The organism is Rhodococcus sp. O3, assembly GCF_048897285.1.
In the GTDB taxonomy this organism is placed as follows: Bacteria; Actinomycetota; Actinomycetes; order Mycobacteriales; family Mycobacteriaceae; genus Rhodococcus.
Window position 1 is genome coordinate 1 of record NZ_JBMBTE010000039.1, and the last position, 45787, is coordinate 45787.

47 protein-coding genes, 1 tRNA gene and 1 pseudogene are annotated in these 45787 nt (G+C 69.1%); 23 read left to right on the forward strand and 26 right to left on the reverse strand.

The genetic code is table 11. The features are described 5' to 3' along the window. Together ACN675_RS13270 and ACN675_RS13275 are read left to right on the forward strand one after the other, a co-directional pair. A pseudogene (locus ACN675_RS13270) lies at positions 1-636 on the forward strand (hypothetical protein); the annotation flags it as partial. 55 nt (positions 637-691) lie between these two features. Then, positions 692-2221, forward strand: a complete 1530-nt coding sequence (locus tag ACN675_RS13275; protein WP_420751282.1) for a carboxylesterase/lipase family protein — start codon at positions 692-694, stop codon at positions 2219-2221. A 4-nt stretch (positions 2222-2225) separates the two neighbouring features. Here the strand turns inward: ACN675_RS13275 and ACN675_RS13280 are convergent, their stop codons facing one another. The 3 genes from ACN675_RS13280 to ACN675_RS13290 are packed head-to-tail and all read right to left on the reverse strand — an operon-like array spanning position 2226 to position 3874. Further along, on the reverse strand, positions 2226-2552 hold the full coding sequence (locus ACN675_RS13280) for a cupin domain-containing protein (RefSeq protein WP_420751283.1): 327 nt from the start codon (positions 2550-2552) through the stop codon (positions 2226-2228). A gap of 33 nt (positions 2553-2585) precedes the next feature. Continuing rightward, positions 2586-3077 (reverse strand): dihydrofolate reductase, encoded by a 492-nt coding sequence (locus ACN675_RS13285; RefSeq protein WP_420751284.1) that lies wholly within the window; start codon positions 3075-3077, stop codon positions 2586-2588. Beyond that, positions 3074-3874, reverse strand: a complete 801-nt coding sequence (locus tag ACN675_RS13290) for a thymidylate synthase (protein ID WP_420751285.1) — start codon at positions 3872-3874, stop codon at positions 3074-3076. Before ACN675_RS13290 ends, ACN675_RS13285 begins: the two co-directional genes overlap by 4 nt. A 114-nt stretch (positions 3875-3988) precedes the next feature. Here ACN675_RS13290 and ACN675_RS13295 point away from each other — a divergent pair, with 114 nt between their 5' ends. The 4 genes from ACN675_RS13295 to ACN675_RS13310 are packed head-to-tail and all read left to right on the forward strand — an operon-like array spanning position 3989 to position 8280. Continuing rightward, positions 3989-4855: an Fpg/Nei family DNA glycosylase gene (locus tag ACN675_RS13295; RefSeq protein WP_420751286.1), complete on the forward strand. Its 867-nt coding sequence runs from the start codon at positions 3989-3991 to the stop codon at positions 4853-4855. Between the two features lie 10 nt (positions 4856-4865). Beyond that, the gene (locus ACN675_RS13300) at positions 4866-5936 is read left to right on the forward strand and encodes a tellurite resistance/C4-dicarboxylate transporter family protein (RefSeq protein ID WP_420751287.1); all 1071 of its coding nucleotides are present in this window, start codon (positions 4866-4868) and stop codon (positions 5934-5936) included. A 56-nt stretch (positions 5937-5992) separates the two neighbouring features. Continuing rightward, positions 5993-6637, forward strand: coding sequence for an alpha/beta family hydrolase (locus ACN675_RS13305; RefSeq protein ID WP_420751288.1), 645 nt, complete (start codon positions 5993-5995; stop codon positions 6635-6637). Beyond that, positions 6634-8280, forward strand: a complete 1647-nt coding sequence (locus ACN675_RS13310; protein ID WP_420751289.1) for a GAF domain-containing sensor histidine kinase — start codon at positions 6634-6636, stop codon at positions 8278-8280. The genes ACN675_RS13305 and ACN675_RS13310 overlap by 4 nt, the downstream gene beginning before the upstream one ends. Before the next feature lie 28 nt (positions 8281-8308). Here the strand turns inward: ACN675_RS13310 and ACN675_RS13315 are convergent, their stop codons facing one another. Further along, entirely contained in the window at positions 8309-8956 is a 648-nt protein-coding gene (locus ACN675_RS13315; RefSeq protein ID WP_420751290.1) for a response regulator transcription factor, read from the reverse strand. Between the two features lie 183 nt (positions 8957-9139). Between ACN675_RS13315 and ACN675_RS13320 the strand changes: the two genes are divergently transcribed. Genes ACN675_RS13320 through ACN675_RS13330 form a run of 3 tightly spaced genes read left to right on the forward strand, consistent with a single transcriptional unit; the run spans position 9140 to position 11282 of the window. Then, positions 9140-10063 carry a nitroreductase family protein gene (locus tag ACN675_RS13320; protein WP_420751291.1) on the forward strand — a complete coding sequence of 308 codons (924 nt, stop codon included), beginning with the start codon at positions 9140-9142 and terminating at the stop codon, positions 10061-10063. Between the two features lie 23 nt (positions 10064-10086). After that, on the forward strand, positions 10087-11034 hold the full coding sequence (locus ACN675_RS13325) for an acyl-ACP desaturase (protein ID WP_420751292.1): 948 nt from the start codon (positions 10087-10089) through the stop codon (positions 11032-11034). Further along, the gene (locus ACN675_RS13330; protein WP_420751293.1) at positions 11031-11282 is read left to right on the forward strand and encodes a hypothetical protein; all 252 of its coding nucleotides are present in this window, start codon (positions 11031-11033) and stop codon (positions 11280-11282) included. The genes ACN675_RS13325 and ACN675_RS13330 overlap by 4 nt, the downstream gene beginning before the upstream one ends. Positions 11283-11348: 66 nt before the next feature. Here ACN675_RS13330 and ACN675_RS13335 read toward each other — a convergent pair whose 3' ends face one another. From ACN675_RS13335 to ACN675_RS13345, 3 genes are all read right to left on the reverse strand, one after another. Beyond that, entirely contained in the window at positions 11349-12254 is a 906-nt protein-coding gene (locus ACN675_RS13335) for a universal stress protein (RefSeq protein WP_197250510.1), read from the reverse strand. A gap of 36 nt (positions 12255-12290) precedes the next feature. Next, positions 12291-13331, reverse strand: a complete 1041-nt coding sequence (locus ACN675_RS13340) for an LLM class F420-dependent oxidoreductase (RefSeq protein WP_420751294.1) — start codon at positions 13329-13331, stop codon at positions 12291-12293. A gap of 73 nt (positions 13332-13404) precedes the next feature. Beyond that, on the reverse strand, positions 13405-14301 hold the full coding sequence (locus ACN675_RS13345) for a universal stress protein (protein WP_420751295.1): 897 nt from the start codon (positions 14299-14301) through the stop codon (positions 13405-13407). Between the two features lie 182 nt (positions 14302-14483). Between ACN675_RS13345 and ACN675_RS13350 the strand changes: the two genes are divergently transcribed. The 3 genes from ACN675_RS13350 to ACN675_RS13360 all read left to right on the forward strand — a co-directional run bounded on the left by ACN675_RS13350 (position 14484) and on the right by ACN675_RS13360 (position 18528). Next, complete coding sequence (locus tag ACN675_RS13350; RefSeq protein WP_420751296.1) at positions 14484-14924, forward strand: RrF2 family transcriptional regulator; 441 nt, start codon at positions 14484-14486, stop codon at positions 14922-14924. A 54-nt stretch (positions 14925-14978) separates the two neighbouring features. After that, positions 14979-16202, forward strand: coding sequence for a globin domain-containing protein (locus ACN675_RS13355; RefSeq protein WP_420751297.1), 1224 nt, complete (start codon positions 14979-14981; stop codon positions 16200-16202). Positions 16203-16275: 73 nt separating this feature from the next. Then, the gene (locus ACN675_RS13360; RefSeq protein ID WP_420751298.1) at positions 16276-18528 is read left to right on the forward strand and encodes a M28 family peptidase; all 2253 of its coding nucleotides are present in this window, start codon (positions 16276-16278) and stop codon (positions 18526-18528) included. Positions 18529-18592: 64 nt separating this feature from the next. Here ACN675_RS13360 and ACN675_RS13365 read toward each other — a convergent pair whose 3' ends face one another. Beyond that, positions 18593-19090, reverse strand: coding sequence for a hypothetical protein (locus ACN675_RS13365; protein ID WP_420751299.1), 498 nt, complete (start codon positions 19088-19090; stop codon positions 18593-18595). A gap of 119 nt (positions 19091-19209) precedes the next feature. Here ACN675_RS13365 and ACN675_RS13370 point away from each other — a divergent pair, with 119 nt between their 5' ends. Then, on the forward strand, positions 19210-19824 hold the full coding sequence (locus tag ACN675_RS13370) for a TetR/AcrR family transcriptional regulator (protein ID WP_420751300.1): 615 nt from the start codon (positions 19210-19212) through the stop codon (positions 19822-19824). Here the strand turns inward: ACN675_RS13370 and ACN675_RS13375 are convergent. Next, entirely contained in the window at positions 19821-21332 is a 1512-nt protein-coding gene (locus ACN675_RS13375) for a glutamate-cysteine ligase family protein (protein ID WP_420751301.1), read from the reverse strand. The genes ACN675_RS13370 and ACN675_RS13375 overlap by 4 nt on opposite strands. A gap of 68 nt (positions 21333-21400) precedes the next feature. Further along, on the reverse strand, positions 21401-22222 hold the full coding sequence (locus tag ACN675_RS13380; RefSeq protein ID WP_420751302.1) for a M23 family metallopeptidase: 822 nt from the start codon (positions 22220-22222) through the stop codon (positions 21401-21403). 258 nt (positions 22223-22480) lie between these two features. On the opposite strand from ACN675_RS13380, the gene ACN675_RS13385 reads away from it, so the two are divergent. The 3 genes from ACN675_RS13385 (at position 22481) to ACN675_RS13395 (ending at position 23955) form a co-directional block, all read left to right on the forward strand. Then, positions 22481-22553 (forward strand) — tRNA-Arg (locus ACN675_RS13385). Positions 22554-22576: 23 nt separating this feature from the next. Continuing rightward, positions 22577-23395, forward strand: a complete 819-nt coding sequence (locus ACN675_RS13390; protein WP_420751303.1) for an amidohydrolase family protein — start codon at positions 22577-22579, stop codon at positions 23393-23395. A 101-nt stretch (positions 23396-23496) separates the two neighbouring features. Then, a complete protein-coding gene (locus ACN675_RS13395; RefSeq protein WP_420751304.1) occupies positions 23497-23955 on the forward strand; it encodes a hypothetical protein in 459 nt (152 codons plus the stop codon). 48 nt (positions 23956-24003) lie between these two features. Here ACN675_RS13395 and mddA read toward each other — a convergent pair whose 3' ends face one another. The 7 genes from mddA to ACN675_RS13430 form a co-directional block, all read right to left on the reverse strand. Further along, on the reverse strand, positions 24004-24786 hold the full coding sequence (gene mddA / locus ACN675_RS13400; RefSeq protein ID WP_420751305.1) for a methanethiol S-methyltransferase: 783 nt from the start codon (positions 24784-24786) through the stop codon (positions 24004-24006). A gap of 72 nt (positions 24787-24858) precedes the next feature. Beyond that, positions 24859-25188, reverse strand: coding sequence for a YnfA family protein (locus ACN675_RS13405; protein ID WP_420751306.1), 330 nt, complete (start codon positions 25186-25188; stop codon positions 24859-24861). Continuing rightward, positions 25185-26213: a hypothetical protein gene (locus ACN675_RS13410; RefSeq protein WP_420751307.1), complete on the reverse strand. Its 1029-nt coding sequence runs from the start codon at positions 26211-26213 to the stop codon at positions 25185-25187. The genes ACN675_RS13405 and ACN675_RS13410 overlap by 4 nt, the downstream gene beginning before the upstream one ends. Then, a complete protein-coding gene (locus tag ACN675_RS13415; protein WP_420751308.1) occupies positions 26210-27403 on the reverse strand; it encodes a sensor histidine kinase in 1194 nt (397 codons plus the stop codon). The genes ACN675_RS13410 and ACN675_RS13415 overlap by 4 nt, the downstream gene beginning before the upstream one ends. Beyond that, the gene (locus tag ACN675_RS13420; protein ID WP_420751309.1) at positions 27400-27666 is read right to left on the reverse strand and encodes a LuxR C-terminal-related transcriptional regulator; all 267 of its coding nucleotides are present in this window, start codon (positions 27664-27666) and stop codon (positions 27400-27402) included. Before ACN675_RS13420 ends, ACN675_RS13415 begins: the two co-directional genes overlap by 4 nt. 124 nt (positions 27667-27790) lie before the next feature. Then, on the reverse strand, positions 27791-28483 hold the full coding sequence (locus ACN675_RS13425; RefSeq protein ID WP_420751310.1) for a LuxR C-terminal-related transcriptional regulator: 693 nt from the start codon (positions 28481-28483) through the stop codon (positions 27791-27793). 65 nt (positions 28484-28548) lie between these two features. Further along, positions 28549-30810 (reverse strand): ATP-dependent DNA ligase, encoded by a 2262-nt coding sequence (locus ACN675_RS13430; protein WP_420751311.1) that lies wholly within the window; start codon positions 30808-30810, stop codon positions 28549-28551. A 67-nt stretch (positions 30811-30877) separates the two neighbouring features. On the opposite strand from ACN675_RS13430, the gene ACN675_RS13435 reads away from it, so the two are divergent. Continuing rightward, positions 30878-31789: a transporter substrate-binding domain-containing protein gene (locus ACN675_RS13435; RefSeq protein WP_420751312.1), complete on the forward strand. Its 912-nt coding sequence runs from the start codon at positions 30878-30880 to the stop codon at positions 31787-31789. Between the two features lie 3 nt (positions 31790-31792). Here the strand turns inward: ACN675_RS13435 and ACN675_RS13440 are convergent, their stop codons facing one another. Beyond that, complete coding sequence (locus ACN675_RS13440; RefSeq protein ID WP_420751313.1) at positions 31793-32224, reverse strand: type II toxin-antitoxin system Rv0910 family toxin; 432 nt, start codon at positions 32222-32224, stop codon at positions 31793-31795. A 238-nt stretch (positions 32225-32462) separates the two neighbouring features. On the opposite strand from ACN675_RS13440, the gene ACN675_RS13445 reads away from it, so the two are divergent. The 3 genes from ACN675_RS13445 (at position 32463) to ACN675_RS13455 (ending at position 34225) form a co-directional block, all read left to right on the forward strand. After that, entirely contained in the window at positions 32463-33095 is a 633-nt protein-coding gene (locus tag ACN675_RS13445; RefSeq protein WP_420751314.1) for a maleylpyruvate isomerase family mycothiol-dependent enzyme, read from the forward strand. 327 nt (positions 33096-33422) lie between these two features. Then, positions 33423-33986, forward strand: coding sequence for an HNH endonuclease (locus ACN675_RS13450; protein ID WP_420751315.1), 564 nt, complete (start codon positions 33423-33425; stop codon positions 33984-33986). Beyond that, on the forward strand, positions 33983-34225 hold the full coding sequence (locus ACN675_RS13455; RefSeq protein WP_420751316.1) for a WhiB family transcriptional regulator: 243 nt from the start codon (positions 33983-33985) through the stop codon (positions 34223-34225). The genes ACN675_RS13450 and ACN675_RS13455 overlap by 4 nt, the downstream gene beginning before the upstream one ends. A 9-nt stretch (positions 34226-34234) precedes the next feature. Here the strand turns inward: ACN675_RS13455 and ACN675_RS13460 are convergent, their stop codons facing one another. Together ACN675_RS13460 and ACN675_RS13465 are read right to left on the reverse strand one after the other, a co-directional pair. Continuing rightward, a complete protein-coding gene (locus ACN675_RS13460; RefSeq protein ID WP_420751317.1) occupies positions 34235-34834 on the reverse strand; it encodes a TetR/AcrR family transcriptional regulator in 600 nt (199 codons plus the stop codon). Between the two features lie 136 nt (positions 34835-34970). Continuing rightward, positions 34971-35978, reverse strand: a complete 1008-nt coding sequence (locus tag ACN675_RS13465; RefSeq protein ID WP_420751318.1) for a LacI family DNA-binding transcriptional regulator — start codon at positions 35976-35978, stop codon at positions 34971-34973. Positions 35979-36133: 155 nt separating this feature from the next. Here ACN675_RS13465 and ACN675_RS13470 point away from each other — a divergent pair, with 155 nt between their 5' ends. The 3 genes from ACN675_RS13470 (at position 36134) to ACN675_RS13480 (ending at position 39590) form a co-directional block, all read left to right on the forward strand. After that, complete coding sequence (locus ACN675_RS13470; RefSeq protein WP_420751319.1) at positions 36134-37321, forward strand: acyl-CoA dehydrogenase family protein; 1188 nt, start codon at positions 36134-36136, stop codon at positions 37319-37321. Between the two features lie 26 nt (positions 37322-37347). Continuing rightward, positions 37348-38451 (forward strand): CaiB/BaiF CoA transferase family protein, encoded by a 1104-nt coding sequence (locus ACN675_RS13475; protein WP_420751320.1) that lies wholly within the window; start codon positions 37348-37350, stop codon positions 38449-38451. A gap of 143 nt (positions 38452-38594) precedes the next feature. Further along, positions 38595-39590: a linear amide C-N hydrolase gene (locus tag ACN675_RS13480; RefSeq protein WP_420751321.1), complete on the forward strand. Its 996-nt coding sequence runs from the start codon at positions 38595-38597 to the stop codon at positions 39588-39590. A gap of 135 nt (positions 39591-39725) precedes the next feature. Here the strand turns inward: ACN675_RS13480 and ACN675_RS13485 are convergent, their stop codons facing one another. The 6 genes from ACN675_RS13485 to ACN675_RS13510 all read right to left on the reverse strand — a co-directional run. Beyond that, complete coding sequence (locus tag ACN675_RS13485) at positions 39726-41363, reverse strand: cation acetate symporter (protein WP_420751322.1); 1638 nt, start codon at positions 41361-41363, stop codon at positions 39726-39728. Next, entirely contained in the window at positions 41360-41650 is a 291-nt protein-coding gene (locus tag ACN675_RS13490) for a DUF485 domain-containing protein (RefSeq protein WP_197250921.1), read from the reverse strand. Before ACN675_RS13490 ends, ACN675_RS13485 begins: the two co-directional genes overlap by 4 nt. Positions 41651-41840: 190 nt before the next feature. Next, positions 41841-43649, reverse strand: a complete 1809-nt coding sequence (locus ACN675_RS13495) for a cation acetate symporter (RefSeq protein WP_420751323.1) — start codon at positions 43647-43649, stop codon at positions 41841-41843. A 6-nt stretch (positions 43650-43655) separates the two neighbouring features. Then, the gene (locus ACN675_RS13500; RefSeq protein ID WP_420751324.1) at positions 43656-44024 is read right to left on the reverse strand and encodes a hypothetical protein; all 369 of its coding nucleotides are present in this window, start codon (positions 44022-44024) and stop codon (positions 43656-43658) included. Beyond that, positions 44021-44803 carry a LytR/AlgR family response regulator transcription factor gene (locus tag ACN675_RS13505; RefSeq protein WP_420751325.1) on the reverse strand — a complete coding sequence of 261 codons (783 nt, stop codon included), beginning with the start codon at positions 44801-44803 and terminating at the stop codon, positions 44021-44023. The genes ACN675_RS13500 and ACN675_RS13505 overlap by 4 nt, the downstream gene beginning before the upstream one ends. 32 nt (positions 44804-44835) lie before the next feature. Continuing rightward, the coding region (locus ACN675_RS13510) for a sensor histidine kinase (RefSeq protein ID WP_420751326.1) at positions 44836-45787 on the reverse strand (952 nt) is incomplete at its 5' end.

A 45787-nucleotide genomic window follows, 5' to 3' on the forward strand; every position in this document is an offset into this window, starting at 1 on the left:
ACGGCACTGCTCGACATCGACGCCGCACGATGGGACCGGGCGGCCGAGGCCGACGGCGGCACCCCCAATACGTTGTTCCTCGCCGTCGGCGCGGGCATCGCCCGTCACGCCGGGGTGCCCTCACCCGTGCGGATCGCGGTGCCGGTGGACTCCCGCAACGCCGGGACCGCCGCGAACGGCGTGACGACCACCGAGGTCGTCGTCGGGCCGGCGGACAGCCCCGCGCAGATCCGCGAGGCCGCACGCGAGGCGTACCGGCGACCGCCCGAAGGCGCTCCCCACGGCATCCCCGACGAGATCCTGCAACTCGTCCCCGACCGGCTGGCCGCGCGGCTCGCGGCGGGTGCCGGCGAGCGAGACGTGTTGTGTTCCAACATCGGACCGATCCCCGAGAGCCTCACGACGTTCGGACCGCACCGCACCGTGGGTTTCGCCGCACGGGCGATGCACCCCGGCCTGCCCGCACCCCGGGCAACCACGTCGACACATCTGTCGGCCTACCTGTGCAGGCTCGGCGGGCACTACACGCTCTCGCTCGTCGCGCTCGACACCGATCGGTTCCCGGACGCGGCGACCCTGCGCGTGTACGCCGATGCCGAACTCGCGGATCGCGGCCTCGAGGCCCGGCCCTGGTGACCGTGGGACGGCGAACACGGGCAGCTGTGACGGCCCGTCACGTACAGTTGCGCTCATGACGCCCGAGACCCTCGTCACACTCGCCGACGGCGCGGTCCGCGGCAGCCGCGTCGGCGACCTCCTGTCATGGCGGGGCATCCCGTACGCGCAGCCGCCGGTCGGCCCGCTGCGGCTGCGGGCGCCGCAGCCGGTGCAGCCGTGGACCGGGGAACTCGACGCGACGCGCTTCGGCAATGCGGCGTGCCAGGCCCCGAGAGGCGCCTTCACCGGCAGCCGGGAACGCCTGGCGATCAGCGAGGACTGCCTGACCCTCAATGTCATCGCTCCCGCCGCCCGGTTGGCGACGCCGCGCCCGGTGATGGTGTTCGTGCACGGCGGTGCCTACACGCTCGGCACGAGTGCACTGTCGCTCTACGGCGGACAGTCACTGGTGCGCCGCGGCGACGTGGTCTACGTGTCGCTCAACTACCGGCTCGGCAGCCTCGGCTACCTCGATCTCTCGTCGTTCTCCACCCCGGCCCGGCAATTCGACTCCAATCTGGGGCTGCGCGACCAGGTGGCCGCCCTCGAATGGGTGCAGCGCAACATCGCCGCGTTCGGCGGCGACCCCGGCAACGTGACCGTCTTCGGCGAGTCCGCGGGCGGCAACGCGGTCACCACTCTGCTGGCGACCCCCGCCGCGCGCGGCCTGTTCGCGCAGGCGATCGCGCAGAGTTCCGCACCGAATCTCGTCGTCGAGGCGCCGCGTGCCGCCGAGTGGGCCGCGCGTTTCGTCGAACTGCTCGGCGCCGACCCGGATTCCGCGGCGACCGCGCTCGATGCCGCGTCGCCCGCCGAACTCGGCCGCGCCGGGAACCGGTTGTCCCGGGAGACGCTGCACGCCTCCCCCGGCCTGCACGTCTTCGGCCCGGTGGTCGACGGCGACTTCCTGCCCACCCACCCGCTCGAAGCGTACGAATCGGGTGCGGCGCACCGGGTTCCGCTGATCATCGGCACCAACGACCGGGAAGGTGCCCTGTTCCCGCGTTTCCTCGACGCATTGCCGACGAACCCGGACCGCATCGACCGGATGTTCGCGCTCACCGACGAAGCGGCCCGCGACCGCGTGGTGTCGGCCTATCCCGGTTATCCGGGCGAACGTGCCGCGGTCGATCTCGGCGGCGACCTCACCTTCTGGTACCCGTCGATCCAGATCGCGCAGGCTCATTCGCGGTTCGCGCCCACCTACAGCTATCGCTTCGACTTCGCGCCCCGGCTGGCACGCGTGTCCGGGTTCGATGCGACGCACGCGGTGGAACTGCTGTCGGTGTTCGACCAGGTGGACACCCCGCTGGGCCGGGCGTACACGGCGCTCGGGGGTCGCCGCGGGCTGCGTCTGGTCAGCGACGCCGTGCAACGGCAGTGGCTGCACTTCGCACGGCACGGTGAGCCGTTGCCGTCGTGGCCGCAGTACGACGGGCGGGACCGCGCGACGACGATCTTCGACGTGCCGACCCGGGTGGAACACGATCCGCGGCGTGAACGCCGGCTCGCCTGGGAGGGCTACGCGGGCTACCGCGCTCCCGGACAGCCCGTGTCCCCCTAGCGGATCACTTCGCCACGGTCAGCAGGAACGCCACGTCCTCGAGGGCGGCCACGCTGTGCCGCGTCTGGGGAATCACGAGGAAATCCCCGGCCGACCCCTTCCAGGACTGGTCCCCCGCGATCAGCGACAACTGCCCGGACAGGACCTGGATGGTCGCCTCCCCGGGGCTGTCGTGTTCGCCGAGTTCGTGTCCGGCGAGCAGCGCGATCACCGTCTGCCGAAGGTGCTTGGTGTGACCGCCGAGCACGGTCTGCGAACTGCGCCCGTTGCTCGACGACGCCGCGAGTTTGAGCTGCTGCCGGGCCATGGCGGTGAGGGAGAGCTTGTCCATGTTCGCAGTATGGCCCACCCCGCGGGCGCGGTCTCAGGTTCGCGAGTACCCGACCCAGCGGAACCGGACGCCGGAACGGGACTGCTGCCATTCGCCCTGTTCGGTGATCATCCACCCGGGTCCGATCTCGGGGGCGACGGCGTCACCGTCCACGTCGAGATCGACCTCGGTGACCAGCAGCCGCGTCGCGTGCGGCATCGCCTGCGCGTAGATCTGGCCGCCACCGATGACGGCGGCGTCGGTTCCGTCGACGAGGCCCAGTGCCGCCTCGACGCTGCCGGCGACCTCTGCTCCGTCGGCGGTCCAGTCGGGGTTGCGGGTGACGACGATGTTGCGCCGGCCCGGCAGCGGCCGGAACTTCGCAGGCAGCGAATCCCAGGTGAGCCGTCCCATGACGACGGGCAACCCCATCGTGGCTTCCTTGAAGAACGCCATGTCCTCCGGGATGTGCCACGGGATCGTCCCGTCCCGTCCGATGACGCCGCCGCGGGCCTGCGCCCAGATCAGGGTCAGCGTCCCGGTCACACCGCCACCGGCGCCTTGATCGCCGGATGGTGCCGGTAGCCGACGACCTCGACGTCCTCGAACTCGTAGTCGAACAGCGAATCCCGGCGGTTCAGCTTCAGCGTCGGGTACTCGTAGGCCTCGCGCCCGAGCTGCTCGGTGACCTGCTCGACGTGGTTGTCGTAGATGTGGCAGTCGCCGCCGGTCCAGATGAACTCGCCGACCTCGAGGCCGGTCTGCTGCGCCACCATGTGGGTGAGCAGTGCGTAGCTGGCGATGTTGAACGGCACGCCGAGGAACAGGTCGGCGCTGCGCTGGTAGAGCTGGCAGCTGAGCTTGCCGTCGGCGACGTAGAACTGGAAGAACGCGTGGCACGGCATCAGCGCCATGTCGTCGAGGTCGGCGACGTTCCAGGCGGAGACGATCATGCGCCGCGAATCCGGGTTATTGCGGATCGTCTCGAGGACCTGGCTGATCTGGTCGATGTGTTCGCCGCTCGGGGTCGGCCAGGACCGCCACTGCACGCCGTAGACGGGTCCGAGCTCGCCGTCGGCGTCGGCCCATTCGTCCCAGATGGTGACGCCGTGCTCCTGCAGCCACCGCACGCTCGAGTCGCCGCGCAGGAACCACAGCAGCTCGTACACGATGGACTTGAGGTGCACCTTCTTCGTGGTGATCAGCGGGAATCCCTGTGCGAGGTCGAAGCGCATCTGATGCCCGAACAGGCTGCGCGTCCCGGTCCCGGTGCGGTCGGCCTTCGGGGTGCCGGTCTCGAGGACGAGGCGCAACAGGTCTTCGTACGGGGTCGGCACAGTCACGCCGGCAAGTTTAGGCGGCGCCGCCGACAGCCGTATGCGCGGCTTCGCCGCCCGTGTGCCTTTTGGGCGGCTCGAGCCGCCACAAATGGACACGGGCAGCCGTAGGCTGCACCCATGCCCGAACTCCCCGAGGTGGAGGCGCTGGCCGGGTTCCTGCGGGAGCACGCGGTCGGATCGGTCGTGGGCCGCATCGACGTCGCGTCGATCAGCGTGCTGCAGACCGCCGACCCGCCGATCACGGCCCTGCAGGGCCGCGACATCACCGGCGCGCGCCGCTTCGGCAAGTTCCTGTGCCTCGACTGCGGCGACCTCGCGCTCGTCACCCACCTGTCGCGAGCCGGGTGGCTGCGCTGGATCGACGACCCGTCCCCCACACCACCCCGCCCCGGCAAGGGACCGCTCGCCCTCCGCATCCACCTGTTCACCCCCGACGCGACGACCCCCGCCGTCGACCTCACCGAGGCCGGTACCCGCAAGCGGCTGGCCGTCTGGGTCGTCGACGACCCGAAGCGGGTGCCCGGCATCGCACGGCTCGGCCCGGACGCGCTGGACGTCACCGCCGACGACCTCGCGACGCTGCTGCACGGCAGCACGTCGAGGCTCAAGACCGTCCTGGTCGACCAGTCCGTCCTCGCCGGGATCGGCAACGCCTACTCCGACGAGATCCTGCACACCGCACGCCTGTCGCCCTTCGCGACCGCGGGCCGCCTCACCGAGGACCAGATCCACACCCTGCACGACGCGATGCGCGCGACCCTCACCGACGCGGTCGCGCGGTCGGTCGGACAGGACGCCGCGCGCCTGAAGGGCGAGAAACGGTCCGGGATGCGGGTGCACGCGCGTACGGGCCTGCCGTGCCCGATGTGTGGCGACACCGTCCGCCAGGTCGAGTATTCGGAACGGTCCTTCCAGTACTGCCCGACCTGTCAGACCGGCGGCAAGATCCTCGCGGACCGGAAACTGTCCCGGTTACTGAAGTAGCTTGCACGAGGTGGACATCTCGACTCGGATGCGCGACTCGGTCCGCGCGCTCTCGCCCGGTTACTTCGCGTTCGTCATGGCCGCCGGCATCGTCTCGATCGGGCTGCACCTGCAGGGCCACTCGGTGGCGTCGACGGCCGTACTGGTCGTCGCGGCCGCGGGGTACGCGGTGCTGGTGGTGCTGTCGCTGTGGCGGCTGATCGTGTTCCGGCACGAGATGCGCGCAGACCTGGCCGACTCGGGCCGCGCGTTCGGGTTCTTCACCTTCATCGCGGGCAGCAACGTCCTCGGAATCCGCCTGATCACCGAGGGCTGGCATTCGACCGCGGCGGTGCTGCTCGTCGTCGCCGCCGTCACCTGGCTGGTGCTCGGCTACGTGATTCCGTGGACGGCGGTCCTCGGCACCACCCAGCGCCCGGTGCTCGCGAAGGCCAACGGCACCTGGTTCGTCTGGGTGGTCGCGAGCGAATCCGTCGCGATCGCCGCGGCCACCCTGCAACCGGTGTACCGCGATTTCGAACGGCTGCTCGCGGCGGTGGCCGTCTTCACGTGGGGCGTCGGCCTGTTCCTCTACGCCGCGGCCGGCATCTTCGTGGCGGCACGACTCCTGCAGTATCCGCTGCGCCCGACCGAACTGACGGCCCCCTACTGGGTGTCGATGGGCGCGTGCTCGATCACCGTGGTGGCCGGCTCCCGCATTGTGGAGATGGCCGACGCACCCATGGTCGAGGCCACCCGCGGACTGATCGCCGGCCTGGCCGTCGTGATCTGGGCATTCGCGACCTGGCTCTTCCCGCCGCTGATCGCGGCGGGCTGGTGGCGTCACCGCACCCACCGGGTTCCGCTGACCTACGACTCGTCGCTGTGGTCGATCGTGTTCCCGCTCGGTATGTACGCGGTCGCCGGGATCTACCTCGGGCGCGCCGACGAGCTGCCCCTCGTCGGCATGGTCGGTGCCGTCGAACTATGGGTCGCGGTCGTTGCCTGGGTCCTGGTGTTCGCGGGGATGCTGCACCGGGTCTGGACGAGGGTGCTGCGCGACCCCACCCGCACCTCCGGAGCCGCCGACACCGGGACGTGATCGACGACGGTGACATCGCCCGAGTCCGATTTGGGCGGACGGCTACGGTATCGGGTGTGAGCGTCGAACTCGTGGACACCGAGACGGTGCGCGGCAGCCTGCATGTTCCCGAGGGCCCGCCGCGCGGCGCGGTCGCGTTGACCCACGGCGCCGGCGGCACCAGCGACGCCGCGATCCTGCAGCGTGTGTGCGACCGTTTCGCCGAGCACGGGTTCCTCGCGTTGCGGTACGACCTGCCGTTCCGCCGGCGCAATCCCAAGGGTCCGCCGCAGCCGTCGCGCGCGGCCGAGGACCGTGCCGGGGTCGCCGCGGCCGCGGCCGCACTGCGGGACCGCACCGACGGTCCGCTGCTGCTCGGCGGTGTCTCCTACGGGGGACGGCAGACGTCGATGCTCGTCGCGGAGCAGCCGGAGATCGCCGACGCGCTGATGCTGCTGTCGTATCCGTTGCATCCGCCGGGCAAGCCCGAGAAGGCCCGCACCGAGCACCTGCCGGACGTCGCGGTGCCCACGGTGTTCGTCCACGGCGCCCGCGACCCGTTCGGGACCGTCGACGAACTGCTGGAGGCATCCACGCTGATCCCGGCGGCGACCGCGCTCGTCGAGGTGCCTGCCGCCGGTCACGACCTGAGCCGCGCGAAAACCGACCCGTCCGGTGAGGCGGTCGCCGCGGTGCTGAAATTGCTCGAGGAGGCACTGTGAGCGAGCCCATCGACAGCCTGCTGTCCGAACTGCGCAGCCGGCTCGACGACGCCGACACCGACCCGGCCATGCTGCGCGGACTGCTCGAGGCCGTGCTGGTGGTGGGGTCGGGTCTCGAACTCGATTCGATGCTGCAGCGCATCGTGCAGACCGCGGTGTCGTTGCTCGACGCCCGCTACGGCGCGCTCGGGGTCCGCGCCGCGGACGGTGGCCTGTCCGAATTCGTGTACGAGGGAATCAATCCCACCGAGCGCAGCCGGATGGGTCACCTGCCGGAGGGCCGCGGTCTCCTCGGGTTGCTCATCAACGACCCGAAACCGGTGCGGCTGGGGGACCTGTCCACGCACCCCGCCTCGGTCGGGTTCCCGCCGAACCATCCACCGATGAAGAGCTTCCTCGGCACGCCGATCATGATCCGCGGCAAGGTGTTCGGCAGCATCTACCTCACCGAGAAGCTGGGCGCTCCGGCGTTCACCGAGGAGGACGAGGTCATCATCAAGGTCCTCGCGACCTCGGCGGGTATGGCCGTCGACAACGCCCGGTTGTTCGAGGGTTCGGTCACCCGTGGACGCTGGCTGGCCGCGATGGCTTCGATCAACGCGCGCCTGCTCGTCGGCGGGTCGGTCGACGAAACGCTCGGGTCGCTCACCGGTCAGGTCCGCGACCTCGCGCGCGGTGCCGGTGCTTTCGTCGTCCTGGTCGACGGCTCGCACGGCACTGTGCGCGCGGCGTCACCCGCCGCACCGGCGACCGGTCCGGTCCTCATCGATCTCACCGATTCGCCTGTGCTGGAAGCTCTTCGATCGCGGCGCCCGGTGCGCACCGAGACTCTGGAGGGGTTGCCGTCGGCGGGCGCGGGTACTGCGGGCAGCGCGGTGGTGCTGCCGTTGTCGGCGACCTCCCCCGTCACCGGTGTGCTGATCGTGACGCGGGCACCCGGCACCGACCCGTGGAGCAGCGAGGACGTCGCGCACCTCGAATCGATGGCGAATCTCGCCGCGGTGGCACTCGAGTTCGCCGAGCAGCAACGCAAGAAGCGGCTGCTCGACGTCCTCGCCGATCGCGATCGGATCGCACAGGACCTGCACGACAACGTGATTCAGCGCCTGTTCGCCACCGGCATGAGCCTGCAGAGTGCGATGGTGCCCGGTGCCGATCCCCAGCGGGTCTCGGAAGTGGTCCAGCATGCGGTGGAACAGCTGGACCGGACCGTGCGCGAGATCCGGACCACGATCTTCGACCTGCACACCACGGGCGCGGCGGCATCGTCGAGTCTGCGCCGGCGGCTGCTCGACGCGGTCGGCGACCTGAGCATCCACTCGTCCGTCGCCCCGAACGTGCAGTTCGTCGGGCCGATCGACACGCTCGTCCCCGACCGGATCCACCCGCACGCCGAGGCGGTGCTGCGGGAGGGGCTGAGCAACGCGCTGCGGCATTCGCAGTCCGACAAGATCACCGTCTCGGTGACCGCCGGCGAGACGTTCTCCATCGAGATCGTCGACAACGGAACGGGTTTGCCGCCGACCCCGCGTCGCAGCGGTCTGGCGAATCTGGAACGCCGCGCCGAGCAGTGCGCGGGCGAGTGCAGCATCGGGCCCGGCCCGGACGGCGGTACCCGCGTGCTGTGGACGGTGCCGCTCTGACCGGGCCGCTCCGGCAGGGTCGGCCCGGTCAGGCGGGACCGTTCCCGCGTTCCTTGCGCAGTTCGGTCGCCAGCACCGCGGCCTGCGTGCGCCGCTGCATGCCCAGTTTCGACAGCAGCCGCGAGACGTAGTTCTTGATCGTCTTCTCCGCCAGGAACAGCCGCTCCGCGATCTCCCGGTTGGTCAGGCCCTCACCGATCAGTTCGAAGACGGCACGTTCCTGCTCGGACAGCTCTGCCAGCGGATCGGCGGTCCGCGAGGCGCGGATGCGATCCATGAGCGCGGCGGTGGCGCGGCTGTCGAGCAGCGACCCGCCCTCCCCGACCGTCCGGATCGCCGAGACCAGGTCGGTGCCCAGGATCTGCTTGAGCACGAACCCGGACGCGCCCGCCATGATCGCGTCGAACAGCGCTTCGTCGTCGGCGTAGGAAGTGAGCATCAGGGCCCGCAGTTCCGGCATCCGCGCACGCAGCTCACGGCACAACTCGACACCGTTGCCGTCCGGCAGACGCACGTCGAGCACCGCCACCTCGGCACCGCTGCCGGGGATGCGCGCCAGCGCCTCCCCCACCGACGCCGCCTCACCGACGACAGTGAAATCCGGCACGCTGCTCAGCAGGTCCACCAGACCACGCCGGACGATTTCGTGATCGTCGACGAGAAACACTCGAGGCATCGGAGCCACCTTCCTTTCACACGGTCGGGTCCATCGTCCCAGTTCGGTGCAACCGTGGCGACGTCGGGCCGTTCGACGACGGTTTCGGGACCTTCGCCCGCTGCGCGCAGCACCGGCGACGAGCGATCCTCGTGGAAACATCCGTGACCTGCGTGAGGTGCCCGACGAGACGAGGAGTTCGACATGGCCGTCCCGAGCGACACCTGGACCACCGGAGACACCGAGATCATCGCGCGCGCCGTCATCGAGGCGCCCTCGATCCACGACACCCAGCCCTGGAACCTGCGCCTGCCGGGCCGTTCCGCGGAACTCGACGAGCGGCTCGAGTTCGCCGAACCGGGTCTCGATCCGCTGCGGCCGGACCGGCTGATCTCGTGCGGGACGGCACTGGCCAACCTCGAACTGGGCATCCGCGTCCTGGGCTGGCGCACTCGAACCACGCTCCTGCCGGACCCGGAACGACCCGAGCTGATCGCGCGGGTCGACGCCGTGGAGGCGCATCCCCCGTCGGGTTCCGACCTGCGCTTCTATGCCGCGATCTCGCATCGCCGCAGTCATCGTGAATCGTTCGCACGGATTCCCGTGGCGGCGGAGACCCTCGCGGACGTGATGGCCGCGGTCGCCGAGGTACCCGGTGTGCAGGTGCGGTTGCTGGCGTCCGACGAGGCGCCGGTCCTGGCCGACACGCTGACCTATTCGGCGGAGGAGGTTCGCCGCAACCCGCACTACCAGCGCGAGATGTTCTCGTGGACGTCGCACTGGCAGCCCGAGGGCAGCGCGGAGGTCGTCACCGACTGGGACGCCGGCCTGGATGTGGGTGGCGCCGCCGGCAAGGCGCTGGTCACCACCGGCATTCCCAACACCACCGCTCTCGCCGAGGCGATCGACCGGGAGTCGGTGCTGGTGTTCACCACGGCCACGTCGGAGCCGCTCGATCTGATCCGGGTGGGGATCGCGGTCGAACGTGCCTGGCTGGCCGCGGTCGACGCCAGGCTCTCGGCGTCGGTCCTCACCCACCCCCTGCGCGTCGAGGACTCGGCGGCGCGGTTCGCCGAGCGGCTCGCCCTGCCGGGACGGCCGCAACTGATCATGCGCATCGGATACTGACACCGAGACGAGGGATTCGCACTGTGACAAGACGACTCACGGACATCGAACTGCTCCGCGAACTCGAGCCGGTCGCCGAGGAGAACGTCAACCGGCACCTGGCGATGGCGAAGGACTGGCATCCGCACGACTTCGTCCCCTGGGACGACGGCCGGAACTTCGCGGCGCTGGGCGGCGTCGACTGGGATCCGGAGCAGTCCTCGCTCAGCGAGACGGCGAAGGCCGCGATGATCACCAATCTGCTCACCGAGGACAACCTTCCGTCGTACCACCGCGAGATCGCCGAGCATTTCGGTTTCGACGGGGCGTGGGGCACGTGGGTGGGGCGGTGGACCGCCGAGGAGAACAAGCACTCGATCGTCATGCGCGACTACCTGGTGGTCACCCGCGGGGTCGATCCGGTGGCGCTCGAGAACGCGCGGATGGAGCACATGACGAACGGGTTCGCGCCCGGCGCCACGTCGATGCTCGATTCGGTGTCGTACGTGACCTTCCAGGAACTGGCGACCCGCGTCTCCCATCGCAATACCGGCAAGGCCTGCGGTGATCCGATCGCGGACCGGATGCTCGCACGGGTGGCCGCGGACGAGAACCTGCACATGATGTTCTACCGCAACATCGTCGAAGGGGCGCTCGACATCGCACCCGACCAGGCCCTCGAGGCGGTCGTGCGGATTCTCACCAACTTCCAGATGCCGGGCGCGTCGATGGCGGGTTTCCGGCGCAACGCGGTGCTCATCGCCAAGGGCGGCATCTACGACCTGCGTCAGCATCTCGACGACGTCGTGCAGCCGGTGCTGCGCAAGTGGCGGATCTTCGAACGCACCGACTTCGGTGCGCGCGGTGAGGATCTGCGCGAGCAGCTCGACCGGTTCCTGGTGGACCTCGAGGCACAGGCGGTGCGGTTCGAGGAGTCCCGCGACCGCGCACTCGCCCGGCAGGCCAGGCGCGAAGAGAAGGTCGACGCGTGAGCGCGCCGACCGACAAGCCGACGGACGAGCTGTTCCACGCGGTCCTGGAGATGGCGCGAAACGCCAAGCAGCAGAACACATCCGGCTGGCTGCGCGCCCGCTGTGCGACCGAACGCGCGGAGGACGCCGCGTATCTGACGTCGCTGATGCTGGGAGTTCTCATCGAGAACGACGCGATCCGCCGCGGGGTGCACCCGGCGGACGTGTGGGCGCAACTCCGCGAGCGGGGACTCGACGAGTTCGGCTGAGTCGCAGCCGAATCCCGACTCGGGTGACGGTTCGGCCCCACCAGGCGGGACCGAACCGTCACCCGGTCACGGCGCGTCGTACGGGCGCACCACGATCACCGGGCAGTCCGCGGTCTGGATGAGTGCGTTGCTGGTCGAACCCAGCAGCAGGCCCTTGAATCCCCCGCGACCACGGGTGCCGACGACGAGAAGCTGTGCGGTCTCGGCATATTCGCTCAGAACCCGCACCGGCCGGTCCCGCGCGACCACGCGTTCCACCACGACGTCCGGGTAGCGTTCCCGGAACCCGGCGAGGCGTTCGGCGAGCACCACTTCCTCCCCGGTCTGAATGGTGCTCCACTGCGGATCCTCGGGCACCGCACCGAGCGACGGCTGAACGCTGACGTCGCTCCACACGTTGACGGCGACGAGGGTCGCTCGTCGTGCCGCGGCCTCCTCGAACGCGACCTCGACGGCGGCCTCGCAGGACTCGGAGCCGTCGACACCGACGACGACCGGCCCCTCGGCGGGCGGTGCCCCGTCGAGGGTGCGCCCGCGGACCACCGCGACCGGTGCGTGCGAGTGCGCGGCGACCGCGAGGGTTACCGAACCGACGAGCAGGCCCTTCACCTCACCGAGACCACGCGATCCGAGAACGAGCTGCCGGGCATGGGCGGACAGGTCGACGAGGGTCTGCGCGACCTTCCCTTCGACCTGCGCGGTGGTCACCTCGAGAGGACGGCCGATCTCCTCGGCGGTCTGCCGCGCCAGGACTGCGGAGCTGTCCAGCCGTGCCCGCGCGGTGTCCTTCATCTCCTGATGGAAACTCTGCGCGAGATAGGGCTCGGAGTAGTAGAACGACGGCACGTGCACGACGGTGACGATGTGCAGCGGCAGGCCACGGGCCGCGGCGGTGCGTGCCGCCCAGATCACGGCGGTGGTTGCCGCTTCCGATCCGTCGACGGCCACGACGATCGGCTTGGGATCGCTCATCTGTGTCCTCTTCTCGATGTTGACTCGGTGGGTCTGTCAGTCGCAGATCGCCCGGAGTTGCTCGATCAGGCGGATCCGGCCGGCGCTGTCGGCGGCGAGCGGAGTCACCGACAGGGTGGTGACACCGGATTCGGCGAATGCGGCGACGCGTTCGCGGACATAGCCTTCCGGTCCGATGAGCGAGACGGCGCGCACCAGATCGTCGGGCACCGCGGCGGCGGCTTCCTGCTTCTTGCCCGCCAGGTAGAGGTCCTGGATGATTTCGGCTTCCTTCGCGTAGCCGTAGCGGACGGCGAGGTCGTTGTAGAAGTTCTTGCCCTTGGCGCCCATGCCGCCGATGTACAGCGCGAGGTGCGGCTTGATCCATTCGAGCATGTGGTCGACGTCCTCGCCGATGGCCAGCGCCGGGGTGGTGTAGATCTGGAGGTCGCCGAGCGACGGGTCGCGCTTGGCCTTGCCCTTCGCGAGGGAGTCACCCCAGACTTCGGCGGCCTTCTCCGGGTAGTAGAAGATCGGCTCCCAGCCCTCGGCGATCTCGGCGGTCATCGCGACGTTCTTCGGGCCGAGCGACGCGATGACGATCGGGATGCGTTCCCGCACCGGCTGATTGATGATCTTCAGCGGCTTGCCCAGGCCGGTGCCGCGGTCGGCGGGCAGCGGGATCTGGTAGTACCTGCCCTGGTGCTGAACCTTCTCGCGGCGCCACACCTGCCGGCAGATGTCGACGATCTCGCGGGTGCGCCCGAGAGGCGCGTCGTAGGGGACGCCGTGGAAGCCCTCGATGACCTGCGGGCCGGAGGCACCGATCCCCATGACGAAGCGGCCGTCGGAGACGAAGTCGAGACCGGCCGCCGTCATCGCGGTCAGGCTCGGGGTCCGGGTGTACAGCTGGAAGATGCCGGACGCCAGCTCGACCCGGCTGGTCTTCGCGGCGAGGTAGCCGAGCTGGCTGACCGCGTCGAACGAGTACGCCTCCGGGACGAAGACGATGTCGAGACCGGCCCGCTCCAGGTCTGCGACCTCGGCCGCCGTCTCGGCGAATCCGCCGCTGTAGTTCAATCCCATCCCGATGCGCATGCATCTCCCCAATCGTGCGGCGCCCGGTAGGGCACTCGTCGAAACCGTGCACCCGAACCCTACCGTCAGCAATTCACGCTTTCGCGGGACGCACCACCATCACCGGGCAGTGCGCTTCCCGGATCAGACCGTTGCTGGTGGAACCGAGCAGCAGGCCGGTGAAGCCACCGCGGCCGCGGCTGCCGACGACGACGAGTTGCGCCTTCTCGCTCCACGCCTGCAGGTGCATGCGCGGTCCGTCGAGGTACACCTCGCGATGCACGACCACATCGGGGTACCGCTCGCAGTAGCCGCTGAGGCGTTCGGCGAGCAGCACCTGCTCGCTGTCCTCGAACGCCCGCGGGTCGAGCAGCTCGGCCCGGTCGGCCCCGGAGAAGGTTCCCACCTTGACATCGCTCCAGACATGGACGGCGACGAGCGGGACCCCGCGCTGCGAGGCTTCCTCGAACGCGGCGGCGACGGCGCGCTCGCTGACCGGGCTGCCGTCCACCCCGACGACGACGGGCGCGGTCGGGTCGGGCTCGTCACCGCGCACCACCACGACCGGGCAGTGCCCGTGGCTCGCGACCACGATCGGGGTGGAACCGAGCAGGGCCTGCCCGAGCCGCCCGCTGCCGGAGGCACCCAGGACGATCATGCGGGCCCGTTCGGACTCCTCGACGAACCAGTGCGATCCACCGGCCGGCACGAGCGTGGTCTCGATCCGCACGTCCGGGGCGACCGCGCGAGCAGCGGCCACGGCGTCGGACAGCATGACCCGCCCGTCCTCCTCGGCCCATTCGAAGACCTTCGCGGACTCGACGTACGGCGCCCCGGCGTAGCCGGTCGGCGAGAAGTCGATGACGTGGACGATGCGGAGCACGAGCTCGCGAGCCGCCGCGGTCGCGGCGGCCCAGCGCACCGCCGATGTCGCGGCGGCCGATCCGTCCACACCGACGACCACCTGGTTGTTGCCTTCTGGAAGCGTCACGATCCGAGGCTAACCCGCCACCTCGGGCTCGGGTACGGACTTTGGTCCTGCCGGAATCGGGCCCGGACTTCTCTGGCGGCAGCGCTAGCGGATCGGCACGATGAATACGGCGGAAACATGGATTGTGCGATCCGGGTCACATTAAATTGTCATATCGGATGCAAATTATCTAGTCTGTGTCCATGCAACTCACCCAGTTCACCGATCTCGGACTGCGAGTTGTCATGCATCTGGCAGCCACCGCAGAGGACAGCCTGCCCAGCACGAAACATGTTGCCGAGCAACTGAACCTGTCCTACGCACACACCACCAAGGTGGTTGCCCGCCTGAGTGAGCTCGGTGTCGTCACCGCTCGTCGCGGCCGCGGCGGCGGCCTGACGATCACCGAACTCGGCCGGTCCGCCTCCATCGGATGGCTGGCTCGGCAACTCGAAGGCGACGGCGAAGTCGTCGACTGCGAGGGAGGGAAACCGTGCCCGCTACGGTCCGGTTGCAGCCTTCGCAAGGCGTTGCGCGACGCGCAGGAAGCGTTCTACGCCGCACTCGACTCCGTCACAATCGCGGATCTTGCTACAGCACAACAGAATCCTGTACTGCTGCAGCTCACCCGTCCTGCCGTCTGAACAGCCCCTAAGTACGACCGCGTTCCCCGGAACCATCAAGAACGGAGCCCTACGATGCCGCTCTCACCCGAATCCAAGGAAGTGATCCAGGCGACGCTGCCCGCCGTGGGTGCCGCCATCGGTGACATCACCCCCTTGTTCTACAAGAAGATGTTCGCCGCACATCCCGAACTCGAGCGCGACCTGTTCAACCGCGGCAACCAGAAGCAGGGTGAGCAGCAGAAGGCACTGGCCGGCTCCATCGCGGCGTTCGCGACCCTCCAGCTCGATCCCGATCCGGCCCGCGTCGAGACGGTCCTGTCCCGCATCGCCCACAAGCACGCGTCGCTCGGCATCAAGCCCGAGGAGTACTGGATCGTGCACAAGCACCTCTTCGAGGCGATCGTCGAAATCCTCGGCGAAGCAGTCACTCCCGAGGTAGCTGCGGCGTGGGACGAGGTGTACTGGCTGATGGCCAACACCCTGATCAAGATGGAGGACGACCTCTACAAGTCCGCCGGTGTGGCTCCCGGTGACGTGTGGCGCACCGTGCGCGTCGCCGAACGCGTCTACCAGTCCGCGGACACCGTCTCCTTCGTCCTCACTTCGCTCGACGGCGCTCCCCTTCCGGGTTTCCGTGCCGGACAGTACCTTTCGGTCGGCGTCAAGCTTCCCGACGGTGCCCGCCAGATCCGCCAGTACAGCTTGTCGAGCGCGCCGTCGCAGGGGGACTGGCGCATCACCGTCAAGCGTGTGCTCGCCCAGCCCACCGAGGACGGCACCGTCGTCCCCGCCGGCGAGGTCTCGAACTACCTGTTCGAGAACGTCTTCGAGGGAGACGAGCTTCAGGTGACCACGCCCTTCGGCGACCTGGTCCTCACCGAGAACGACGCACCGCTGTTCCTCGCGTCGGCCGGCATCGGCTGCACCCCGATGATCGGTATGCTCTCGCATCTCGCGGAAACCGGTGACGCCCGCCGGATCTCGGTGCTGCACGCAGACCGGTCCGTCGCGAACCACGCGCACCGTCAGGAGCTGGCGACGCTCGTCGAACGCATCCCCGGAGCCGAGGTGCACCGCTGGTACGAGGATCTCGGTGCCCGTCAGCCGCTCGCGACCGTCCGCCTCGGTCGGGCCGAGCTGAGCGACCTGCCGCTCGATCCCGACACCCAGGCCTACCTGTGCGGTCCGCTGCCGTTCATGCTGTCGATGCGCGAGGCCCTGATCGAACGCAACATCCCGGCCGAGAACATCCACTACGAGGTCTTCGGTCCGGACAGCTGGTCGCCCGCTTCCTGACGCTCCTCCCGCTACAGCCGTACCCCCGGTCCAGTGCCCGGGGGTACGGCTGTTCCTCCGCTACGCTCCCAGCATGGATCGCCTGCCGAACGTGCTGGGCCTGCTCGTCGTTCTCCTCGTCGGGGTCGCCGCCACGGTCGTCCCCGATCCCGCCGCTCCGCTCGGCACCGACGCTCCACCCGACCGGTTCAGCGCGGCGCGCGCCGCCGACCACATCGACGTCGTCGCCGCCGAACCGCGACCGCTCGCGTCCCCCGGCCACACCGCGACGCGCGACTACCTGGTGCGCGTCCTCGACGACCTCGGTTGGGACACCAGCGTGCAGGAGGGCGCCGGCTGGTTTTCACCGACCGATTCGCACACCCGGCGCGGCGCCCGGCTGAGCAACGTCGTCGCGACGCTGCCCGGCACGGATCCCACCGGAACCGTCGTGCTGGCCGCGCACTACGACACCGTGACCGCCTCTCCCGGAGCCTCCGACGACGGCATCGGGATCGGCACCGTCCTCGAGACGGCCCGTGCCCTGACCGACGGCGAGCGGCCCCGCAACAACGTCGTGGTTCTGGTCACCGACGGTGAGGAACGGGGCCTGCTGGGCGCCCAGCTGTTCACGGCGCAGCCGCCCCCGTTCCCGGGCCCGATGGTGGTGCTCAACCACGAGGCGCGGGGTAATGCCGGGATGCCGCTGACATTCCGGATCTCCTCCCCCAACGCGGACCTGGTCCGCATCCTGGCGCAGGCACCGGACGCACTGGCCGACTCGTTCACGCAGACGGCGTTCGAGGCATTGCCCAACGACACCGACTTCCGCCGATTCGACGAGGCGGGCCTCCACGGTTACGACACCGCCATCGCCGGGGGCAGCGCCTACTACCACACGCCGCTCGACACACCCGATCGCCTGAGCCGGTCGTCGCTGCAGCAGATGGGCGACGTCGCCCTCGCGACCGCGCGCACCCTCGGCGCGACCGATCTGACCGCGCTCGACGCGGGCACCGACATCGTCGCCACCACACCGTGGGGCCTGCTGTACTACCCGCGGTGGATGGAGGTGGCGCTGACCCTCGTGCTCGCCGTCGCGGTCGCGGTGCTGGCGGTGGTCCGGATCCGCCGCCGCGACGCGTCCGCCGGACGGATCGGCGGGGCGACCGGGGTGGCGCTGGTCGCCGCGGTCGCGGCGGGAGGCGCTGCGTTCCTGCCCTGGTGGCTGTCGCAGCGGGTCGTCCCCGGTCTGGGTTCCGTCCCGATCAGCGAGCCCTACCGGCCCGGCTTCTATCAACTCGCCGCGGTCGTCGCCGCGGTCGGTGTGCTCATCACCGCGTACGTGGCGGTGCGCCGACGATTCGGTGCTCCGGCATTCGCGGTCGGTGCGCTGGTGGTCGTCACCCTCCTGGCGCTCGCGGCCCTGCCGTTCATGGGGGTCGCGAGCACACTGGTGCTACCCGCACTCCCCGCCGTGCTCGGGGTGCTCGTCGCCGAGGCGATTCCGCAGCGGCGGACGTGGTGGCGGACCGTCGCGGTGGTCGCCGGGCTGCTACCGGCCGCCCTCATCACCGTCCCGGCGGTGCTCGCCTCGTTCGACGCCGGCCTGACGTTCGGAGCGCCGCTCGCCGGCGCGTTCGTCGCGGTGCTGTTCGCGCTCCTGCTGCCGCTGACGGGCCCGCTCCTGCCGGACGAGGGCGCCGTCCCGATCGCGGTACTCACCGTGTTCGCGGTCGTCGGGTGCACGCTGCTCGGCGGCTACACCAACCGTGCCGGCGCGACCGCACCGCGGCAGGAGGAGGTGTTCTACTCGCTCGACGCCGATCGCGGTGAGGCGGTGTGGGCGTCACCGGATCGACCGCGCTCCGACTGGAGCGCCGAACTGCTCACCGAGTCCCCCACGCCGCTGCCCGACTATTTCCCTTGGCGCCCGGGAACTTCGCTGGCTCACGGTCCCGCACCGATCGCTCCGCTCGAGCCGCCCCGGGTCGACGTTCTCGACGATGCGCAGATCGACGGTGGCCGCGTGCTGCAGTTGCGTTTGTCCTCCCCGCGCGGCGCTTCCACCCTGGGCCTGTGGGTCGAGGGCGCGACGGTGCGGGAGGCGATCGTCGACGGCGCGGCCGTCGAGCCGGGTGCCGACTTCGGGTTCCTCTACACCACCGAGAACCCGGACGGCCTCGAGGTGCGTCTGGATCTCGAAACCACCGGCCCCGCATACGAAGTCGAGGTCCGAGTCGCCGACCTGTCCGGTGATCTCGCGGTCGTTCCCGGGTACACCCCGCCCGACGGAAAGGTCGTCGTCGGGCCCATCGTCGCCGTCACCCGCACCGTGGTGCGCTGACGCGCCGGTGTGCCTTTGTGGCGGTGGGAGCCGCCACAAAGGCACACGGGCGGCGAAGCCGCATTCAATAGAGGGACCACAGAACGAACGCGAACATGAGCAGAATGAGCAGCGCTCCGACCTCGGCTCCGACGCCGCTGGGCCCCGCTACTCCTCCGACGTTGGCACTCCACCGCTGCGCCGGCCCTCCATCGCCTCCCGATGCCTCGAGCCGCACATCTTCGGCGGCGCGGGTGAGCGTCGGGCCGCCGCGGGGCGAGTTGTGGTCGATCAGGCGCCGTAGAGCGGGCTCCGCGTCGTCGACGCGCTCCCACGCGGATCGGGCGATCTCTTCGGGGCTCGCTCCGGTACTTTCCCCGGCGAACGCCTCTTGCTCGAGAAATCCCCGGTAGAGGACGGACCATTTCGCCTCGAGCGCCGAAACCAGGTCCGACTCGGACGCGAACACATTCGACGCCTCCGGCACGTCGACGTACGGCAGGGTGGTCTGCCCCGTCTCGGCCGCCCGGTCCAGGACGGCGTCGATGACTGCAGTCTTGCGGTGGTACTCGTCCCAGCTCATCACGACCTCCTCGTGCACAACATTCCTGGTGCTGGGCCGACCGGAGTTCACAAACTCGCATCGGTTCACATACTCCGAGTCGGTCAAATACCTATGGTCGGAGAGTATCGTCGCGTACTGTGAACGTTGTCAAGTCCGGTCGCCGCGAGATGTACGCCGCCCTCACCAGGGACGCGGTGCTGGAAGCAGCGCGTTCCCTCTTCGTCGACCGCGGGTTCGCCAGCACGTCGGTCGAGGACATCGCCAAGCTTGCGAATGTCAGCAAAGGCGCTGTCTACCACCACTTCTCGGACAAACAGACGATCTTCGCGCAGCTGGTCCGGGATTCGCTCGCGGAGGGCCTGACGACCGTCGTGAACGCGATCGCCGACGTGACGGACCCGTGGGAACGCGTGGAGCGGGCCCTGCGCGCCTACCTGAAGGTGTATGCCGAGGACAGGGACGCACGCGCCCTGCTGCGGCAGGTCGTCGGGGTCCTCGGCGAGGAACGCACCTGCGCACTCGACAACGAGTTCGTGATCCCGACGATCGAGGCACTGCTCGTCGAGCTGGACAACGCCGGTGAACTGAAGCCGCTGCCGATCGAGATCACTACGCGACTGGTCTTCGACCTCCTGTGCGGCGCCGCGAAGTCGCTGGCCGGCACCGAGGAAACCGAATCGACGTCACGCGAAATGGAAGCGGTTATCCTGCATATGTTCTCGGGCCTGCGCCGGAACCCGTTGCCACGCTAGGCTTCCCACTCGTGCACGGGCCGGCCTCCGGCCATGTTGCGCACGTAGTCGCGCATCATCTCGGTGAGCGCGGTTCGGCGATCCGCCCCGGCCGCCTCCCGGCGGGCGACCTGCGCACGCTGCCACGCCGCCCCCGTCCGACGGCTCAGACTGCGCTGTTCGATGATCCCGAGGTAGCGGTCCTGCGCCCGCGACGACAGCCCGAACGCCTCGAGCCCCGCGTGCGCCAAGGGCAGCAGCCGACGCAACACCAGTTCGTCCGCGCCGACCCAGCCCAGACCGGGCCAGTACAACCGCGCGTCCAATCCGTACTTTGCAGCGATGCCCAGATTCCCTTGTGCCGCATCGAAACTCATGCGATGCCAGATCGGGAGTTCGGCGTCGACGAGTGCCCGCAGCGCGCCGTAGTAGAACGCGGCGTTGGCCATCATGTCGAGGACCGTGGGCCCCGCAGGCAGCACGCGGTTCTCGATGCGCAGGTGCGGATGACCGTCCGCGATGTCGTAGACCGGACGGTTCCACCGGTAGATGGTGCCGTTGTGCATCTGCAACTCACGCAGTTCCGGGACACGGCCCGCCGCCAGGTCCGCCTCCGGGTCGGCCTCGGACACCTCGGGCAACAGCGCCGGAAAGTACCGGGAATTCTCCTGGAACAGATCGATCACCGAGTCGATCCACCGTTCCCCGAACCACACGCGCGGACGCACTCCCTGGTTCTTGAGTTCCAGCGTGCGGGTATCGGTCGCCTGGGCGAACAGCGGAATCCGGCTCTCGTGCCACAGCGCCTTCCCCGCCAGGAAAGGCGAATTCGCAGCCAGGGCGACCTGCACGCCCGCGAGGCACTGCGCGGCGTTCCAGTGCGCGGCGAACTCCTCCGGCGCGACCCTCAGGTGGAGCTGCAGCGAGGTACACGCCGCCTCCGGCACCACCGAGTTGGTGTCCGCCCGTAGTTGTTCGACGACGTCGGTGCCCGGCAGGGGCACCCCGTCGAGGTCGAGTTCGATGTCCTCGCCGCGCGCCGCGAAGATCTGTTCGTTGAGCGCCTCGTAGCGAGGGTTCGCCGTGATCCATTCCCGGCCGAGATGCTGGAGTTCGAGCGTCGGCAACATCCCGACCATGACGAGTTGCGCGTTCTGCCGGTGCATTCGCTCGTCGGCGCGACGCAGCGACTGCCGGAGCTTTTCTTCGAGTTCGATGGTGGCGTCGCCGGTCAACCGACCGGGTTCGACGTTCATCTCGACGTTGAACTGCCCGAGTTCGGTCTGGAAAACGGACGCGTCGTCGATCGCTTCGAGGACCTCGAGGTTCGACATCGCCGGCGCCATGTCGTCGCGCACGAGATTGAACTCGATCTCCATGCCGAGCTGCGGTTCCGGTGGCTCGTGCACGTCGATGAAGGCATCGTCGCGCAACATGCGATCGAGCACCGACACGCAGGCTTGTACCTTGCGGCGGAACTGACGCCGGTCGTCACGCGTGAAGGATCGCATCCTGATCTCGGTGCCCATGACGTCCCCGTTCGATCCGGTAGCCGACGAACGTCCGGCCTATTCCCGGATACTATCCCCGGATCGGGTTACACGGCGCGGTAGCTGCTCCAGTCGGCGACGACACCGCGGGTGTTCAGCCACGCGTTGGGATCGGTCTTGTTGCCGTCCTGATCCCACACCTCGAAGTGGAGGTGCGGTCCGGTGGACCAGCCGCGGTTGCCGACGGTGGCGATCTGGTCGCCGGCGCTCACGCGCTGGCCCGCGGCGACCTGGTAGGTGTCGACGTGGCCGTAGACGGCGGTGCTGCCGTCGTCGTTGAGCACGCGCACCCACTGGCCATAGCCGGAGGCCGGGCCGGCGTCGAGGACCGTGCCGTCGGAGGCGGACTTGATCGGGGTGCCGATCGGGGCGGCGATGTCGATGCCGCCGTGGTGCGAGCCCCAGCGCTGACCGAAGTCGGAGGTCAGGGTGCCCGACACCGGCTGCACCGTCGACGGCTTGATCGGGTTCAGGTCGTTCAGCCACTGCCCGGCGTCGCCGAACTGGTCGACGAGGTCTGCGAGCGGGGCGGGAAGTTCGGGGCCGTGCGCGTGGCCGTGGTCGTCGACCACGGGGGTGGTGACACCCGGGACCGCGGGAATCTCGAATCCGGCGGGCAGCAGGCCCTCGGGAACCTCGAACGGCAGCGAACCGGTGTGCGCCGGGGCCGGGGCGGCAGCGGCGGTACCCGCGGTGAGCTGAGCACCGACGGCGAAGAAGGCGCCGGTCGCGGCGGCGACGGTCGCGGCCTTCACCGGAACCGAGGGACCGGTGGGCTCCACGCGGTGACGGCCTCGCTCAGCGGCGGTGCCGGGCAGGTCGAACTCGAATGCTGCGACCTCGTCACGTCCGCGCTGGTGCCGTCCCACAGTTGTTACCTCGTCTTCGTCCGCTTCCGTCCGGAGGTTCCGGCCGTTCCTGGCCGAATCAAGGTAACAAAACGATATCGCCGAGCGCCACCGTTACGTTTCCTTTATCTCGAGTATCGGGAATCGGACCGACGCGTCGGTTTCGGGAACTCTTCCCCGGCCGGTGCGAGCGCACGGATCGACCGCGTCACAACCCCTGCTCCCCGACCGCTACACTCACATCCGCGCAGCGAATCGGCCCGCCCGTCTCCTGTGCACGCCCTCGTAGCTCAGGGGATAGAGCACGGCTCTCCTAAAGCCGGTGTCGCAGGTTCGAATCCTGCCGGGGGCACTCCACCGCACTACCGTTGCCGTGTGACCGACAACCCCGTGTCCGGCTTCCCGGTGTTCGACGCCCACCTGCACATCATCGATCCGCGCTTCCCGCTGATCGAGAACGACGGCTACCTGCCGCCCACGTTCACCGCCACCGACTATCGGAGGCGCGTCGCCGCGCTCGGCGTGACCGGCGGCGCCGTCGTGTCGGGATCGTTCCAGGGTTTCGACCAGAGTTACCTGCTCGACGCATTGCAGGTGCTCGGTCCGGGCTTCGTCGGGGTGACACAGCTTCCGGCCTCGGTGACCGACGACGAGATCGTCCGGCTCGATGCGGCCGGAGTCCGCGCGGTCCGGTTCAACGTCCGCCGGGGTGGATCCGCGTCGATCACCGACCTCGACGCATTGGCACGCCGCGTCCACGAGGTCGCCGGGTGGCACGCCGAACTGTATGTCGACGCCCGGGACCTGCCCGGACTCGCGGCGACGATCGAGCGGCTGCCCGCGGTGAGCATCGATCATCTCGGGCTGTCCGCGGAAGGACTCCCCCACCTGCTGAAACTCGCCGAGCGCGGGGTCCGGGTCAAGGCGAGCGGGTTCGGACGGGTCGACTTCGACGTCCCGTCCGCGTTGCGGGCCGTCGCCGCGGCGAATCCGTCGGCGCTGATGTTCGGCACGGATCTGCCGTCGACGCGAGCGCCCCGCCCGTTCCGCGACGAGGACGTCGAACTCGTCGTCGACGCCCTCGGGGCCGAGCTCGGCGCCGCGGCCCTGTCCGGCAACGCGAGGGAGTTCTATCGCCTCGATCGACGGCGCCAAGATCACCGAAACAGCCCCGAGACCGAAACCGGTCGATAAACTCGATCGAGTCAAACGGTACGCGGGACGCGCCGCGTGCGCTTCGGGGAGCGCAGTGGTGGACGCCCGGACGTGACATCCCCTTTCGAGGAAGCAGCAGCATGAGCGCCCTGCGAATGACCCGTCGATTCCTTGCCGTTGCGGCGCCGGTTGCGGCGGCCGCACTCTTCACCGGCGTCGCGGCAGCGGCCCCGCCTCAGGGACTGGGGACCGCCGTCACCATCGGTTGCCTCAACCAGGGCAGCCTCGCGTCGTTCTCGGCCATCACCGCGCAGGCCGGTCCCGAAGCGTCCCCGCCCATCGGCGCCGGCGAGGTGCTGTTCACGAGCGCACCCGCTCTGGGACCGGTCCCCGCCGCCGGCCAGGTCACGGTCGCCTGGCTGAACCGCGACACCGGCCAGGCCGGGATCACCGACCTGACCGGTGCCTACCCGAACCTGTCGGGTGTGGCGAAGACCGGCTCGGGCAACGTGCTGACCACCGTGTTCGGTTCGGTCGGCCTGGGCAGCGGACCGGTCTGCAACTCGACGCCCGCGACCGGGATGGTCTTCGTTCCCTGAGTTCGCAGTCCCGAGTTCAGGAACGGCTGAGTTCAGGAACGGCTGAGTTCAGGAACGGCTGAGTTCACGCACCGGTGACACGCGGCGCCGGCGCGGCACGAGCATCGGCACCTGAGTCCGGTAGGTGCGGTACCTGTCCCCGAAGGTGCCGATGAGGTCGTGTTCCTCGAGCTGCACGGCGACGAGGACGTAGACGGTCGTGACCGCGGCGAACATGAGTCCGCCGACGGACATCGTGGGCGCCACCCAGAACGCGATCAGGAAGCCTGCGTACAGCGGGTGCCGCACGATCCGGTACAGGCGCGGCGTGAGGAATTCCGCGGTGGCAGCGGGCATTCCGAGCTGATTGCGGATCACCTGACGGACACCGAACAGGTCGAAGTGGTCGATCGCGAACGTCGACGTCAGGACCAGTGCGAACCCGCCGAGCGAGACGGCGTAGAGGACGACGCGCAGCCACATCGTCTCGACGTCCCACACGTGCTGCGGCAGTGGGCGCCACTGCCACATCACCAGTGCCAGTGCGGCGGTTGCGAACAGGACGTAGGTCGCGCGTTCGATCGGTGGTGGAACGATGCGGGTCCACCGGCGTTTGAACCAGGGCCGGGCCATCACCGAATGCTGCACCGCGAAGATCGACAGCAGCGCGAGGTCGATGACCACCGCGACCGCCGTGGGTGCGGCGGGCCCCTCGTCGATCGTGCGGGGTACGACGAGTCCTTCGACCCATCCGATGGCGTAGAGGAATACGACGAGGAACGCGCCGTAGGCGAGCATGCCGTATCCGGTCATGAGGGTGCGGGACAGGCGTGAGGTGGTGTGAGTTGTCATGTGCTCGAGTCTCTGCACCGGCGCACCCACCGGATAGGTACCCGGGGTGGAGGATTCGGCCACCCTGCCGTTTCAGCGTGGGCTGTACATAATCAGTCCGACGCCGATCAGGCACACCAGGGCACCCGCGATGTCCCATCGGTCGGGGCGGAACCCGTCCATCACCACGCCCCACAGCAGCGAACCGGCGACGAACACCCCGCCGTAGGCCGCGAGGATCCGGCCGAAGTTGGCGTCGGGCTGCAGTGTTGCGACGAATCCGTAGGTGCCGAGCGCGATGACTCCGGCGCCGATCCAGATCCAGCCGCGGTGTTCCCGCACGCCCTGCCACACCAGCCAGGCACCGCCGATCTCGAACAGAGCAGCGAGAGCGAACAGGACGAGCGATTTGGTGACGGTCACGCGGAAGACCCTACGGGCCGGTCCCGCCGGTTGCCGTCGGGCCCGAATTCCGCACGCCGCACCGATTCTCCGCTCACCAGCACGGACACCATCGTCGCCCGGCCGGGAGGCAGCACCCGGACGGTGACGGAACCGTCCGTCACGGCTGCGAGCTCGTCGGCGATCGCCGCCTGAACCCGATCCCGCACAGCGGGTTCGGCGTCGTCCATGCCGTGGTCGTCGAGCAGCACGACGTCCACACCGCGGCGGCGCGCGGCCGCAACCTCCTCGACGAGGGCGGGGTTCTGCAGCATGGGCGCCCGCACGCTGTCGCGGAGCCGCGCTTCGAGCACCAGGCATTCGAGGCGTTCGGCGTCGTCGAGTTCCGATCCGGACGCGATGCGTTCGAGAAGCGGGCGGGCGAGTTCGTCGAGCCGGTCGAGTTGCGCGTCGCGTTCCTCGATCATCGCCGACGCTGCGGCCTCCGCCGCGATCCGCCGGGTGGACTGTTCCCGCAGTTCGTAGATCGATCGGACGACCGGGCGGATCGAGTACGCGAAGACGGTGCCCATGAGCACGGGGGCGGCGTTGATCGCCACGACCGCGAACCCGACCTTCCCGAGCTCCCCGGAACCCACGATCGCGGTCGCGAACATCAGGGCATAGCCCAGCCAGGCGAGCGCGACCCGTCCCCGCACGCACATGAACGAGAAGACGATCTTCGACACGCCGAGCGTCCACAACGGCGAGAGATCGGCCATCGGCAGCGGGTCGGCCAGCAGCACGAATCCGCAGGACACCACGCCGCTCGCGGCCAACGCGATCGACGGACCCAGCGGCATCGGGTCGCCCGGGACCGCCACGAGCGCAATTCCGGCGGCGATGCACACGCCCGCCGCAGGTATCAGCGGCCAGACCGACCCGACGTCGGGCGCAGCGTAGACGGCGTGGAGGACGCACGTGAGGGCATACATGGCGACCAGCGCCCAGGCGGCCGGGGTGCGCATGCCGAGCAGATCCCGGATATCGGGGACGGGTCCGGTCATCTCGGCTCCTGCCAGGTGAGTGTGACGATCGTGCCCTGCCGAGGCGCCGACTCGACCGTCGCGTCGCCGCCGTCGAGCGCCCGCATGCGCGCGCCGATGGAGACGGCGATGCCGAGCCGGTGGCCTCCGACCCGCGCCGGATCGAACCCGATGCCGTCGTCGACCGCGGTCACGCCGAGGGCTCCGGCAGCGACGTCGACGGTGACCGTACGCGTCGCCGCCGTGCCCGCGTGGCGGACGCTGTTGCGGAGCGCCTCGGCGAGCGCGGCCGCGACGGCCGTGACCACGTCGCGCGGGTACAGCGTGTTCGCGGAGTCGGGAGCGATGTTCACCACGAACCCGACGTTCTCGTCGACTTCGGTTGCGACGGAACGCAGCCGGGCGACGACCGCGTCGACGTCGGATCCCGGGTCGTCGCCGGTGTTGACGCGGAGATCGTCGAGTTCGGCGATCGCGCGCCGGGCCTGCCCGACCACGCGTTCGTCCGTCTCCTGACGTCCCGCGGACAGCAACGTCGACATGACCCGGTCGTGGACGAGCGCGGCGAACCGCGTCCGTTCCGCGGACTTCGCCTCGGCCGCGGCCGCAGCGGACGCGGTGGCGTGCGTGGTCGCGACCGTCGCATCGAGCGTCCGGCCGGCCGCGAGTCCCACCGTGGCGGCCCCGACGAACATCATCGAATACGTCGCGATGAATGCGAAGGACGGCGGCGCATGTTCTCCGACCGGAATGTCGCGCACGATCCGGTCGGTGGCGTGCACCAGCACTTCGACGACGGCGAGATACGCGAACGGACGCCAGGTTCGCCATGCCGCGACCGCGGCCAGCGCGGGCAGCCCGGGAACGAGGGTGAGCCACAGGTAGTCGTCGCCGGCGATGGGTCCGCCGTTCCAGGCCGGCCACCACAGCACGGTCACCGCGACGAAGAGCCACGCGTTGGCGGCCGCGGTGCGGCGAATGCAGCGCACGTCCGGATGGAACGTCGCCGCTCCCATCGCCAGCGCGGAACCGACGATCGCGGTCACGGCGAGCGGCGTCCACCACGCAGCGGTCACGGCGGCGGCGGTGGGCATGTAGCCGGCGACGGGCACCAGGTAGAACAGGTAGCCGAGGACCACGAAGCGGACGAAGACCCGGAGGAACCGGTCGGCTGCGGAACCACCCTCGTCGAACCGGACGCGCCGGTTCACAGCTCGTCGATGTCGATCAATCCGTCCTGCAAGGCCCGGGCGAGGAGCATGGCCTTCGTCGGGGCCGCCCTGCCGACCAGGGCGTATTTGTCCCGGATGCGGGCGATGTGGGTGCTCACCGTCGTGGGGGCGACGAACAGCCGTTCCGCCGCCTTCGACTTCGAGTCGCTCATCAACCATTCGCGCAGGATCTCCACTTCCCGTGCCGACAGCGTCGGCTTGACACTCTCCTGGTTCAGAGGGCGTTCGAGCATGCTGGTCATGGGCAGGTCCTCCGTTGTCGAGCGATCTGCTGCGAAACTACGCAAACTGCGCACGCGTGCCGAGACGGATACTCCTCTGCCCAACAAACCGGGGGCATCGTTACCTTTGCTTACAAAATGCTGCTCAGTAGACGCCGCGACCTTCGCTCGCCGTCCGCGGACGTTCCGGAATCGGCAGCAGTCCGTCCTCGACCGCGCGCTTGTACAGGTCCGTCTTCGTCGGCGCGGGCCGGCCCGCCTCCGCGTATTTCTGCCGGATGCGCTGCAGATAGTCGTTGACCGTCTGCGGCGCGAGCCCGGTCAGCCGAGCCACCCGATCGAGCTTCTCCCCCGACGCATACAGTTCGAGAACCTCCAGCTGGCGGGGGCTCAGGCCGACGTCTCCCAGGTCGGGGTCCCCGTCGATGGCCGCGGCCCAGTCCGTGCTCACGACCTGCCCACCCGACGCCGCCGTCCGGATCGCCTCGACCACCACGGCCGCAGGCGCGGATTTCCGCACCACCCCGAGAACACCCGCGCGCGCGGCGGACCGCACCAGGTACGGATTCTCCGCGCCGGTGAAGATCAGCGTCTCGATGCCCGCGGCCCGAAGCTGCTCGACATTGCTCTTCGGTGACGATCCGTCCTCGAGCCGGAGATCGAGGATCGCGAGATCCAGACGGACGTTGCGGGCGAGCAGCTCCTGCACGGTCGGTGCGGCACACGCCAGCTCCAGGTCCGGTTCGGCAGCGAGCATCGCGCCCAGACCCAGCACCACCGACTCGTGGTCCTCGACGACACCGATCGCGCGGACGGACGTCCCGGAATCCTCGGCCAACTTCGCCCCTCCCGAACACCCGACACAGATTCGAGAACGTTAACAGGGGAAGGAGACACGTGGTGTCAGGCGCGACGCACGTCGGTGGGCTCGATGTCCTCGCGCAGCCCCCGCCAGATCGGGTGCCGCAGCCGGCCGCCGTCGGTCCACGACTGGAAGCGCACCTCCCCCACCAGTCGCGGGGTCACCCATACGGCGCCGCGCGCGTCGGCGGTGGGAATGGCTTCCACGAACGGCGAGGTGCGCCGCCGCAACCGGTCCAGGGACGCGGTCAGCGTGGTGAGGGTACGGTCGTCGAACCCGGAGCCGACGCGCCCGACGAACACGAGGTCGTCGCCCTCGTACACCCCGAGCAGCAGCGCACCGAAGGTGTCCGACCGGGCACCCTGGCCGGGCCGGTATCCGCCGACGACGACCTCCTGGGTGAGCCAGTTCTTCGCCTTGATCCACGCGGTGCCGCGCTTGCCCGGCAGATACACCGAGTCGCGCCGCTTGGCGATCATCCCTTCCCAACCGCGGTCGAGGCTCTCCTCAAGGGCCTCGGTTCCGCTGCCCGGCAACGTCTCCGGCACCTCCAGCCCGGGCGCGGCCGCACCCAGCAGTTCGAGCACCCGCCTGCGGTCGCTGTACGTCTTGCGGAGCAGGGAGACTCCGTCGAGATAGAGGATGTCGAACACGAGGAAGGTGGGCCGTCCGCCGGACTGCAGCAGCGGAAAACTCGAGACACCGTGCGGGTCGAAGGTGACGATCTCGCCGTCGAGGACCGCGTCGTGCCCGTCGAGGATCTGCGCGAGAACCCCGAGCGACGGATAGTCCGCGGTGATGTCGCGACCCGACCGGGAGCGGATGCGGAGTCCGCCGTCGTGGACCTCGACGATGGCGCGGATGCCGTCCCATTTGCCTTCGAATGCCCAGTCCCGCTCGTCGAGGCCGCTCACGTCGCCGAGTGTCGCCAGCATCGGCGCGAGATCGCGGGGGAACGGCCCGGACGGCGACGGCGTCTGATCCTTCATCAGGTGCGCGAGCCACTGGGTACCTTCGGTGCGGATCAGGGCGTAGCGACCCTGCACGCGACGGCCCTGCAACTGCACGATGACCTCGTCGTCCCGCCACTTCTCCGCCACATAGGTGCCGGTGTCCCACACCGTCATCGTGCCGGCACCGTACTCGCCCTTCGGGATGGTGCCGTGGAACGTGAGGTATTCGAGCGGATGGTCCTCGGTGCGGACCGCCAGGTGGTTGCGGCCGGTCTCGTCGGGCAGGTTCTTCGGCACCGCCCACGACGCCAGCACGCCGTCCCGTTCGAGCCGCAGGTCGTAGTGCAACCGTCGGGCATTGTGCTCCTGGATCACGAACCGGTCGCCGGGACCACCGGCGGCGACCGTGTCCGGCACCGGTTCCGGCGTGCGTGACGCGTCGCGTTTGCCGCGGTACTCGGCCAGCGCGTCCGCCCGATCCTGCGCCGGCAGCGGCGGATCCAGCCCCTCGAGCAGATCACCGTCGGCCTCGACGCGGGCGAGCACTTCGTCGAACCGCAGCTGGGACAGATCGGGGTCCTCGAGTTCCTCCCAGGTGCGCGGCGCCGCGACCCAGGGCTCGTCGCGACCGCGCAGCGAATACGGCGCGACCGTCGTCTTGGCGGCGTTGTTCTGGCTCCAGTCGACGAAGACCCGTCCTCCCCGAGCGGCTTTCGCCATCGTCGCGGTCACCAGGTCGGGGTGCAGCTTCTCGAGATTGGTCGCGACGGTCCGCGCGACGGTCGACGCCCCGTCCGACTGCAGCGGCCGGTCCAAGGGGACGTAGAGGTGAATTCCCTTGCTGCCGCTGGTTACCGGATATGCCGTCCATCCCAGTTCGGCGACCATGTCGCGCACGAGGCGCGCCACTCGCGCACAGTCCGCCAGCCCGACACCCTGGCCGGGATCGAGGTCGAACACGATGCGCGTCGCGGCGCCTCGCGTGTTGCCGGCGAAACGCCACTGCGGGACATGCAGTTCCAGCGCGCCCTGCTGCCCGAGCCACGCGAGGGAGGCCACCGAATCGAACAGTGGATAGGTGACGGTGCGCTGCTTGTGGTGCAGCGTCCGGCGGTCGAGCCAGCTCGGGGCGTGCGCCGCCAGGTTTTTCTCGAAGAACGACTGGTCGTCCACGCCGTTCGGCCAGCGCTTGCGGGTGCCGGCACGACCGGCGACGTGGGGCAGCATCGCATCGGCGATCGCCACGTAGTAGTCGATCACCTCACCCTTGGTGGTACCGGTGCGGGGGTAGAGCACCTTGTCGAGGTTGGTCAGCTTCAGTCGACGGTCCCCGAACGTGCGGGTCGGCATCACCTCATTGTGCCAATCGTTCGCGTTGATCTTGCTGGATCGGGACGGGGAAGGCAGTATTGCCCGCGTGTTGTCTCCGCTGCGACGCCTGCGCGCTGCGGCGGTGATCATTGCCGTCGCGGTGATTCCGGCCGCCTGCACCGCATCGTCGGAACCGGATCCGGTCCCCGCGACCACCACGTCGCTCGCACCGGCGACGACCCGGATCCCACCCACCGACGCGATCGACGACTGCGGACCCGGCTCCCGCACCACCCACACCGCCGGCGTACTCACCCTCGCCACCGACGATCCCGCCTACGCTCCGTGGTTCGTCGACAACGATCCCGCCAACGGCCAAGGGTACGAAGGTGCGGTCGCCGCCGCGGTCGCCGAAAGGCTCGGCTACACCCCCGAGCAGATCCGCTTCGAGCGGGTCGGCTTCAACGAGATGATCGCGCCCAGGGGAAAGACCTTCGACGTGGGGCTCGGACAGGTCACGATCGTCGACACCCGCCGCGAAGCGGTGGACCTGTCGTCCCCGTACTACGCGGTCGGGCAGGCGATCGTGGCACGGCAGGGCAGCCCCGCGGCCGCCGCCACCTCGCTGGCGGATCTGTCCGGGATGAGACTGGGTGCGCAACAGGGTTCGACGAGCCTGCTCGCCATCACCGACACCATCCACGCCGACGCCGAACCCGTGGCCTTCGAAACCACCGACGACGCGAAGTCCGCCCTCACGGACGGGACGGTCGACGGAATCGTGGTGGATCTGCCGACGGGGTTCCAGATCACCGAACAGATTCCCGGCACGGTGGTCGTCGGCCAGTTCCCGCGGCCCAACGAGGTCACCGAGTTCTTCGGCATGGTGCTCGAGAAGGACAGCCCGCTCACGCCGTGTGTGTCGGCCGCGATCGACAGCCTCTACGCGGACGGGACGCTCGACGAATTCGCGACGCAGTGGCTCGCCGGAACCGGCGGAGCGCCCGTCCTCGAATAGCCGTCAGCCGTAGAGTTCGGCGAACTTCCGCAACGAGGCCTCGAGATCGCCGCGCAGCGTGCGCGCGACACCCGACCCGATCGGACCGAACAGCGGAGCCCCGCCGAGGTCGATGTTCAGCGACAGGTCCGAACCGCCGGATGTTCCGGTGACGGTGAGCAGCAGCCGAAACTTCGTTCCACCCTTGCCGTTTCCGCGCAGCACCAGATGGTGCGGGGCATCGATCTCCTCGACCTTCCACGCGACCCGGTTGCGCAGTCCCTTGACGGACACCACGGATTCGGCGGTGGTGCCCACCGTCAGCTCCTCGGGCAGATCGCTGCGCCAGCCGTCGTGGATGGTGAGCCACTCGTCGAAGCGGTGCAGGTCCGACGCGGTGGCCCAGGTCCGTTCCGGATCGAGCGGGACGCGGGTGGTGACCTCGAGTTTCGCCATGCGCGGAAGCGTAGACACCGATCCGGCCGCCTCGCCAGCCCGGTTCCACGGATCACCGTTTCGTGTCGGCCCGTCGCGTTACGCTTCGAGCGCGCGACCGGCCGACGATCGACGCGCTGAGGACGAATTCGCTCACGCTGCACCGAGCGGATTCCGATACGGCGAGCACATTCGGAGTCGGCCGGAGATACAGCGGTGGTCACTACTACTGCACCGGACTAAACACCGGGAGCCCGACATGTACGACGTGAAGGAATTGGCCCGCGCCGAGCGGACTCAACTCGCGACACTCCTGCGCTCGCTCACGCCCGAACAATGGAACGCCCCGTCACTGTGCACGGGTTGGACCGTCCGCGACGTCGTGGCGCACATGCTCAGCTACGAGGAACTCGGCGCGGTCGAGCTCGTGCGGCGCTTGGCTCGCAGCCGGCTGCAGCTCGATCGCGCCAACGACCTCGGACTCGCCGACCAGAGCGGACTCGGACCGCAGCAGCTGATCGATCTGCTCGACCGGAACCTCGAACCGCGCGGGCTCACCTCCGCGTTCGGTGGCCGGGTCGCTCTCGTCGACGGGATGGTCCACCAGCAGGACATTCGTCGCCCGCTCGGCTTCCCGCGAGAGATTCCCGCCGACCGGCTCGAACCTGCTCTTCGCTTCGCACGTTTCGCGCCGCCCATCGGTGCATCCGGGCGGATCCACGGCCTTCGGCTGGTCGCCACGGACGTCGATTGGGCGACGGGTCGCGGACCCGAAATCCACGGGCCCGGTGAAGCGCTGCTCATGGCCATGGCCGGTCGTTCCGGCGTCACCGACGAACTCGACGGTCCCGGACTGGCAACACTGCGTTCCCGGATCGAACCCCGAATCTGACACCGAAGAAAAATTCCCACACCTCCGCGTTTCGACGTGGCACACTAGGCGACCGAACAGCCGAACTCGACCGGGAAGGAACTCCGATGCACACCGCTTCGCACTCGCAGCGCATGTCGCAGAAGAAGATTCATTTCCTGAATCGAGTTCTCGAAAATTCCGGTCCGAACACCGGAGTCCGCGTCCACTGACGCCCCATCTCGGGGCGTGTGCGCCCCGAGCTTCCGTCACCGTCACGGTGACCATCGGCCGATCTCGGCCGTCGCGGGACCGTCACGCCTCGATCATCACCACTTGCATTGTGAGAGAACGAGGTTGTCGATTGTCATGCGCCGCTCACCCACCGCCGTGACCGCCCGCACCTGGATGAACACCCGTGTGCGCGTACTCGGTTTCGCCTACGAGGATTTCGACGTCGTTCCGGCCGCCCGGGCGATCGTGCTGCTCACCGAGGAACTCGCGATCACCCTCGTCGAACATGCACCGCGCTTCGTGGTACGTTCCCAGCACATCGCGATTCCCTTGCCGCACACCGTCCAACTGCTCGACTACGTGCACACGCCGCCGCGGCCCGTGATCGACGACGACGCCCGCGCGAGTTTCCGTGCGGTGCTCGAACGCGACCACCACCGGTGCGCGTACTGCGGTAGGGCCGGGGCGACGACCGTCGACCACGTGTACCCGCGCAGCCGCGGCGGCGGCAACAGCTGGTCGAACTGGTCGCCTGCTGCGCAACCTGCAACAACGTCAAAGCCAACCGGACACCGGAGGAAGCCCACATGCCGTTGCTGTGGGTTCCTCGTGCTCCCCGCACCGACCGGAAGCGCCGGCGCCGGATCTGGCGCGAACCGATCGCAACTCCGTGACCTTCGAAGAGAGACCCAGCCATGACCACCTACCTGGCCGAGTACCTGCCGACCGCCGACGACGCGGACTGGTCGGCCGCCGCCTGCCGCGGCGACCGGCACCCGGACCGCTGGTTCCCCGACCCGAGCGAATCGTTCGACTACGCGGCCGAGGTCTGCGGCCGCTGCCCCATCGCCGCGGCATGCGGCAGCTACGCAATCGCGACCGCTCAGACCGGCGTGTGGGGAGGACGAGAATACCGCCGCGGCAAGGTGATTCGCTGACCGCCCGGTCTATGCCTTCGGACTGCCCCACTCACCCTCGACCGCGGTGAGCCATCGTTCCACGCGCTCGATGGTTTCGGCGTGGCCGAGGGTGAAGCCGAGCGATTCCTCCATCACGACGACACGGGACAGACTGGTCGTGAGGACCGACGCGACGACGGGCGGAAAGTCCTCGTGCGCAACGCCGTACCGGTCGAGAAGCACCTCGATCGCATCCGCCTGGTCGCGGCGGAACCGCTCGGAGTAGTCGGCGAGGAGTTTCCGCAGCGCGGGCCGGTGCCGCGACATCGCCATGAACTCCATCGTCAGCGCCACCCCGGACGGGTTGCTGCTGAACCGCCACAGTGCCCACAGCGGCTGAGGTGATGCCAGCGCTTTCCGCTGCATCTCGAGACCCTGATCGGCGCGGCGACGGAACACCTCTTCGAGCAACTCGTCCATGTTCACGAAGTAGTAGTGCACGAGCTGCGGTTTGAGGCCGGCCTGCTCGGCGACGCGGCGGGACGAGACGGCCGCATAACCGTGCTCGAGCATGACCTTCTCGGCGGCGTCCAGCAGGACCGTCCGATTCTTCGCATCGGGAGCCCCGATCCTGCGCGGCGAGGGCATGCGCGCTGTCCACCTCCACAATTCGAACGGGTCGCCTTTGTTGCCGGGCCATCCTATCGCTCCGAAAACGATTCGACCTCGACCGAAGGCGCGCATCGCCGCCGAGGCACATTCGGCCCGGAGCGGCCCGCGAGCGTCAGCTCGAGGCGCGTACCACCAGCTCCACGGGCAGCCGCATCGATTCGGCGTCACCGTCGCGAACCAGGTCGAGCAGGCGGCGGACGGCCGCAACCCCGATGTCGTGTGCCGGCGACCGCACCGTGGTCAACGGAACCGGCAGCTGCGCGACGACGGGAATGTCGTTGTAGCCGACGACGGCGAGATCGTCCGGGACGGACAGCCCGAGGTCGCGGGCGACGCCGAGGATGCCGATGGCGATGGTGTCGCTGACCGCGAAGATCGCGCGGGGCCGGTCGGGTCGATCGAGCAGCGTCCTGCCCGCTTCCACACCGCCGGAAACGTCGAAGCTCGACGGGATGATCCGTGCGGCCGGGACCTCTATCGACGCCTCGCGCAAGGTGTCGAGGAAGCCGTCGCGCCGATCCCGAGCCGTGCTCGCATGGTCGGGACCGGCGATGATCGCGAGGTCGGTGTAGCCGCGATCGAGCAGGTGCCGGGCGGCGAGTGCTCCGCCGCGGTAGTCGTCACCGACGACGAACGGCAGTCCCGCGTCGGCGTGCCGGGTCACGGTGAGGATCGGCAACTGCCCGAGCCCCAGGGACTCGACGAACGGGCGCCCGGGAATGTGCAGGCTGCTCAGCAGCAGCCCGTCCACCTGCCGCCCGACCAGCAGGGTGATTGCACGACGTTGCGCCTCGAGGTCGTCGGGCGGGCTCGACAGCAGTACCGAGTACCCCGCCTTCGTCGCGGCTTCCTCGATGCCCTGATAGGTCGTGGCGACCACCCCGTCGGTCAGCCGCGGCATGACGACGCCGAGCGTGGTCGTCCTGCGGGTGCGCAGGCTCGCCGCCCACAGATTGGGCCGGTAGCCGAGCTCGGCCGCGACCTCCCGCACACGCAGGGCCGATTCGGACCAGCCGTCGACGGGTTCGGGTTGGCGCAGCACGCGGGAGGCCGTCGAGACGTGCACGCCGGCACGCTCGGCGATCTCCTTGAGCGTCGGCGCACGGTCGGGGCGGGACATTCGGCTCTCCTGCTCTGTCGCATCTCTGTCGCATCGAGATTTCCGTTCCGGGTTGACGAGCCCGGAGCATGCCCCTTAGCGTAGGGCACGCAATCGTTCGTGCAAACGTTCTCGCAAACGTTATGGCAAACGTTCCTCGATCACCGGAGAAGGCCATGTCCAACGCTCAGTCGCTCACCCAGCTGTTCGCCCTCGACTCCCTGCTGGAGCAGGAGGAGATCGACATCCGCGACACCGTCCGCAAGTTCGGCAACGAGCGCATCCGTCCGCACGTGGCCCAGTGGTTCGAGGAGGCGAAGATCCCGGCTCGCGAGCTGGCCAAGGAACTCGGGCAGCTCGGTGTTCTCGGCATGCACCTCGAGGGTTACGGCTGCGCCGGCATGAGCGCCACCGCCTACGGCCTGGCCTGCCTCGAGCTCGAGGCCGTCGACTCCGGTATCCGCAGCCTCGTCTCGGTGCAGGGCTCGCTGGCGATGTTCTCCATCCACCACTGGGGCAGCGAGGAGCAGAAGCAGGAATGGCTCCCCCGCATGGCCGCCGGCGAGGCCATCGGCTGCTTCGGCCTGACCGAGCCGGACTTCGGCTCCAACCCGGCCGGGATGCGCACCAACGCCAAGCGCGACGGTGACGACTGGATCCTCAACGGCACCAAGATGTGGATCACCAACGGTTCCGTCGCCGACGTCGCCGTCGTGTGGGCCCAGACCGACCTCGAGGAGGGCGCCAAGGGCATCCGCGGCTTCGTCGTTCCCACCGACACCCCCGGCTTCTCCGCCCCGGAGATCCATTCGAAGCTGTCGCTGCGCGCCTCGGTCACTTCGGAGCTCGTCCTCGACGGCGTGCGCCTGCCGGCCTCGGCGATGCTGCCGAAGGCCAAGGGCCTGCGCGGACCGCTGACCTCCCTCGGCGAGGCCCGCTTCGGCATCGTCTTCGGTGCGATCGGCGCGGCCCGCGACTGCCTCGAGACCGCGATCGAGTACGCGCAGTCCCGCGAGGTGTTCGACAAGCCGCTCGCCGGCTACCAGCTCACCCAGGCCAAGATCGCCGACATGGCGCTCGAGGTCGGCAAGGGCCACCTGCTCGCGTACCACCTCGGACGGATGAAGGACCGCGGCGAGATCGCCCCCGAGCAGGTCAGCCTGGGCAAGCTCAACAACGTCCGCGAGGCCATCGCGGTCGCCCGCGAGTGCCGGACCATCCTGGGCGCGAACGGCATCACCCTCGAATACCCCGTGATCCGGCACGCGAACAACCTCGAATCGGTGCTGACCTACGAGGGCACCTCCGAGGTCCACCAGCTGACCATCGGCAAGGCGCTGACCGGTGAGGCGGCCTTTCGGTGAGCGGGGCGAGCGAAGCGACGGGGAATGTGGCAGGGGCATTGGAAGGGCTGGTGATCGCCGACTTCGGTCGCGTCCTCGCCGGCCCGTACGCGACGATGCTGCTCGCCGATCTCGGTGCCGAGGTCGTCAAGGTCGAACGCCCGGGCTTCGGCGACGACACCCGGCACTGGGGTCCGCCGTGGGTCGGCGACGAGTCGACGTACTTCCTGGGCGTCAACCGGAACAAGCGGTCGGTGTCGATCGACCTGACCACCGAGGTGGGGCTCGACGAGGCCCGCGACCTCGTCGCCCGCGCCGACGTCGTCGTCGAGAACTTCCTGCCCGGCACGATGAATCGGCTCGGGCTCGGCTACGAGCAGGCCCGCGAACTCAACCCCGACATCGTGTACTGCTCGATCACCGGATTCGGCGGCAACAACAACCTGCCCGGCTACGACCTGCTCATCCAGGCGGTCGGCGGATTGATGAGCATCACCGGACCCGACCCGGCGACCCCCACCAAGGTCGGTGTCGCGGTTGTCGACGTCATCACCGGAATGCACGCTGCGCTGGGCATTCTCGCCGCACTGCGGCACCGCGACCGGACCGGTGAGGGCCAGCGCGTCGAGGTGAACCTGCTGTCGTCGCTGCTGTCGGCGCTGGCGAACCAGTCGTCGGGCTATGTGGCGGCCGGCGTCGTGCCGAAGGCCATGGGCAACCGGCATCCGAGCATCGCACCCTACGAGGTGTTCAGCACCGCGGATCGGCCGTTCGTCCTCGCCGTCGGCAACGACCGCCAGTTCGCCTCCCTGGTAGACGTTCTCGGGGCACCCGAACTCGCATCCGACGACCGGTTCACGACGAACACCGCCCGCGTCACGAACCGCGAGGAACTGACGAAGATCCTCGACGAACTGCTGTCGACGAACACCGCCGACGCCTGGTTCGACGCCCTCACCGCGGCACGCGTGCCGTGCGGGCCGCTCAACGACATCGCCGACGCCGTCGCCCTCGCCGAGCGCCTCGGCCTGTCGCCGGTCGTGTCGATCGAGGATCCGGACCGGGACGCTCCGCTCCGCCAGATCGCCAACCCGATCCGGCTCAGCGCCACCCCCGCGACGTACCGCACGGCGCCGCCGCGTCTCGGCTAGCAACGCCCACAACACCGACGCCGGGTGACGGTTCACGCCGTTTCGCCCGGCGTCGGTGGCGAATGTGCCACAGTCGAATGCGCCCTCGAAATTCCCAACCTATTCGATACGCATGTGCCCGGCGGGCGGGAAAGAGAGAAGACATGTGCACCAGGGTCGTTTGGCCGAACGCCGCGGGATCGGTACTCGTCGGCCGCAACATGGACTATCACCGCGACACGGGGACGAATCTGTGGTCCCTGCCGCGCGGAATCGACCGGCGGGACGGCGTCGGCGGCTCGTTGACCTGGACGTCGAAGTTCGGCAGCGTCGTCGCCGCGGCCTTCGACATGATGACCGTCGACGGCATGAACGAGGCCGGCCTGTCGGGGCACATCCTCTGGCTCGCGGAGTCGGACTACGGAACGTACGACCCGTCCCGGCCGGCACTGAGCATGGCCGTGTGGATGCAGTACTTCCTGGACAGCTTCGCCACGGTCGCGGAGGCGGCGGCGTGGATCGAGCAGACCGAGGTGCAGGTGGCTCCTCTCGGCGACCCGGCCACCGGTGAGGTGCCCACGGTGCACCTCGCGTTGGACGACGCGACGGGAGATTCGGCGATCGTCGAGTACGTCGACGGCAAGGCCACCGTCTGGCACGACCGCAGCTACCAGGTGATGACGAATTCACCGACCTACGACAAGCAACTCGAACTGCTCCGCGAGGTCGAAGGATTCGGTGGCGACAAGCCGTTGCCCGGTACCACGGACGCCGCCGACCGGTTCGCCCGCGCCGCCTATTACGTCGGCCGGCTTCCCGAACCGAAGAGCGGGGTGGAGGCCGTCGCCGGGATGCTCAGTGTCATCCGCAATGCGGCGCAGCCGTTCCGGGTTCCGGATCCGGACAAGCCCTATGCGTCACAGACGATCTGGCAGACCGTGGGCGACCTGACCGGCAAGCGTTACGTGTTCGCGTCGACGACGCGCCCGAATGTCCTGTGGGTCGACCTCTCCGAGCTGGATTTCGCCGAGGGTGCGCCCGCGCGCAAGCTCGATCTGCTCGGCGACACCGCGCTCGAGGGTGGGCTCGGCGGCAACGTCACGGATCGGTTCGCCGAAACCGCCCCCTTCGAGTTCCTCGAACTTCCGACGGCGCAGTAGTTCCTCGAACTGCCGGTTGCGCAGCAGCAGAACCGGAAAGCGGAGAACCCGAAACGCGACGGTGCCGCGCTCCCGGGTCTGGGAGCGCGGCACCGAAGGGGTTCGCCGCCAGGGTTCTCCTGTGGGCGACTGTCTCTAGTGGGCGACCGCCTTCTCGACACCGACACCGGTGAGCGAGCGGACCTCCATCTCGGCCTGCTTGAACGGGTCCTCCGTCTTGCGGCGGCCGACGTAGGTGCCGACGATGCCGAGGACGAAGGCCAGCGGGATAGACACGATGCCGGGGTTCGACAGCGGGAACAGCGCGAAGTCGGCGTTCGGGAACATCGACGACGGCTTGCCGGACACGGCCGGGGAGAACACGATCAGCAGCAGGCAGCTGATCAGACCGCCGTAGATGCTGAACAGTGCACCGGTGGTGTTGAACTTCTTCCAGAACAGCGAGTACAGCAGCGTCGGCAGGTTCGCCGAGGCGGCGACCGCGAACGCGAGGGCCACCAGGAAGGCGATGTTCTGGCCCATCGCCAGGATGCCCAGCACGATCGACATCAGGCCGATGACGACGACGGTGATGCGCGAGACCCGCACCTGCTCGTCCTCGGTTGCGTTGCCGCGCTTGATGACACTGGCGTAGATGTCGTGGGCGAAGGACGCCGACGCGGTGATCGCCAGACCCGCGACGACCGCGAGGATCGTGGCGAACGCGACGGCGGAGATGATCGCCAGGAACAGGGTGCCGCCGAGTTCGAAGGCCAGCAGCGGAGCCGCCGCGTTCTCCTTGCCGGGGGCGTTCAGGATGACGTCCGGGCCGACCAGCTTCGCGGCACCGTAGCCGAGGACCAGGGTGAACAGGTAGAACGCACCGATGAGCGCGATCGCCCAGGTCACCGAGCGGCGAGCTTCCTTCGCGGTCGGAACCGTGTAGAAGCGCATGAGCACGTGCGGCAGGCCGGCGGTGCCGAGCACCAGGGCGATACCGAGCGAGACGAAGTCGATGCGGGTCATGTCGCTGATGCCGTACTTCGCACCCGGGGCGAGGATGTCGCGACCGGCGACCGCCGTGTCCGAGGAGTTCGACGCCATGGCCTGCGCGTCGGCGAGCAGCTGGGAGAAGTTGCCGCGCACCGCGAACAGCACGAGGACGAACATGATCGCGGCGCCGGCGACGAGCAGGACGGCCTTGACCATCTGCACGTAGGTGGTGCCCTTCATGCCGCCGATGAGCACGTACACGATCATGAGCACACCGACGACCGCGACGACGATCGCCTGACCGGCCTTGTCGTGGATGTCGAGCAGCAGCGCGACCAGGCCACCGGCACCGGCCATCTGGGCGAGCAGGTAGAACAGCGAGACCGCGAGGGTGGACAGCGCCGCAGCCATGCGCACGGGCCGCTGCTTGAGCCGGAAGCTCAACACGTCGGCCATCGTGAAACGACCTGTGTTGCGCAGCAATTCGGCGACGAGTAGCAGCGCGACGAGCCACGCGACGAGGAAGCCGATGGAGTACAGGAAGCCGTCGTAGCCGTACACGGCGATGGCACCGGCGATTCCGAGGAACGACGCGGCCGACAGGTAGTCACCGGCGATCGCGAAACCGTTCTGCGGTCCGGAGAACTGGCCGCCGCCGGTGTAGAAGTCCGAGGCCTTCTTGGTGGTACGGCTGGCCTTGATGACCAGGCCCATGGTGACGACGACGAACGCGACGAAGATCGCGATGTTGATCAGCGGGTTGCCGACATCGGCGGTCCCACTCTGCGCGAGAACGGTCACTGTGCCGGTCCTTCCAGCTCTTCACGGATCGCGGCGGACCGAGGATCGAGCTCGCGTCCGGCGAATTTCACGTAGAGGGCGGTGATCACGAACGTCGTCACGAACTGACCGAAGCCCAGGATCAAGCCGAGATTGATGTTGCCGATCACCTTCGTCGCCATGAAGTCGGCGGCGTACGTCGCGAGCAGCACGTAGACCCCGTACCAGGCGAGGAAGAACACCGTCACCGGGAACACGAACCGCCGCAACCGGCTACGCAATTCCTGGAATTCCGGGCTCGCTTGCATGGCTACGAAGTCCTGGGGTGTGGGTTCGCGCCGTACCGGCGCATCGATCCCACTCTTGACTGTGGTCACTGCCGACTCCTCGGTTTGTGAGTTGTAGTGAGAACAGACGGTAGTGAGACGGCGGTCACACGCATAAGTAGTGCGGTCGCATAGCACGCCGAGCTGTCGTGCCGTGCGCCGAACGGTCGACTCACCGCGACGAACGGCGCTGCCGATCCCCTGAACCCGATTTGTCGGCACCGGACGTGCCCGCACCGAACGCACCGATCTCGCGGTCGCGGCCCATACCGAGCCGTTCGGGGACGTGCATGCGCGAGAAGGTGCGCCCCACGTCGGCCGGGACCGACCGGCGGGTGACGAGGCTGACCAGCACCATCGTGAGGAACGCCAGCGGCACGCTCACCGCGGCCGGGTAGCCGACGAGCACTGCCAACCAGCCGTAGCGTTCCGGATCGATCGGGGCGAGCACCACCACCATCGCCGCAGTCCCGGACACCAGCCCGCCGAGCACCATGCCCGCCGCGGCCCCGGCTGCCGTGAGGCCTCGCCACCAGATACCCAGGACCAGCAGCGGGCACAGCGTGGACGCCGCCACCGCGAACACCAGGCCCACCGACCGTGACAGGTCCAGCGACGTCACCGACAGCGACAACGCGAGCGGCACGATCCCGGCGAGCACCGCCGCGATCCGGAAGTCCCGCACCCGGCCGCGCAGCACGTCCGTCGACAGCACGCCCGCGACACTGACCAGCAGGCCCGACGACGTGGACAGGAATGCGGCGATCGCACCCGAGGCGACGAGCGCGGCGAGCAGCTGCCCACCCCACCCGGTCAGCACCGATCCCGGTAGCAGCAGCACCGCCGCGTCCGAGCGTCCGGTGATGAGCAGCTGCGGCACATACAGCCGCGCGAACACGCCGAGCAGGGTCGGGAACAGGTAGAACATGCCGACCAGGGCGATCACGGCGAGCGAGGTCACGCGCGCGGTCCGGCCGTCGGGGTTGGTGTAGAACCGCACGAGCACGTGCGGCAGGCCCATCGTGCCGAGGAACGTCGCGAGGATCAGCGAGTACACCTGGAACATCGGGTAGTCCCCGCCGAATCCGTTTCCGGGAGAGGCCCACGAGTCGTTGTCCGGCGGCGCGCCCGCCACCACCGGAACGGGCGACCCGGCGGCAAGCACCAGTTCCGTTCCCGACGACAGTTCGTGCTGTCCCGGCACGAGCAGCACCGGACCCGCGACCGGCCGGCCGTCGATGTGCCCGGTGACCTCGACCTGCAGCGGCTCCTCGACCTGCACGATCACATCGGTGGTGATGTCGACGGTGGTGCGATCGGTGACGGTCGGCGGCACCGCCTCCGTCACGACCCGGTCGTCGGCGACGAAGTGCAAGGTGAGCACCAGCGCCGGCAACGCGACCGCGGTGAGCTTGAGCCAGTACTGGAACGCCTGCACGAACGTGATCGATCGCATGCCGCCACCGACGACGTTGCCGACGACGATCGCCCCGACCGCGGCCACGCCCACCCATTCGGGCAGCCCCAGCAGGATGTTCAACGTCAGTCCCGCACCCTGGAACTGCGGCACCAGGTACAGCACGCAGATCACGGCGACGACGATCATCGCGAGGGTGCGCACCCAGCGCGTGCCGAGCCGGAACTCGGCGAAGTCGGGCACCGTGTAGGCGCCGGACCGGCGCAGCGGTGCGGCGACGAACAGCAGCAGGCCCAGATAGCCCGCCGCGAAACCCACCGGATACCACAGGGCGTCGGCGCCGTACTTCGCGACGAGCCCGGCGACACCGAGGAACGATGCGGCGGACAGGTATTCACCGGCGATCGCCGCGGCATTCCAGCGCGGCCCGACCGTGCGCGACGCGACGAGGAAGTCGGAGGTGGTGCGCGCCAGGCGGACGCCGTAGATGCCGATCGCGACGGTCGCGGCGGCAGCGGCGATCAGGCCGACGACGGTGAGGACGGGAATCGAACCGGTGCCCATCGCGGCTCAGTCGTCGGTCAGGTCGGTGAAGTCCTGCTCGTTGCGTTCGGCCAGCCGCACGTACAGCCACGAGATGCCGAGCAGCACCGGATAGCCGACGACGCCGAGCAGCAACCACGGCAGCCGCAGCCCCAGCAGCGTCACCTCCGCGAGCGAGGGAACCAGGGCGAACAGCACCGGCAGCGCCCCCAGCACACACACCGCGACGAGCGCGAGCCGCAACGCGAGCCCGAGCTGTGCCCGGACCAGGCCGCGCACCATCGCGTCGCCGATCTGCGTCTGCTGCTGCACCTCGACGCGGGTGCGGACCATGCGGGCTCCGCGCCGCTGCGCGAGCACCACCCGTTCCCGCGGCGGCGGACCGGCGGTGCTCATCGGGCCGTCCAGGTCTGCATGGGACCGCGGATGAGCCGGTCCTTGAGTTCCCGCGTGTGGCGGCGGCTCACCGGAAGCTCCACCGGCTGCTGGTCCCCCTCCGGCCGCAGGCACACCACCAAGCCGGATCCGACACTGCGGATGCCTGTCACCAGCGGCAGCGCCACCAGGTACGACCGGTGTACCCGCAGGAACCCGGCGTCCGCCCAGCGGCTCTCGAGCGTCGAAATGGGGATGCGCACCAGGTGGGAACCGGTCGCGGTGTGCAGCCGCGCGTAGTCGCCGTCGGCCTCGACCCACCGCACCGACGACCGTGGCACCAGCGTCGTGACCCCACCGAGTTCGACGGGAATCACCTCGTCGGACGACGGCGGCGCGCCACCCTGGTCGCTGCTGCTGCGGCGGCGTTCGGCGATCCGCCGCACCGCCTCGGCGAGCCGTTCCTCGCGCAGCGGCTTGAGCAGATAGTCGACCGCACCCAGATCGAACGCCGCGACGGCCCGGTCGTCGTGCGCGGTCACGAACACCACCGACGGTGGCTGCGCGAAGTTGCGGAGGATCCCCGCGAGCTCGAGCCCGTCGAGCCCGGGCATGTTGATGTCGAGGAAGACCGCGTCGATGCCACCGTCGCGCAGCAGCCGCAGCGCGGTGGTCGCGTCGCCCGCGGTGTGAACCGAGCCGATCTCGTCGCGCCGGCGCAGGAGGTAGGCAAGCTCGTCGAGGGCAGGCGGCTCGTCGTCGACCGCCAGCACGGTGAGGGACTCCGGATTGTCGTTCACAACGGAATCATCGTGCCATGCCCTGCCGCCGGTCACGGTCGGATCCCCGGCCGGAACTTCGGCACCCGCATGCTGACCTTGGTGCCGGCGCCCGGTGCAGTCTCGACGACCAGGCCGTAATCGTTGCCGAACGCCGCCCGCAACCGGTCGTCGACGTTCGCCAGACCCACGTGCGCGGACTCCTTGACGCCGCTGTCCTCGCGGTCCGCGACCGCGTCGAGCGAACCCGAGCGCAGCAGTTCCGGGTCCATGCCGATGCCGTCGTCCTCGACACTGATGACGCAGTCGGTGCCCTCGTCGGCGGCGACGATGCTGATGGTGCCGGCGCGCGTCGGTTTCCCGGCGATCCCGTGCCGCACCGCGTTCTCCACCAGCGGCTGCAACGCGAGGAACGGCAGCACCACCCCCAGGACCTCGGGGGCGATCTGCAGCCGCACGTCGAGCGCGTTGCCGAATCGGGCGCGTTCGAGCGTGAGATACCGGTCGATGTTGCGCAGCTCGTCGGCGAGCACCGTGTACTCGCCCGCGGAACGGAACGAGTAGCGCGTGAAGTCCGCGAACTCGAGCAGCAGTTCGCGGGCCCGGTCCGGGTCGGTGCGCACGAACGAGGCGACCGTGTTGAGCGCGTTGTAGATGAAGTGCGGGCTGATCTGGGCGCGCAGCGCACGAACCTCGGCGCGGTCCAGCCGCGCGCGGGACGCGTCGAGCTCGGCGAGTTCGATCTGGCTGCACGCGTATCCCGCGGCCTCGGTGAGCACCCCGAGCATCGCCGGCCCCGGTTCGGTGGTGGTGACGACGCCGAGCACCCCGACCACGCCGACGCCGTCGATGATCAGCGGCTGGGCGATCAGCGCGCGCGCCGCGAGTTCCTCGGGTCCGCGCACCAGATCGCCGTGGCCGACGAGCACGCGGCGCTCCCCCTCGATCGCGCGGAGGCCGGCGTCGTGCATCTGGTCGGCGAGTCCCTCGTACAACCCGTGCCAG

Coding starts and splice junctions, on each gene's coding strand:
- ACN675_RS13275 (WP_420751282.1), top strand. CDS start 692: ATGACGCCCGAGACCCTCGTCACACTCGCCGACGGCGCGGTCCGCGGC.
- ACN675_RS13280 (WP_420751283.1), bottom strand. CDS start 2,552: ATGGACAAGCTCTCCCTCACCGCCATGGCCCGGCAGCAGCTCAAACTC.
- ACN675_RS13295 (WP_420751286.1), top strand. CDS start 3,989: ATGCCCGAACTCCCCGAGGTGGAGGCGCTGGCCGGGTTCCTGCGGGAG.
- ACN675_RS13315 (WP_420751290.1), bottom strand. CDS start 8,956: ATGCCTCGAGTGTTTCTCGTCGACGATCACGAAATCGTCCGGCGTGGT.
- ACN675_RS13320 (WP_420751291.1), top strand. CDS start 9,140: ATGGCCGTCCCGAGCGACACCTGGACCACCGGAGACACCGAGATCATC.
- ACN675_RS13335 (WP_197250510.1), bottom strand. CDS start 12,254: ATGAGCGATCCCAAGCCGATCGTCGTGGCCGTCGACGGATCGGAAGCG.
- ACN675_RS13340 (WP_420751294.1), bottom strand. CDS start 13,331: ATGCGCATCGGGATGGGATTGAACTACAGCGGCGGATTCGCCGAGACG.
- ACN675_RS13350 (WP_420751296.1), top strand. CDS start 14,484: ATGCAACTCACCCAGTTCACCGATCTCGGACTGCGAGTTGTCATGCAT.
- ACN675_RS13355 (WP_420751297.1), top strand. CDS start 14,979: ATGCCGCTCTCACCCGAATCCAAGGAAGTGATCCAGGCGACGCTGCCC.
- ACN675_RS13360 (WP_420751298.1), top strand. CDS start 16,276: ATGGATCGCCTGCCGAACGTGCTGGGCCTGCTCGTCGTTCTCCTCGTC.
- ACN675_RS13365 (WP_420751299.1), bottom strand. CDS start 19,090: ATGAGCTGGGACGAGTACCACCGCAAGACTGCAGTCATCGACGCCGTC.
- ACN675_RS13375 (WP_420751301.1), bottom strand. CDS start 21,332: ATGGGCACCGAGATCAGGATGCGATCCTTCACGCGTGACGACCGGCGT.
- ACN675_RS13395 (WP_420751304.1), top strand. CDS start 23,497: ATGAGCGCCCTGCGAATGACCCGTCGATTCCTTGCCGTTGCGGCGCCG.
- mddA (WP_420751305.1), bottom strand. CDS start 24,786: ATGACAACTCACACCACCTCACGCCTGTCCCGCACCCTCATGACCGGA.
- ACN675_RS13410 (WP_420751307.1), bottom strand. CDS start 26,213: ATGACCGGACCCGTCCCCGATATCCGGGATCTGCTCGGCATGCGCACC.
- ACN675_RS13420 (WP_420751309.1), bottom strand. CDS start 27,666: ATGACCAGCATGCTCGAACGCCCTCTGAACCAGGAGAGTGTCAAGCCG.
- ACN675_RS13430 (WP_420751311.1), bottom strand. CDS start 30,810: ATGCCGACCCGCACGTTCGGGGACCGTCGACTGAAGCTGACCAACCTC.
- ACN675_RS13440 (WP_420751313.1), bottom strand. CDS start 32,224: ATGGCGAAACTCGAGGTCACCACCCGCGTCCCGCTCGATCCGGAACGG.
- ACN675_RS13445 (WP_420751314.1), top strand. CDS start 32,463: ATGTACGACGTGAAGGAATTGGCCCGCGCCGAGCGGACTCAACTCGCG.
- ACN675_RS13450 (WP_420751315.1), top strand. CDS start 33,423: ATGCGCCGCTCACCCACCGCCGTGACCGCCCGCACCTGGATGAACACC.
- ACN675_RS13455 (WP_420751316.1), top strand. CDS start 33,983: ATGACCACCTACCTGGCCGAGTACCTGCCGACCGCCGACGACGCGGAC.
- ACN675_RS13460 (WP_420751317.1), bottom strand. CDS start 34,834: ATGCCCTCGCCGCGCAGGATCGGGGCTCCCGATGCGAAGAATCGGACG.
- ACN675_RS13465 (WP_420751318.1), bottom strand. CDS start 35,978: ATGTCCCGCCCCGACCGTGCGCCGACGCTCAAGGAGATCGCCGAGCGT.
- ACN675_RS13470 (WP_420751319.1), top strand. CDS start 36,134: ATGTCCAACGCTCAGTCGCTCACCCAGCTGTTCGCCCTCGACTCCCTG.
- ACN675_RS13480 (WP_420751321.1), top strand. CDS start 38,595: ATGTGCACCAGGGTCGTTTGGCCGAACGCCGCGGGATCGGTACTCGTC.
- ACN675_RS13490 (WP_197250921.1), bottom strand. CDS start 41,650: ATGCAAGCGAGCCCGGAATTCCAGGAATTGCGTAGCCGGTTGCGGCGG.
- ACN675_RS13495 (WP_420751323.1), bottom strand. CDS start 43,649: ATGGGCACCGGTTCGATTCCCGTCCTCACCGTCGTCGGCCTGATCGCC.
- ACN675_RS13500 (WP_420751324.1), bottom strand. CDS start 44,024: ATGAGCACCGCCGGTCCGCCGCCGCGGGAACGGGTGGTGCTCGCGCAG.